The 57671-nt window shown below is 63.6% G+C and carries 45 protein-coding genes and 1 pseudogene (1 of these 46 running past the window's edge); 9 read left to right on the forward strand and 37 right to left on the reverse strand.

Annotated features, from left to right (window positions below; genetic code table 11):
* The 4 genes and pseudogenes from CK228_RS36020 to CK228_RS27300 all read right to left on the reverse strand — a co-directional run.
* Positions 1 to 136: pseudogene (locus CK228_RS36020) on the reverse strand (molecular chaperone Hsp20); the annotation flags it as partial.
* A 307-nt stretch (positions 137 to 443) separates the two neighbouring features.
* Positions 444 to 1238 carry an HdeD family acid-resistance protein gene (locus CK228_RS27290; RefSeq protein WP_245438126.1) on the reverse strand — a complete coding sequence of 265 codons (795 nt, stop codon included), beginning with the start codon at positions 1236 to 1238 and terminating at the stop codon, positions 444 to 446.
* 210 nt (positions 1239 to 1448) lie between these two features.
* Complete coding sequence (locus CK228_RS27295) at positions 1449 to 2444, reverse strand: L,D-transpeptidase (RefSeq protein ID WP_095789811.1); 996 nt, start codon at positions 2442 to 2444, stop codon at positions 1449 to 1451.
* 167 nt (positions 2445 to 2611) lie between these two features.
* Positions 2612 to 3046 carry a hypothetical protein gene (locus tag CK228_RS27300; RefSeq protein ID WP_095789812.1) on the reverse strand — a complete coding sequence of 145 codons (435 nt, stop codon included), beginning with the start codon at positions 3044 to 3046 and terminating at the stop codon, positions 2612 to 2614.
* Positions 3047 to 3658: 612 nt separating this feature from the next.
* Between CK228_RS27300 and CK228_RS27305 the strand changes: the two genes are divergently transcribed.
* Together CK228_RS27305 and CK228_RS27310 are read left to right on the forward strand one after the other, a co-directional pair.
* Positions 3659 to 4759, forward strand: a complete 1101-nt coding sequence (locus CK228_RS27305) for an OmpA family protein (RefSeq protein WP_095789813.1) — start codon at positions 3659 to 3661, stop codon at positions 4757 to 4759.
* Positions 4760 to 4781: 22 nt separating this feature from the next.
* Positions 4782 to 6005 (forward strand): caspase domain-containing protein, encoded by a 1224-nt coding sequence (locus tag CK228_RS27310; RefSeq protein WP_095789814.1) that lies wholly within the window; start codon positions 4782 to 4784, stop codon positions 6003 to 6005.
* Positions 6006 to 6051: 46 nt separating this feature from the next.
* Here the strand turns inward: CK228_RS27310 and CK228_RS27315 are convergent, their stop codons facing one another.
* Positions 6052 to 6588, reverse strand: coding sequence for a hypothetical protein (locus tag CK228_RS27315; protein WP_245318277.1), 537 nt, complete (start codon positions 6586 to 6588; stop codon positions 6052 to 6054).
* Positions 6589 to 6652: 64 nt separating this feature from the next.
* On the reverse strand, positions 6653 to 6799 hold the full coding sequence (locus tag CK228_RS35465; protein ID WP_179296064.1) for a hypothetical protein: 147 nt from the start codon (positions 6797 to 6799) through the stop codon (positions 6653 to 6655).
* Here CK228_RS35465 and CK228_RS27320 point away from each other — a divergent pair.
* Complete coding sequence (locus CK228_RS27320; RefSeq protein ID WP_095789815.1) at positions 6798 to 7301, forward strand: OmpA family protein; 504 nt, start codon at positions 6798 to 6800, stop codon at positions 7299 to 7301. The two genes, CK228_RS35465 and CK228_RS27320, sit on opposite strands and share 2 nt — an antisense overlap.
* An 84-nt stretch (positions 7302 to 7385) precedes the next feature.
* Here the strand turns inward: CK228_RS27320 and CK228_RS27325 are convergent, their stop codons facing one another.
* From CK228_RS27325 to tagH (CK228_RS27360), 8 genes are all read right to left on the reverse strand, one after another.
* On the reverse strand, positions 7386 to 8711 hold the full coding sequence (locus CK228_RS27325) for a caspase domain-containing protein (protein ID WP_095789816.1): 1326 nt from the start codon (positions 8709 to 8711) through the stop codon (positions 7386 to 7388).
* 301 nt (positions 8712 to 9012) lie between these two features.
* Positions 9013 to 11448 (reverse strand): M23 family metallopeptidase, encoded by a 2436-nt coding sequence (locus CK228_RS27330; RefSeq protein WP_095789817.1) that lies wholly within the window; start codon positions 11446 to 11448, stop codon positions 9013 to 9015.
* The gene (locus CK228_RS27335) at positions 11445 to 11855 is read right to left on the reverse strand and encodes a DUF1036 domain-containing protein (protein WP_245438127.1); all 411 of its coding nucleotides are present in this window, start codon (positions 11853 to 11855) and stop codon (positions 11445 to 11447) included. The genes CK228_RS27330 and CK228_RS27335 overlap by 4 nt, the downstream gene beginning before the upstream one ends.
* Positions 11856 to 11957: 102 nt before the next feature.
* Positions 11958 to 14594 (reverse strand): serine/threonine-protein kinase, encoded by a 2637-nt coding sequence (locus CK228_RS27340; protein WP_095789818.1) that lies wholly within the window; start codon positions 14592 to 14594, stop codon positions 11958 to 11960.
* Positions 14591 to 15370 (reverse strand): PP2C family serine/threonine-protein phosphatase, encoded by a 780-nt coding sequence (locus CK228_RS27345; RefSeq protein ID WP_095789888.1) that lies wholly within the window; start codon positions 15368 to 15370, stop codon positions 14591 to 14593. Before CK228_RS27345 ends, CK228_RS27340 begins: the two co-directional genes overlap by 4 nt.
* 135 nt (positions 15371 to 15505) lie before the next feature.
* Positions 15506 to 19036 carry a type VI secretion system membrane subunit TssM gene (tssM, locus tag CK228_RS27350; protein ID WP_179296066.1) on the reverse strand — a complete coding sequence of 1177 codons (3531 nt, stop codon included), beginning with the start codon at positions 19034 to 19036 and terminating at the stop codon, positions 15506 to 15508.
* On the reverse strand, positions 19036 to 20550 hold the full coding sequence (gene tssL, locus CK228_RS27355; protein ID WP_095789820.1) for a type VI secretion system protein TssL, long form: 1515 nt from the start codon (positions 20548 to 20550) through the stop codon (positions 19036 to 19038). The genes tssM (CK228_RS27350) and tssL (CK228_RS27355) overlap by 1 nt, the downstream gene beginning before the upstream one ends.
* A 263-nt stretch (positions 20551 to 20813) precedes the next feature.
* A complete protein-coding gene (gene tagH / locus CK228_RS27360; protein ID WP_095789821.1) occupies positions 20814 to 21893 on the reverse strand; it encodes a type VI secretion system-associated FHA domain protein TagH in 1080 nt (359 codons plus the stop codon).
* A 247-nt stretch (positions 21894 to 22140) separates the two neighbouring features.
* Between tagH (CK228_RS27360) and tssI the strand changes: the two genes are divergently transcribed.
* Genes tssI through CK228_RS27375 form a run of 3 tightly spaced genes read left to right on the forward strand, consistent with a single transcriptional unit; the run spans position 22141 to position 25245 of the window.
* Positions 22141 to 24468, forward strand: a complete 2328-nt coding sequence (gene tssI, locus CK228_RS27365) for a type VI secretion system tip protein VgrG (RefSeq protein ID WP_095789822.1) — start codon at positions 22141 to 22143, stop codon at positions 24466 to 24468.
* A gap of 10 nt (positions 24469 to 24478) precedes the next feature.
* On the forward strand, positions 24479 to 24904 hold the full coding sequence (locus CK228_RS27370; RefSeq protein WP_095789823.1) for a DUF6484 domain-containing protein: 426 nt from the start codon (positions 24479 to 24481) through the stop codon (positions 24902 to 24904).
* On the forward strand, positions 24904 to 25245 hold the full coding sequence (locus CK228_RS27375) for a hypothetical protein (RefSeq protein WP_095789824.1): 342 nt from the start codon (positions 24904 to 24906) through the stop codon (positions 25243 to 25245). Before CK228_RS27370 ends, CK228_RS27375 begins: the two co-directional genes overlap by 1 nt.
* 55 nt (positions 25246 to 25300) lie before the next feature.
* Here the strand turns inward: CK228_RS27375 and CK228_RS27380 are convergent, their stop codons facing one another.
* The 17 genes from CK228_RS27380 to tssA form a co-directional block, all read right to left on the reverse strand.
* On the reverse strand, positions 25301 to 26146 hold the full coding sequence (locus tag CK228_RS27380; RefSeq protein WP_095789825.1) for a hypothetical protein: 846 nt from the start codon (positions 26144 to 26146) through the stop codon (positions 25301 to 25303).
* A gap of 15 nt (positions 26147 to 26161) precedes the next feature.
* Positions 26162 to 27130, reverse strand: coding sequence for a DUF4150 domain-containing protein (locus CK228_RS36025; RefSeq protein WP_245438128.1), 969 nt, complete (start codon positions 27128 to 27130; stop codon positions 26162 to 26164).
* A complete protein-coding gene (locus tag CK228_RS27390) occupies positions 27130 to 28152 on the reverse strand; it encodes a 3-oxoacyl-ACP synthase (RefSeq protein WP_095789826.1) in 1023 nt (340 codons plus the stop codon). The genes CK228_RS36025 and CK228_RS27390 overlap by 1 nt, the downstream gene beginning before the upstream one ends.
* Positions 28149 to 29252, reverse strand: a complete 1104-nt coding sequence (locus CK228_RS27395; RefSeq protein WP_095789827.1) for a DUF2169 domain-containing protein — start codon at positions 29250 to 29252, stop codon at positions 28149 to 28151. The genes CK228_RS27390 and CK228_RS27395 overlap by 4 nt, the downstream gene beginning before the upstream one ends.
* Positions 29252 to 29794, reverse strand: a complete 543-nt coding sequence (gene tagF, locus CK228_RS27400) for a type VI secretion system-associated protein TagF (RefSeq protein ID WP_095789828.1) — start codon at positions 29792 to 29794, stop codon at positions 29252 to 29254. The genes CK228_RS27395 and tagF overlap by 1 nt, the downstream gene beginning before the upstream one ends.
* Entirely contained in the window at positions 29776 to 33318 is a 3543-nt protein-coding gene (tssM, locus tag CK228_RS27405; RefSeq protein WP_095789829.1) for a type VI secretion system membrane subunit TssM, read from the reverse strand. Before tssM (CK228_RS27405) ends, tagF begins: the two co-directional genes overlap by 19 nt.
* A 1-nt stretch (position 33319) precedes the next feature.
* Positions 33320 to 34648 (reverse strand): type VI secretion system protein TssL, long form, encoded by a 1329-nt coding sequence (gene tssL, locus CK228_RS27410; protein ID WP_095789830.1) that lies wholly within the window; start codon positions 34646 to 34648, stop codon positions 33320 to 33322.
* Between the two features lie 4 nt (positions 34649 to 34652).
* The gene (tssK, locus tag CK228_RS27415) at positions 34653 to 35987 is read right to left on the reverse strand and encodes a type VI secretion system baseplate subunit TssK (protein ID WP_010910851.1); all 1335 of its coding nucleotides are present in this window, start codon (positions 35985 to 35987) and stop codon (positions 34653 to 34655) included.
* Between the two features lie 40 nt (positions 35988 to 36027).
* The gene (gene tssJ / locus CK228_RS27420; RefSeq protein WP_019859795.1) at positions 36028 to 36480 is read right to left on the reverse strand and encodes a type VI secretion system lipoprotein TssJ; all 453 of its coding nucleotides are present in this window, start codon (positions 36478 to 36480) and stop codon (positions 36028 to 36030) included.
* A 3-nt stretch (positions 36481 to 36483) separates the two neighbouring features.
* Positions 36484 to 37944, reverse strand: a complete 1461-nt coding sequence (gene tagH / locus CK228_RS27425; RefSeq protein ID WP_095789831.1) for a type VI secretion system-associated FHA domain protein TagH — start codon at positions 37942 to 37944, stop codon at positions 36484 to 36486.
* Positions 37941 to 39008, reverse strand: a complete 1068-nt coding sequence (gene tssG, locus CK228_RS27430) for a type VI secretion system baseplate subunit TssG (RefSeq protein ID WP_095789832.1) — start codon at positions 39006 to 39008, stop codon at positions 37941 to 37943. Before tssG ends, tagH (CK228_RS27425) begins: the two co-directional genes overlap by 4 nt.
* Positions 38972 to 40846, reverse strand: a complete 1875-nt coding sequence (tssF, locus tag CK228_RS27435) for a type VI secretion system baseplate subunit TssF (protein WP_095789833.1) — start codon at positions 40844 to 40846, stop codon at positions 38972 to 38974. The genes tssG and tssF overlap by 37 nt, the downstream gene beginning before the upstream one ends.
* Position 40847: 1 nt before the next feature.
* Entirely contained in the window at positions 40848 to 41600 is a 753-nt protein-coding gene (gene tssE, locus CK228_RS27440) for a type VI secretion system baseplate subunit TssE (RefSeq protein WP_095775014.1), read from the reverse strand.
* Positions 41587 to 42036, reverse strand: a complete 450-nt coding sequence (locus CK228_RS27445) for an Hcp family type VI secretion system effector (RefSeq protein WP_162034372.1) — start codon at positions 42034 to 42036, stop codon at positions 41587 to 41589. Before CK228_RS27445 ends, tssE begins: the two co-directional genes overlap by 14 nt.
* A gap of 83 nt (positions 42037 to 42119) precedes the next feature.
* Entirely contained in the window at positions 42120 to 43625 is a 1506-nt protein-coding gene (gene tssC, locus CK228_RS27450; protein ID WP_095789835.1) for a type VI secretion system contractile sheath large subunit, read from the reverse strand.
* 3 nt (positions 43626 to 43628) lie between these two features.
* Positions 43629 to 44165, reverse strand: coding sequence for a type VI secretion system contractile sheath small subunit (gene tssB / locus CK228_RS27455; protein WP_019859789.1), 537 nt, complete (start codon positions 44163 to 44165; stop codon positions 43629 to 43631).
* 5 nt (positions 44166 to 44170) lie between these two features.
* Positions 44171 to 45346, reverse strand: coding sequence for a type VI secretion system protein TssA (gene tssA, locus CK228_RS27460; protein WP_095789836.1), 1176 nt, complete (start codon positions 45344 to 45346; stop codon positions 44171 to 44173).
* A gap of 329 nt (positions 45347 to 45675) precedes the next feature.
* Here tssA and tssH point away from each other — a divergent pair, with 329 nt between their 5' ends.
* Positions 45676 to 48513 (forward strand): type VI secretion system ATPase TssH, encoded by a 2838-nt coding sequence (gene tssH / locus CK228_RS27465; protein WP_095789837.1) that lies wholly within the window; start codon positions 45676 to 45678, stop codon positions 48511 to 48513.
* Positions 48514 to 48758: 245 nt separating this feature from the next.
* Here tssH and CK228_RS27470 read toward each other — a convergent pair whose 3' ends face one another.
* Positions 48759 to 49520, reverse strand: coding sequence for an SDR family oxidoreductase (locus CK228_RS27470; protein ID WP_095789838.1), 762 nt, complete (start codon positions 49518 to 49520; stop codon positions 48759 to 48761).
* Between the two features lie 84 nt (positions 49521 to 49604).
* Here CK228_RS27470 and CK228_RS27475 point away from each other — a divergent pair, with 84 nt between their 5' ends.
* Positions 49605 to 50888: an aspartate aminotransferase family protein gene (locus CK228_RS27475; protein WP_095789839.1), complete on the forward strand. Its 1284-nt coding sequence runs from the start codon at positions 49605 to 49607 to the stop codon at positions 50886 to 50888.
* 120 nt (positions 50889 to 51008) lie between these two features.
* Positions 51009 to 52013: a phosphotransferase enzyme family protein gene (locus CK228_RS27480; protein WP_245438129.1), complete on the forward strand. Its 1005-nt coding sequence runs from the start codon at positions 51009 to 51011 to the stop codon at positions 52011 to 52013.
* Positions 52014 to 52019: 6 nt separating this feature from the next.
* Here the strand turns inward: CK228_RS27480 and fabG are convergent, their stop codons facing one another.
* From fabG to CK228_RS27505, 5 genes are all read right to left on the reverse strand, one after another.
* On the reverse strand, positions 52020 to 52784 hold the full coding sequence (gene fabG / locus CK228_RS27485; RefSeq protein ID WP_095789841.1) for a 3-oxoacyl-ACP reductase FabG: 765 nt from the start codon (positions 52782 to 52784) through the stop codon (positions 52020 to 52022).
* 80 nt (positions 52785 to 52864) lie between these two features.
* On the reverse strand, positions 52865 to 54391 hold the full coding sequence (locus tag CK228_RS27490; RefSeq protein ID WP_095775006.1) for an APC family permease: 1527 nt from the start codon (positions 54389 to 54391) through the stop codon (positions 52865 to 52867).
* Between the two features lie 99 nt (positions 54392 to 54490).
* Positions 54491 to 55189, reverse strand: coding sequence for a cysteine hydrolase family protein (locus CK228_RS27495; protein WP_095789842.1), 699 nt, complete (start codon positions 55187 to 55189; stop codon positions 54491 to 54493).
* A 9-nt stretch (positions 55190 to 55198) separates the two neighbouring features.
* A complete protein-coding gene (locus CK228_RS27500; RefSeq protein WP_095789843.1) occupies positions 55199 to 55618 on the reverse strand; it encodes a diol dehydratase small subunit in 420 nt (139 codons plus the stop codon).
* Positions 55615 to 57671, reverse strand: partial view of a propanediol/glycerol family dehydratase large subunit gene (locus CK228_RS27505; RefSeq protein ID WP_095789844.1) — the 3' portion only. The gene runs 214 nt beyond the window's last position; only the last 2057 of its 2271 coding nucleotides appear in the window; its start codon lies beyond the right edge, outside the window — the gene reads right to left on this strand; its stop codon occupies positions 55615 to 55617. Before CK228_RS27505 ends, CK228_RS27500 begins: the two co-directional genes overlap by 4 nt.

The following is a 57671-nucleotide window of genomic DNA, read 5'->3' on the forward strand; positions in this document are numbered from 1 at the left end:
CGCCGAGCTTGGCGATATCGTAAGGCGGCCAGTTGTCCGCATTCTGTGGCGAACTGGCGTTTTCGAGCAGGTTGAAGATGCGGTCAAAGCCGATGCTCGACCGATAGAAGGGGGAAAAGTCCACGTTCGTTCTCATAGCTACATCCTCCTTGGAGCAACATAGATACGAGGGAACGCCAAGAAGCCTGGCGCTCCCTGACACGTCGGCCCCTTGCACGGCGACCGACAAAGATGAGTTGGGAATCGATTTCCGCCGCGTCAAGAGCGACCGCCGCAATCACCGAGCAAATGACAACCAAACAGGCGCAGGCATTTGTGAGTTTTGCCAGGATAGCTGGGGTGCTGGCCAGCGGCTACTTCTGCAGTCTCGCGGCCGGCAACAGCAAGAAAAATCCCGATCTAGACGTTTCACAGATGTTGGGACCAGCCAAGCCGGTAAGCGTTCAACTCTTCCGCACATGCCAGGCCAGGTAAGCAATCGCGGCGCCAACACCAATCAATTCTATCCCCAACAGCAGTCCGATCAGCCATACGGCTGTCACCGGGATCCTGACCCACAGCGTCACGGAAAGAAGAATCCCGATCATCCCACTCCCCAGGACCCAGCCCCAGTTGGGGAAGGGGCGGATGGTGAGGGCGAAAACTACCTTCGCGATGCCCTCGATCATGAAGAAGACGATCAGCAGCAAGGTGATGGTCAGCAGTCCGTTTCCAGGATGGCGCAGAAAGAGAAGACCAATCAGCACAGCAAGGATGACGGAGATGAGTTGCAGCCAGAAATGAGGCACGTGGCCCGCGCCGATCAGGCTTATGCCTTGTAGGCCTCCGCTGACGATCAGCACCCAGCCGAGCAAGTTCACCACGGCAATCGACGAGATCATCGGAAAGGTCACTGCCAGAATTCCGGCTGCGACCAGCATCGCGCCCTCGACCAAATACCAAAGTGAGTACTGCCTGAGGGTCTGCCGCATCGCCTCGCGAAAGACGTCTGCTGCTGCATCCAACGAGATCGACCTGCCCTGCCTCCAAAAGCCGTCTGTGTCTACGACGGCCTCAAGCTGGGCCGCATGCGCTTTTGCGATTTTCAGGAGGGTTATTGCCGTCTCCTGGGCTGTCCATCCGCGGGCTTGTGACGAAGCGACCAGTTCCTCGAATGCGGGCTCCAATGCGACCTCGCAGTTGACCTCCCGATCGGGGCTGTCCTCTGGCAGGATTGGGGGTTCAACCTTCTGGGACATGCAAATGAAGTGCATCGCGGACGAAAGGTTCCGACGCGCCTCGACGATTGATCATAATTCTGAAAATGCGGCCGGCTCATTCACCCGTGAGCGCCGCCCGCGGCGGCGAATGCCTTCCGACGCCGGAAGCGGCGTTTCGTTTACGGCGCGTCGCCCGCGCTGTTGCCAGGCCAAAGGACGACGCGAGAAGGCCGAGCTGGACTTCGCCTTCTACCCGCCGCCTGAGTTCGCCATCTCGTCCTTGAAGCTGACTTTCGTGCCTTTTTGCACCATGGAGGCGAGGTCCTCGGCATCCCAGTTGGTCAGCCTGATGCAGCCATGCGAGAAGGTCGCGCCGATCTTGCCCGGTTCGGGCGTGCCGTGAATACCGTAGCTCTCGATGGAAAGATCGATCCAGACCGACCCCACGGGATTGTTCGGTCCGGCCGCAATCGTGAACGGCCGCTTGGCTTTGACCCCCTTGAAAGCGAAGTGCGGATCGTAGTGATAGGTGGGATTGCGCACGACGCGCTTGACCTGCGCCTCGCCGCTCGGCGCCGGCTTCTCGGCGCTGCCGATGGATGCGGGAAAGACCGCGAGCCATTTACCGGAAGGATCAAGAACGCGCACCAGGCGTGCGCCCTTGTCGACCTCGATCCCGGCAATTGTGGCGGGAGGATCACCCCGGTCTACATCCGGAACCAGCAACTTAGTGCCGACCTTCCTGAAGCCGATGCCCGGATTGAGCCTCCTGAGCAATTGCTCACTTATGTGGAAGCGCTCGGCGAGCTTCTCCGTGACGTTGTGATAGCCGAGCCTCCGCAGGTGGGCCATCCTCTCCATGCGCGCCGGAATGCGCTTGGTAAAGGGTCCGCTTAGATCCTTGCGCGTCAGCTCGTAGCTCACCACAACCGGGTTGGTGGAGGTTGCCGTCAGCCTGTCCCAGGTCTCCAGCGTGAGCTTCCCATCGGAGGGCAATCCGTTCGCAGTCTGAAAGGCCCTGATGGCCTTTGCGACGTTCTCCGAGAAGCGGCCCTCGATCAAGCCTGGCGAGAAGCGGGCGCGATCCAAAAGTATCTGCGCTTTCAGGATAACCGGGCTGAAGCCTTTCGATCCTTCGGCTGAGAATTGCGCTTGATTGACAGTGGCGAGGTCCAGCTTGGCCGCCGCTGTCCCGCCGCAAGTGAGGGCAAGCGCCGCAGCCACGAGGAGAAGGAGCCTGACCATCGATGCACCCCGCCAGTACCTGTTTCCATGACGCAGCAAGGCCAGGTCGCCGGCCCCACTCCAGGACATGCTCCGCAAAACCCCGCAGGCCAGCGAGCGCCGCCTCGCCAGCTGGCAATTTTGCAGCCGAGGCGGCGCGGCGTCTTCGCTGACCTAGCGTCTGGCGCTCAACCGTGCACCATTATACTTCTCAGCCATGCAAGAACCTTGCTGCCTCCGAGCACCCTGCGCACTCTGCCGGCCGCCCAGTCGGCCCGCATCGTGGCACCGGCATGGCAACTGCAGACGATGTCGTGCAACTGCCAGTCGGACAGTTCGAAGAAGCGCTTGGCTTCGCCGTAAGTGTCCGATTTCAGGCCCGATGCACGCAGCAATGAATCATCGAAGGCAACCGTGATCGGCGACCCGGTTGCCCGTGCCTCTTCGCGGAGCCCGGAGTTAAGACGCTCGGTACCGGTGAGCGCGGTCAGGCAGCGCGACGGATTCATTTCGAGCAGTTCCGCCCACCGTTCGATCCGTTGCTTTCTGGTCATCGGCAGAGCCGGCGCCTTCGGATTGATGTCGGCGATCGACTGCAGTTCCTCAAGTGTCTGATGTTTCATGATTAGCTCCTGTTCTTAGCTTTCAGCGGCGTCCGCAGCCTGTCGTCTTCGACCTAGGGTCTTCAGCTCGACGTCTGAGAGCTCGCGGCTAAGAGATCATGGGCGCGAGCCGCTCGGGTTCCTCAAGCGACCTTCAGCCGACACCACACAGCGGTATAAGCGAAAGAACCGTTATCGATCTCTAATGTTCCAACGGCAGGGGCAGATTTCGTGCGGCCTGATCAACAAGAAGGCAATGTGGTGGGTTGGGCATCAAAACAGGCAATCGTCGCGACAATTCTATCCGGCGCTCTGGCTGTTGCCGGGTGCACAACGGTGACGCCTAGGGTCGATCCGGCCTCGACGACGAAACACCAACACCGGGCGAAGGCCGTTCGCACGATCGAGCCGGCCCAAACCGAAGCCCCGCCGGTCGTCGCTCCTTTGGGTGGAGGTAACGGTGGCGGTAGTTCCGGCGGTGGTAGCAGCTGGTGACGGAGATCAACAAGGTAACTTCATACCCTGGCATCGCGGCTACCATGGCGTGCCGTAACCGCTCGCCAAGCAAGGGCAACTGCTCTATGCTGCCATCTCCTGCGGTATCGAGATAGGTTGTCCTGGCGGGGGCGTTCCATGTTCGAAGTCGTCGTATTCTGTCGAAAAGTGCGCGCGAAGGCCGGAGCCTTTGGTTTGGTCCTTGCCGCGCTGCTGGGCTTGCTGGTCTTCGAACCGCACGCCGCCAACGCCGCGCCGAACTGGACGCTCGATCCTGACGCCTCGGTGCTCACCTATCAGTCGGTCAAGAAGAACACGATCGTCGAGACCAACAAGATCAGGAATATCACCGGCACGCTCAGCGCTGCGGGTGACGCCAAGGTCAGCTTCGATCTCAATTCCGTCGACACCGGCGTCGACCTGCGCAATGTGCGCATGCGCTTCCTGTTCTTCGAAACATTCAAGTATCCGACGGCCGAGCTGACGGCGAAGGTGGACCCGGCGGCCTTTGCCGACTTGCCGGCCAAACGCCGGATCAAGGCAAGCTTGCCGTTCCGGCTTAGCCTGCACGGCGTCGACAAGGATCTGGAGGCGAGCGTCGTCGTCACCATGATCAGCGACACCCAGGTTTCCGTGGCGTCAGAGGCTCCCGTCGCGGTGCATGTCGAGGATTTCGGCCTGCTGCCGAACGTCGACAAGCTGCAGCAGGCCGCCAATGTGACGAACATCGTGCCCACCGCCTCGGTGTCCTTCGACTTCGTCTTCGTCGCCGAAGGCAGCAAGCCGGCCGCGGTGCAGACGGTCGCTGCCGGCACCGCCGATGTCGGTCCCGTGGCCACCGACGCGGCGAAGGCCAATTTCAGCGACGAGGAGTGCCTCAACCGGTTTGCCGTGTTGTCGCGCACCGGCGCCATCTACTTTCGTCCGGCCAGCGCCCGGCTCGATGCCAAGAGCCGTCCGCTGCTCGCCGAAGTCGAAGGTGTCGTCGGCAAATGCCCGACCTTGAAGGTGGAGGTCTCCGGCTATACGGACTCGGACGGCTCGCCCGAGGCCAACAAGGCGCTCTCCGAACGGCGCGCGCAGGCGGTTGCCGATGCGTTGGTCGCCGGTGGCGTGCCGCGTCAGCAGATCACTGCCGCCGGCCATGGCGAGGAGAGCCCGGTTGCCGCCAACGACACGCCGAAGAACAAGGCGCTCAACCGGCGGATCGAGTTCTCCGCCACGAAGCTCGCGAACTGAGGTCGGGGTGGGTTCCCGTACAATGGCCTTTTGCGCCGTCTTGCTTCGCGGCGCCGGCCTTGTCGCCCTTGTCCTGCTTTTGACCTCGACGGCCGCCAGTGCCGAGCGCCGTATCGCGCTGGTGCTCGGCAACTCGCAATATCAGCACGCAGCGCCGCTCGCCAATCCTGCACGCGATGCCCAAGCGATGGCCGATCGCCTGCAGAACCTTGGTTTCGAGGTGATATCCGGCTTCGACCTCACCAAGCAGCAGACGCAGGCCACGGTCGCCCAGTTCGCCAAGCAGGTGCGCGGCGCCGATGTGGCGCTTTTCTTCTATGCCGGCCATGGCCTGCAGGTTTCAGGCAAGAACTATCTGCTTCCGGTGGATGCCGCGCTCGAGGACGAGACCTCGCTCGACTTCGAGGCCGTGTCGGTCGATTTCATTTTGCGTCAGATGTCTCGCGAGACCAGCATAAGGCTGGTGTTTTTGGACGCATGCCGGGACAATCCTCTGGCCGAGGTGCTGGCAAAGACCGCCGGCGTCAAGGGAGCAAGCAGCGGCCTTGCGGAAATTCCGATCGAGAATGGCGGCGCCGGAACGCTCGTCGCCTTTGCCGCCAGTCCCAACCAGCTCGCCTATGACGGGTCCGGCGATCACTCGCCCTTCACGACGGCATTGCTTCAGCACATTGGGGAATCCAATGTCTCCATCACCGAAGCGATGAACAGGGTGACCAGCGACGTCTTCAAGGCGACCGCCGGCAAGCAACGCCCCTGGATCAATGTTTCCTTGACCACCGAGGTCGTCCTGCACAAGGTCGATCTCAAGGCGCCGCTGATCGTCGGCGAGGCGAGCCCCCCGAAATCTGAAGCCGGATCCGACACGCGCAACACCGGCGCTTCGCCAGGCCAGAATGCCGACCAGCTTGCGCTTGAGACGCTGCGTGCGAAAATCCCGAAGCTGGCTACAGACGGTCCTATCCTTTTCGATCGTCCCGTGAAGTTCGGCGACCCCGCGATCGACGGCAAGAGCATCGCCCAACTTATCAAGAGCGAACCGCTTTTCAGTCCGGTGGAAGGCCTCGACAAATCGGTCTGGCAAGGCAAGCACTGCAACAACTGCCATGAGTGGAATGAGGTCCGGCTTTGCGAGCAGGCGAAAAATTTCGCCGCCAACGACGTCTCGGTCCTGCGCCTGCAGCATCCGCTCGGTACCCGCTTCAAGGTCGCGCTGGCCAGATGGGCGCAAGGCGGCTGCCAATAATGCCGGCCTGATACCAGCGATGACGGGCAGCGATCGGCGAATGCCGTTACGTCGCCATCTCCGCCATCTGGATGCCCATTTCGACAAAGGCCGAAAGCACGGAAAACCGGTCCGCCAGCGAGGCGCGGGCCAGCCCGGCCAGAATTCCGGCATTCACGGCATGGGCGGCAGGAAATCCGGTCGACACCATGTCGAGGGTCGGATCGCGCCATACCGCTGCCAGAGCGATCCAGGCGGCCGGCGTCGCCGGCGGCAGGTCCAGGGAATTGCTCAAGACTGCTTGATGGTGGGGATTGTCAGGTTCGCCGACGCGGTCGTGGACAAGCGCCAGCAATTCGAGATCCCGGTCCGCGAGGAGCTCGGCGAGATTGCTCAGGCATTCATGTCCCCACCAGACGGCGGCTCGCTCGGGCAGCAGGTAGGCACAGAACGTGACTGCTTCTTCCGGCACGCGCCCGGCAAGCAAGGCTCGGCAAAAATCAAGCGGCGGCTGGCCGGTGGCCAGCGACTTCATGTCCCTGGCGATGGCGGGACAAGCGAGAAACAGATCCCGTGCCGTTCTGTATCCGAGTTCATTGGCCATGGCTGCCACACCCCAAGAACCACCAGAACAGCACTCAAGCCTGTGGCCGCGCGCCGGTCAAGCGTCAGTCGTTGGCAGGCGGCGACCAGGGCGGCATGCGTTTGTTCACAGACAATCGCTTGCCGATTTGATATGATGCGCCAGCGAAATCCTCTTGGACAGGAGTGACGGTCATGCGATGGGGCAGTTCAGCCTTGGCATTGGCGGCCATGCTTCTTGCAACGCACGTCTTTGCCGATCCGCTTCAGAAATCGGAAGACATCGTCAAGTTCTTCGCCGGACAGCCCGGCAATCTGGGTGCCGCGCGCGGCATCTGCGTCGGCACGGAGGAAGAGTGCAAGAGCAAGGCCGAGAAGACTGGCTCGGCTGCACAAAAGACCGGTCTCGACATGATGATCAATTTCGCCCTTGATTCCGCGCAACTCGACCAGACGGCGCGTACCGAACTCGACGAGTTCGCCAAGGCGCTGAAGGACAATCGGCTGAGCACGTTCAGCTTTGTCGTTGAAGGTCATACCGATGCAACCGGCCCGGATCGCTACAACCAGGACCTGTCGCAGCGGAGGGCCCAGTCGGTGGCAGCTTTCCTCGAAGCGAACGGCGTAGAACCTGCCAGGCTTGAAGCAATCGGCCTTGGCAAGTCGCACCCGCGTGTCGCCAATCCTTACGATCCGGTCAACCGGCGCGTGGAAATGCGCATCAGGACGGAGTAGGCGGTCGCCGCCAGGCCGATCCGTCGACAGCGATAGCGGCAAAAGGGAACTCGTCCAGCGCAGGTTCCCTTTGACTGGCCATGATCAATATCTCATCGCGCCGCCGATCACGACGCCGCTGCCGAAAATCAGCGCCTTGGTCAGGAAGTCATTGTTGTCTCTCCGGCGCGGCTCGTCGCGCATCACAATCTCCCTGTTGCGCCAGCGCTCGACGATCTGCTGTCTTCGCGGTTTCCGCTGCGCCACCGGTTTCAGCGTGCGGGTCTTCTGCACGACCTGTTTCTTCGGTGGTGCGGCGCGGACCTGGTCGGCGGCCGAGGTACGAACGGCCGAGCCGGCACTCGCGTCCGCATCGCTCGTGTCGAGCGCCGCGACCTGCTTGCCCGCCTTGGGGGCCTTCAGCTGGTCGATGTCGAGCCTTGCCACCGTGGCGAAGGGGCCGCTCGGGAACTGGTCGAGATAGGCCTCGTAATAGGGAATGGCATTCTTCTTCGAAGCCTCGTCCCAAAGCCGCTGCTCGACCTCCCAGGACGGCGGATCGCTGGCCAACGGCGCGGGGGCAGGCGAGGCCGTCGTCCCGGCTGCATCGGCGATCGGCGCCCCCGCGGCTTGTGCCGACGGCTTGCCAAGGAAAACCTCGCGTCCCAGCGATGCGTTGTGCCATGGGCGCTGCCGGCCTTGCGTTGCTTCCGTCACGTCGCCGCGCACGCGCGTCAGCGCGCTCTGAATCTCGACACCGGGTTCGGTCAGGTGCTTGGCCAACGCCAGCGAGTAGGGGCTGTCTAAGCCGTCACCGTCGAAAGCGATAGCGCCGGGATCGGTTGCGTAAGCGATCAGGACACCGCCGGTGCCGACGCCGTCCGCCTTTGCATCCACCGGCGCGAGGCCGGCGCCAAGCGAGCGGCTTTTGGGCAGAGCCGCAGCCAGGGCACGACCCAGCGGATTGTCGCGGCAGGCATCGAGAATGATGATGCCAACAGCGGGATCGGCAGGCAGCGCCGCCATGAACTCGTCGATCTGAACCGTGCGGGTCTTGAGATAGGCGGGCGAGGTCAGATCGGCATCGACCGGTATGAGATAGTTCTTGCCGTCGACCTGCATGCCGTGGCCGGCGTAGAAGATGACCGCGAGGTCGGCGTTGTAGGATTCTTCGGTGAATTTGCTGATCAGGCCATGCATGCCGGCATTGTCCTGGTCGACGCCTTCGATCACGTCGAAGCCGGCGTTGCGCAGCGTCGACGCAATCAAGTGGGCGTCGTTCGCCGGGTTGGGCAAGGCGACGGCGTTGACATATTTGCTGTTGCCGATGACCAGCGCGACACGCTTGCCCCCGGCCGTTGCGGCCTGGACGCCGAAGGCGGCAAGGATGGAAAGGACAACTCCGCTCAAAAGGATGGCAAACAGTTTCATGGATCAGCCCTCCGGCCCATCGGGGCACGCTATCGATCTCTGCGCATGCTCATTTCGTCAGCCATAAGTCGCATCTGCCAAAATGGCTCTCAGGCTTGTGTAGCCCGACGACGGCTTAGGTTCACCGAATGCACCTGGCCTCAGCAAATATTTGCCGAAATGCCGGTGTCAAAACCGATCGAGCAGGCGATCGTGCCGCCCTTGAGCCGGGACGGTCCAATTCTTTGTTTTGACGCAATTCCCAAGGGCAAGCGCTACGCGCTCTTCCCGGGAAAACCGTTCACACTTTTCCTGGAATTGCTCAGCCCGGCTCAAGCGTCTCTTGGATTGAATTGAGCAGCGCGGTTATCGCCTGCTTGTATTTCTCGAACTCCGGCGACGTCTGCCGGACCTCGGTCGTGGTTGTCGCCGGCTGGCTCTGATCGGTCACCACGCGCGGCACTTTCTGCCCCATTTTCCGCTCGGCCCAATCGATGACGTAGCCGACGGTCTTGCCGGTCAGGAACGGATTGGCCTGGATCACGGCTGCGCCCAGAACGGCGGTCAATTGCGACGAGCCGGACGCGGCCAGCACCTGGTGCGCTCCTTCCATGCCAAGGAAGTGGCAGAGATAAAGACGCCCGGCGGTGATCTGGTGGCCGCGGGCGCGCAGATAGGCCTCCCCTTCGCGCGCCAGGTTGCGCACCATTTCGCGCGACAGCGTCGCGTCATAGCGAAGCGCGAGCAGGTCGGCGGTCGAAAGCGATCGGGCAAGGTCGGGACGATAGGTATTCATCATCCGGATCCAGGTCTTGGTGATGAACTGGCCGGCGCCGGTTGCCGACGAGTTGGGATTCTTGGCGCGGGCGCTGCCGCCGCTTTCGACATGGACGATCCGGTCGGTCAGCGTCTCGACCGCGGAATCGCCGGGCCCGCCGGAACTGACGGAAACGGCGGTGGCGACCGTGGTGACTGTCCCGAGCGGGTCGATCGCCTCGCCGTTCTCGTAGAGCTCGAAATGCAGATGCGGGCCGGTCGAAAGCCCCGTGGTGCCGATGTAGCCGATGACGTCGCCGGCCTTCACCTTGGTGCCGACGCCGCTTGCGATGGCGAATTTTTGCATGTGCGCGTAGCGCGTCTCGCGGCCGTTGGCATGCGTGATCTTGACCAGATTGCCATAGCTGCCGCCATCGCCCTGGAAGGAAATCTCGCCGTCGAAGGCGGCCATGACCGGCGCCCCGACCGGAGCCGCCCAGTCGACACCCTTGTGGATCCGAACCGTCCCGAGGATCGGATGCTTGCGCGGGCCGAAGGTCGACGTCATCACCCCGGCGACCGGCGTGACCATGCCGTTGGTGACGTTCAGCGAGCGGACCTGATCATCGCCGGTCACGCAGGCGTATTGGCCGTCGCTTTGCTGGAAGACGAAGCAGTCGAGGTTCTTGTCCTTACCCAGGACACCGACGTAAAGCACCCGTCCGGAGATCTCGCCCTGGTCGCGCGGCGTCTGCGAGTAGATCATCACCAGGCGCTGGTCCTCGCTGGCGAAAGCGTCGAGATCCTGTCCCCTCGACAGATACATGATCGCTTCGCCGATCACGCTGGTCGGCACCTTGTTTCGTGCCGCGGTCGAGTAGATCGCGTCGAGCAGGCGGTACTGCCGTTTGGGCCCGCCCTGGTCGGAGGCACCGGAATAGTTGAAGAGGTCCTCGCGAACCCAGGGGTCGACGCCGGAAACGAAGGCGCCCGCCGTGTTGCGCGTCAGCGTGCCGACATAGACGTTCCTGGCGTAGACCGAGACCTGCATCAGCGACATGGTGGTCGTCTCGCGGTTCGGCCGGAAGCCGCGCATGGCGACCACGAAACCGGCCTCGAGCCCGTCGCGCTTGAACACCGCCTTCAGCGCCTCGCCGGCAAGCCTGGCGTCGTCCGCGGAGAAATGCGCGTCGAGCGCCACGCTATCCAGGCTGCGGTCGTTGAGGATTTTCACGAAAGTGTCCTCGGTCGCCGCGAAGCGCTGATATTCGCTGGTGACCGTGGCGACGGTGGTGTTGTTTTCGATCGCGGTTTTCTTGAAGGCGGGGAGCGCTGCCTCGCCCTGGTCGATGGTCTCGCCCCAGCCGGCCTCGGGGTCGTCCGCGTCGGCCTTGGGCGCCGAGCCGGCGGGGATCTCGCCCTCGTCCGGCGGCGCCTGCAGGTCGTTTGCCAGATCGCCCGGTTGGTCGTTGGGCGCCGCAGCAGGTGCGGGCGAGGTCGGCTGCTGATCGTCAGGCGCTGCGGTTGAAGACTTCGCAGCAGTCTGCCGCTGCGCCTTGAAGAAGGCAAAATCCTCCTGCGTCGACGGGATCGTCGTCATGAACTTCTCGCTGGCGCTCAGCATCACGTCGGACAGAATCTCGATCTGCGGCGAGGCCCCGGAACTGTCGAGTTCGGCCGGGCGCGCAACCGTGTGGCCCTTCGTGGCGGTGTCCGCGTCGGGCGCCAGCGTGATCCACATCGGGTCACCGGCAAGGTCGATGATGGCAGGCACATAGACCGAGGCGTCGGGCGGCACGTCTTCCATGCCTTCGACGGGATGCAGTTCCTCGTCCTCGTCGCCGAACGACCAGTTGTCCTTGGTAAGATAGAAGCCGGTGGCGATCGCGATGACGGTGAGCGTTGCAACGCCAGCAACAACGCGGCGCCAGAGTTTGCGTCTGCGCTCGGCCAGGCGCGCCAGTCTCTTCTGTTTGAAGCTCGTGTCGATGCTGTGCGTCACGGGCTGTTTCCGGTCAGGAAATAGGTCCAGCGCACCTGCTCCAGCGTATCGACCTCGACGAAACGCGCCGCGATATGACCGCGCTGCCAGCACTCCTCGATGCCACGGATGGAAAAGCGGCGCCGATCGGCGCACATCTCGGTCGATCCGTTGAGGATCGCATGGCCGAACACGTCGGTCGCGTAGAGGTAGATGTAGCGGTTGGCCAGTTCCTCGCGGATGACGTTCACGCACTGGTTGGCGCCGATGGTCCACCAGCCGTCGGTCTGGTCGGCATTGTCGACCTTCTGTCCGACGGCGAGGTTGACGACGTCGAGCGTCTGGTTGCAGACGGTGAATTCGGCATGCGCGCTGTTGGTCGAGAAGATAACGAGCAGCGCCGCGCCGGACAGCGCGGAGAATGCCAAGCGGCCGGAGAAATCCGCCAACAATCGAAGCCAGCTAGGCTTTGCGTGTGACGAAGGCCGGCAAAATGAATGCGAGGGGCGAAGGTCCATCGGCGTTCATATCTATCCGCCGAGCCGGAAATACTTGGCGGTGGCGGAGAACTGCGAGCCGTCGGCGCCGATCTCCTCGAGCATCTTTGGCAAAAGCTCGGAGACCGGTGTCGGTTTCGAGAACATCGCGGCCTGGATGTCCTTCGGCCCGGCGATCACCAGCATGATCTGCGGCAGGGGTTTGCCGGCCGACTTGTCGGCGGCGCCTAGACCGATCGGGATGTTGAAGGTCGCCTTGTCGGTCTGCGCCACGATGCGATCATCGAGGTTGAAGGCGATGCCCCTGTGGTCGATTAGCATGACGTTGGAAACCAGCCCGCCACGCGTTACCAGCGTGCCACTGATCGGCGCGCCATCCGGCACCGATGTCCGGTCGAGAACGAGCTGCGGACTTTCCACACGGTTCCGGTCGAGGACGCGCAGGAAGTTGGTCACTTCACACTGAGGCTGCTCGATAAGATGGACATTGATGTCCGGCTCGAGATGGAACCTCGAGCGAAAAGCGTTGAGCATCTGCTCGAAGGGCTGCACGGCTGTCGCGAGGCCTTCGATGGCCGCGGAGCTGGCGGTTTGCGATGTCAGCGACGCATAGAAACAGTCGCCGCCGCTGAAGTCGCGCACCCACGAGGCGCGTTGCGCCGCCTCGTCGACCGGCTTTCCCGGCGGAACCGCCGGCTTTGGCACATCGATCGCGACTTCGGTATCGGGCCGTGTGGTTGCCGGTGGCTGTGGTTGCTGCGACGGCTTCGCCATCTGTGTCGGCTCTGATGGCGAGGTTGGTGGTATCGGCTGGCTGGCCGTCGGGGGCGGGGCAGCCGGTTTCGCCGGCGGGCTGGCCGGCTGCGTCGGCAACCGGCTTTCAGAGGCCGGCGGCGAGGAAGCCCCCGGCGTGGCCAGCTTGGAAAGGATCTCGACCAGGTCCGTTGCACTGGGTTCTGTCGCCGGCGGATTTGCCTGCTGCGCCGGCTTGCTCCCTGCCTCCGCCTGGCTTGGCGCGGACGTCTTCGGCGGGTTCGCGGTCGGTTCCTGGGCAGGCTTGGTCTCGACCGGGGGCACTTGCGCCTGACTGTTGTCCGTGGTTTCGGGCTGGGCCGCAGGCGGCGCTGGCTTGCCGACGGGGGGCGCCACCGGCGCCTGCTCGGCGGGTTGCCGTGCTTCCGTTGCCGGCGGCGCCTCGGGCCTGGTGGTCGGCATGGGGGTGTCGGTAGGCTTGGCCGGCTCCGGTTTCTGCTCGCCCGCGGCGTCCGCCTGGTTCTCGGCCGGCATCGGGGGCTTCACCTGTGCATCCGGCAGGGCAGGTGGGTTCACCGTCTCGATGGTGGCGGCATTGTCGGATTTTGAAGGCTCTGGCTGAGGCTGCACCGGCGGCTGAGGGTTCGATTCATCCGGCTGCGGCGTTTGAGCCACCGGCTTGGGGGCTTCAACACCGGATTTGGGCACTGGCTTCGGTGTCAACGGCTTGAGTTTCTCTTCGGCCGGCGGAGGCGCCAGGACGCCGCTGAAGTAAAGGCCGCCGCCCAGCAGGACCGCCAGCGTCACGAGGCCGCCGGCGACAGCCGGCATCCGCGACGGTTTTCGCGGGGCAGCCGGCATGGGCGTGCTGGCCGGCGCGGGCGCTGGGGCAGGCCGGGGTTGTGACAGGTGCGCCGGTCGCACATGCTCAACAAAGTGTTTTTCGCCCGCGGAGGCCGAAGGCTGCGGCCCGGACTCGGCCAGTGCCGTCCAGCCGGCGCGCGGCAAGCCCGCGCGGTCACGCGGACCATACGATGCCGGCGGCAATGTCGCGTCGACATCTTCGCCACGCGTTGCCCTGGCGATCTCGGCCATGCTGGCCGGCCGATCGCGCGGATCCGGCTGCAGCATCGCGGCAATGAGCTCTTGGAAATCGGGGTCGATGTCAGACAGGTCCGGCACGGTCCGGCGTTTCTCGATCACCTCATATTGCGAGCCGCTCATATCGAGCGGCTTTCCGCGCAATGCCGCGGCGAGCACCAGTCCGAGGCTATAGATATCGGACTGCTCGCTGACCTCACCGCCATAGAGACCGAGCTGTTCGGGCGAAACGTAATTGTATTTGCCGGCGAACTTCCCGCCGATCAGCGTTTCACCGCCAACGGCGGCCGATCGGGCGATGCCGAAATCGATGATCTTGGCGCTCTCCACCCGCCCGCCAGGCAGGATGATGTTGTCCGGCGAGAGGTCTCGGTGAACCGCGCCCGCCTGGTGCACCGCGGCGAGCCCCGAAGCCAGGCGATGGCAAAGCCGCCGCACTTCTCCCCCCGGCATCGCTCCGCGACGCATCACGTCGAATAGTGATTGGCCGTCCACGAACTCCATCGCCAGATAGGGGCGGCCGATCCTCGGATCGATGGTGAAGACGTGATAGCGCACCACCGCGTCATGCGACAGGTGGTTGAGGATCGACGCTTCCTTGCGGAACAGCGACAGGATCGTCTGATCGCGGGCGAATTCGGGCAGTACGATCTTGATCGCCACATGGTCGCCGGTTTGGATATTGTGGCCGCGATAGACTTCTCCCATCCCGCCGGAGGCGATCCTCTCGTCGAGTTCGTAAATGCCGCTGAGCTGCGTGCCGACGCCGGCATAGATGTCGTTCGTCGATATCCGGGTCTTGTCCTCGTCGCTCATCTCGCCAGGCTCTCCGCTCCGGACCGATCCGAATGGAGCGCGCCGTTGCGCCCGCCGCCGATCTTCACGAGTACGATGGTCACATTGTCGGTTCCGCCGCGCGCCAGCACCGTCTCCAGCAGGCTTCGGCACGCCGCCTGCGGCGTTGCGGATATCACCGCGGCTTCGATCTCGGCGTCGCTGACATGCGCCGTCAGTCCGTCGGTGCTCAGGACGAAAACATCGCCCGGCATCAGCTCGCCCTGCTGGAAATCGATCTCGAGCTCATCGCTGACGCCGACCGCATGGGTGATGACATGGCGGCGCGGCCAGGTAAGCGCTTCCTCCGCGCTGATCATGCCGCGGTCCAGCAGTTCCTGGACCTCGGTGTGATCCTTCGAGACCTGAAAGATCACACCGTTGCGGACCAGATAGATGCGGCTGTCGCCGGCCCACAAGCAGGCGAAGCGTCCGTCCATTGCAAGCAAGGCCGCGAAGGTGGAGCCGATGGTGATGCCGCGCGATCGCGAGATGTCGCGGATCTCGGAATTGGCGCGGCTCAGCCGGTCTTCGAAGCGCGCGCGAAGGTCCGGCGCCGAGCTCGCAATGCCGATCGTCGCCAGATGATCGACGATGCTGGCCGATGCGACCTCGCCGGCCTCGTGCCCGCCCATGCCGTCGGCCACCACCCACAGGCCGGTCTGCGGCTCTATCAGGTAGTTGTCCTCATTGTGGTCGCGCACGCAGCCCTTATGGCTTACGCCGAAGCTTTCGATGGGAAGGACGACAGAGTTCAATTTGCCACCAAGCGCTTCGCGAGCGTCCTCTGTGACCAATCATGGGCGGCGTGCCCAGGCCACTTTGCCACAAGCGCATACGTTAGAGTACCGAAATGAGGGCTGCGGCCGGCGGCGCGCTGGAACACAGCCATGTCAGAACGCCTTTGGACAGCTGAAGCCGGACAGGGCCGGCAGCAGGAATGGATTGGCCCCCGGTCCGGCCTGCATCGTGTAAGCGACGTCTCGTCCGCCGATCACGAAGCGGGCTTCGGTGTTGGCGCCATTGGCGGTGATGGTCGCCTTGTCCAACAGACGCTTGAAGGCCCACGGTCCTTCGAATTTGAGAGCGGAGTCGCGGCCCGGCATTTCCGGCATCAGGCTAAGGCTGGCGGAACCAGAGGCCGTGCTGGTTGGCCAGGTCACGGTGCTTGGCGCGCTCCCGGCCTGACTGCTCTGGACGGTCTGTCCGTCAATGTCGAGAACCGCGTTATCAGCGTCGCTGTTCAGCGAAAAAGGCGTGATGGTGATCGAAACCGACGGCACCGAGCCACCGGATGGGAAGAAGGCGCTGCGGATTTCGGCGGCCGACTGAAATGATTTCAAGGTCGACTTCGCCAGATCGCGGCTGGAGCGGACATCCTGTCTCCAGGTCCATTCCTGGCCGGTCATGTTGATCAGCGGCGCAAGGTTCTGTGCGAAGAAGCGGTCCATCAGCCCGCCCGGCGCGAAAAGCTTGGCGAAATCCGCTATCGGGATCTCCCCGGTGCCGTCACTGGCAAAGGGATAGCGACCGTTGACCGCCTCCTCGCAGGCTCGTGTGACCGTCTGGTCGAGGTTCTGGTTGAGGTTGGCCACCGAGGCTTCCGCGACATTGCCTTCGAACTCGTCCGCTGCCGCGTTGACCATGCGCGCAAGCGGCTTCGGAAGACGCGAGGCATTGGCGCGCAGCGTGGAGATCTGCAACTGCAGGTTGGCATTGACGCGTTCGGTCTGTGAAGGGACATCGGCCGAAAGCTTGAGGCTTTGAAAGATGTCGCGGAAATTCCGTGTCAAGGCATCGAGCGGCCGCCGTCCACTGGCGCCGCTGACCAGGGCCTGGAACGGTCGAAACTGTGCCTCGACGCTCGCGCCGGCATTCTGTGCGACGGCCGAGCCCAATCCGGCTCGGCTCTGCGACTTGCCGCCGGCGATCTGCAGGCCGATGCGTGCCAGACCTTTGGCCATGCCGGCGGGGTCTTCTTGCGCCGCGCTGCTCTCGCCCTCGGCCGTGGTGTCCTGCTTCGTCAATGCGGTCTCATCGGCGATCGCGATGAACAGCTGATCAAGAGGCGAGTCCGGCGCGGCGAGTGCGGAAAGCGCGAGATATTGCGGCTTGTCCTTGAGCAACGCCTTGAACTTGAGCTGGTCGAGCACGCGGTTCCATGCGGAGGAGAATTCCTTGCCGTAGCGGTCGATCAGTTCGGGACCGAGCTTGGGCAGGTCCTGGTCGATGCCACCCTGTTCGCCGCCTCCGCCGAGCACCCACTGGTCGTTGACGAGCATTTGCGCGATGCGCGAGAGCTGCGGCAGGAAGAAGCGGTTGAAGCCGGCGCGCGTGTAAAGCCCGGGAACGTTGAGATCGGTGAGATCGCTGCCATCCATGCGTTCGAACAGCAGCTGCGCCTCGGGGCCGGCTTTCGCGGCGACGGAGAGGTCCTCCAGCCTTGCGGCGTAGACCGCCGACCTGATCAGCGCCGAAGCGCGGTCGGCAAGGCTCATGCGCCCAAGCGAGCGTTGCGCGGCCTCGATCAGTGGCTGGTTGAGCTCAAAGACGGGATCGTAGGCGTCGTCGAGCGCCAGCATCGCGCGCAGATGCTTTTCGAGCTGCGCCCGGCCCTCGCGGTTGTTCTCGCCGGGATAGCGGTTCTCTTCCCAATCCTGCCTCATCCAGGAGACGATCAACTCGTCATCGACCTTTGGAGCCTTGCCGCCCAGCATCAGGTAGATCTTCAGCGGTTCGTAAAGCGCGATCGGATCGGCCATCCTGGCCTGGATGGTGCGCTCGGCCTGTACCAGCAGCCGGGAGCGGAATGTCCGCTCGAGCGCTTGTCGGTAGGCGGTCCTGGAGGCCGACAGCAGCCTCTCGCGCTGGCTGAGCCCGAACGTCTCCTCGATCGGCTTTGCCTGGTCGCCGTTCTCGAAGCCGGCCGGCAGGTTGCGCAGCTGGTCGAGCGGGCCGATGACGTTTTCGAGGTCGACGTCGGTCACCGTCGTGCTCTTGAGCAGCGGATCGGCGCTGTCGCGATACTGTGCCATCGCCTGCCTGGTGGAGGCGATCAGCGACTTGTTGGCGAAGAAGCTGAGGCCAAGCACGCCGAGAGCCGCCAAGGCCGCCAGCGCAATGGCGGCGAGGCCGCCAAATCTCGCGAGCCTGGCGCGCCGTTCGGCCACCCGGTCGAAGGATACCCAGCCCGATTCCGGGAAGATCACATTGGTCAGCAGATCGTGCAGGAAGAAGCTCTTGCCGGTGCCGGAAAAATGCGCCTGCGAGGTGCTGCCGAAGCTGCGGCCGATCGTGCCCAGCACCTGGTCGAACGGTGTTCCTTCCTGAGTACCAGAGGAGAAATAGAGACCCCGCAGGCTGACATTGACATGCGATCGGGAGGCATCGAACAAGCTGCCGATAAAATGCGCTATCCGGTTCCCGAGGGCACCGAACTGCGCCGGGAAGCCGAAGATGGCGATGCGCGCCACCGAGTCGGCCTCCTCCTGCAAGCGATCGACGACTTCTTCCGCCAAGCGCTTCGCCAGCCGGTCGAGTTCGGCCGGCGCCTCGCCGGCCATGTTCCTTGTGCGATCGGCGGTCTGGAACGTCGCGCCCCACACCTTGCGCCTGCGCGCTTCGTCGAATTGGCCGAAATAATCCAAGAAGCCGGAAACGAGATCGGACTTGGTGAAAAGCAGATAGACCGGAAACTGGATCTTCAGCGTCTCGTGCAATTCGCGCAGGCGGCTTCTTATCTCGGTCACATGCGCCTCGATATGCCGGTCGTCGAGGCCGATGAGATCGGCGAGGCTGATGGCCAGGATCACGCCGTTGATCGGTTGCCTTACGCGGTTTTTCTTGAGCAATCCGAGGAAAGCAAGCCAGCTTGCCTTGTCGCGCTCGCGGTCCGATTCCTGCGTCGTGTAGCGGCCGGCCGTGTCGATCAGCACCGCCTCATCGGTAAACCACCAGTCGCATGACCGCGTGCCGCCGACGCCGGCGACCGGCTGGGCATTGCCGGAGCCCGCAAGCGGAAATTTCAGCCCGGAATTGACCAGAGCCGTCGTCTTGCCGGCGCCTGGCGGGCCGATGATGATGTACCAGGGAATATCATAGAGGAAGTTGCGCTTGCCGCTCGTCCGCTTCAGCGTCGCGATGGCCTCGCTCATGCGCGCTTCGAGCAGCTGTGCATCGTCGTTGCGCTCGTCGCTGCGCACGATGGCCGCTTCGAGCGCCTTTTGCGCCTTGCGCCTTTGCCAGAAGCCGATGCCGTAGAACAACGCCAGCACGGCCACCGTCACGCCGACGATGACCGCCCTGAGCCATACGGATCCGAGTGGGCGGGTATCGGCGAAGCGGATCAGCGGTCCGGCATACCAGACGGCGGCCGAGAAGCCGGCCAGGGCCAGCACGCTGAATATCCGCAGCAGCCAGCGCATCAGTTGCCGTTCTCCGCCGATCCGGTCTGCAAGGTCTCCTGTTTCGGGATCATCACGTCGACGCGGCGGTTCTTGGCGCGGCCGTCCGCCGTCGCGTTGTCGGCGATGGGTTCGTCTTCGCCCTTGCCGTCCACGCTCAGACGCGATGGATCCTTCAATTGCCTGGCGATCATCGCCTGCACGGCCTTCGCGCGGGCGACCGAGAGATCGAAGTTCGATTTGAACGCGCTCGACTTCTTCGGCTTCACATTGTCGGTGTGGCCGACGATCTCGATCGGTCCGGCTTCGGCGTCTAGGGCCGTGGCGATATTGGCCGCGATCGGCTGGAACTGTGCCTTCAACTCAGCCTGGCCGGATGCGAACAGAAGCTGGTTGCTGATCTCGACAACAATGAAGTCGCCCTTCGTGCCGACGTTCAGTCCGCCGGCGGCGATCTCCTGGGCGAGTGCCGCGCGGATGCGGTCGATCTGCGTGGTGTCCGGGGGAGCGGGTGGCGGCGGTTTGGCTTGCACCGGTTCGGCGGGTGCCGCCACGCTGGCGCGTTCAATGGTGAGAGGGGTCGAAGGATTGAGCGCCAGCAGCGCGCCGGCGGTTGCATCGCCTTCATCGGTGATCAGGATCCGCAGCCCAAAGAAGGCCGCCGTCACCAGCGTCGCCGCAGCGGCTGCGATCGCCCACAAAGGCAGCCGCCCCCCTGGCCTGGCCATCGCCGCCGCCATGCCTTGCCACCGGGGCGAAATGTCCTCGGCGGCGCGCGGCCTGAAATAGCGCAGCGTGTCGTAGACGTCGCGCCGGACGCGCTCGAGTGCGTTGCGTTCGCCGGACAATCCCCGATACTGGCCTTCGAACCCCAGCGACAGGCAGGCATGCATCAATTCGAGCAGGTCGTAATGCGCTTCAGGCTTGGCGAGGATATTGTTCAGCGCTTCATAGAAGCCGGTTCCTGTCGGTCGTATGTGGAAGAACTGCACCACCAGACTGTGCTGAAGCCAGGTTTCCTTGTTCGGCCAGGGCAGGTTGCCGACCAGATCGTCGGCGGTTTCGCAAAGCGCAAATTTCGCGATCCGTGCGTCTTCTTCCCCGATGCCGGCTTTGGCCATGGTGTGGTCGAAGGTCTCGATGGCGTCTGCGATATGCGCCGCCAAGGCTGCGGCTTGCCGTTCGACCGGTATCAGTCGCAGCTGACCGAACAGCATGAGCAAGGGGGCTGCGGCGGCAAGGATAGGATTTGGCGCGGCATACTTCACGCCAGCGGTGGCGTCGAGCAAGGCGTCCTGCCGCAACGCCGGTGCCGCCGCGGGCTCAGCCCCGTGGCCGGCTTCCTGAACAACCACGGTTCCGGACGACCAGCCGGGGGGCATTTGCCGGCCGAGGCCGGGGTCGAACACTGTCGATTCCCTGGCGGGTGATGGCGCACCGGAACTATCGGGAGCCACGCGCGGCTTTTGCCTTGGCCGTGGCGCGCGGATGACGGTTTTGTCCGGTGGCTCGGAGGGATCGTCCTTCGAGTTCATCGGCGCGCCACCGTCGAGGTGCGCGTACCAGGCTGGGTATCAACAGCGAGCCGGATGGAAAGACTGATCTTGCCGAAACATGACATTCCTGCACACGCCCCAAGCCACGCCGCTTTGCCAGCCAGGCAAGCACCCATGCGCTATCCTAGTCGCACCGCAAGCCGATTGAAATCGGAAAGCAGGATGATCAAGGCAGCGGCTTCTTCCAGGGGGCCCCTCACACAGCCCGTAAGAGCGTTGCCGACGACATTTGCCGAGCGCGGCTATTTCTGCTTGCCAGCCTTGGTGTAGGCTTCGGCGAAATAGGCGAGGAAGACATCCAGCATGCCGTTTTCGTGCTTGTCCTCCATCGTCCGCCACGTTGCGACGAGCGCGTCCCAGGCCTGGCTTTTCCTGGACGAAAAGGACGCAGGCGGGATTCTTTTGGCGATCGCCTCCGGCGACAGGTCGTCGAGCAGCCTCGAGAGCGCGGCCTGCATGGCGGCGTAGGTTGCGATTTCGTGGGTCTTCAGGTCGCGGAACGCATCCTCGATGCTGTGCCTGGCATCGAGATAGCCGGCCCGGCGCTTGGCAAACATGATCTCGAGTATGTCGTCGGTGCCCGGCACGAATTTCAGCGGGTTGTTGTCCTCGGCGCCGATCATGGTGCGGTGCGCGCTTTTGGCGAGCACCTTGGCGGCCGCCCGCGCCTTGAGCAGCAAGGACAGTTGCTCGACCGTGGTTCTCAGCACCGCACCGATCTCGGCAGCGACGTCATGCGGGTTGCGCGACTGCAACAGCTCCGGCGACAAGCCGGCCGCCTTGGCGATATCGCGCAGTATCCCGTCCGCTTCCGCCGACTGCTTGGCCGGAACAGCGGGGGTGGACTGCAGCGCCGAAGACGTCGGCACCGGCGCCGCCTCGGCCGGGCGCTGCCCCGCTGGATTGTGGAATGGCGCGCTGCCAGGTTCCAGCGGCCTTCCCGTCGTGGGCGGCAACTCGCGTTGCGTTGAACCGGTCCTGGCTTGCGGATGCCCGGTGGCGACGCGCTCTTCGTCGACCGAAACGGCGACGACATAACGGCCGATCAGCAGCCGGTCGCCTTGGGTCAGCCGATGCGGCGCATTCAGGCGCTGGCTGGAGCCGTTGACGAAAGTGCCGTTGCGCGAGACGTCATGAAGCCAGAACGAGCCCGCCTGATAGTGGACTTCGCAATGCCGGCCCGAGATGAACTTGTCGGGGTCGGTAAGTGTCCAGTCGCAATTTTCGCGCCCGATTTCGAAGCTGCGGTCGCGGGCGGCATAGCTGGTCGCTATGCCTGGCGGCAGTCTGTCAACATTGCTGATCTGGAGCGAAATGAACATTCGACGCCACTGGCAAACCTGAAATCCCAGGCATTCTAGCATCTTGCCAGCGCAGTGGGAGAGGTGCGCCTCACATGAATGCACGCCACGGTTTAGACATTGCTTCTGTTTGGCCTCCATCAAACATATGCTAGGCTTGCTTCGGTCTGATGCGGTGAATTCGAAAACCTCCCGTGCGTGATGCAGTTTACGGAGCGGGGGCTTCAGTCCATCACACTGGCGGTCGCGTCGAGGAGGGGCAGGCCCCATGCCGAACGAACGTGCCACGGTTGCACACACGCCGGTTGGCGCCGATGTGCTGACGTTCACCCATCTCGTCGGTCGTGACGAGATCAGCCGAAGTTTTGCCTATACAGTCGGGTTCGTCAGCAAGAGCCGGGACGTCGATCCGCTGAAGATGCTGGGCGGCGTCGTTTCGGTCGAAGGGGAATCCGACCCAAAGCGTTGGTTCAGTGGCCTGGTGTCGGATTTCAAGCTTACGCGCATAGAGGATCGGCTGGCCTATTACGAGGCCACCGTCAGGCCGTGGCTCTGGTTCCTCGGCAACACCACCGATTGCCGCATTTTCCAGAACATGACCGCTGTGGAGATCGTCGAAAAGATCTTTTCGAAGTACGGCATCGCAAAATTCGAGAAGCGCCTGCAGGGCTCGTATCCATCACGTGAATACTGTGTCCAGTATGACGAGAGTGATCTCGATTTCGTGCAGCGGTTGTTCGAGCACGAAGGCATTTTCTATTTCTTCGAGCATGATGAGGACAAGCACACGCTCGTGCTGTGCGATGCGATGAGCAAGCTGAAGCCGGCTCCAGGCTACGAGAAGGTGCTTTATAATTTCGAGGGCTATGGCTCGCGACGCGACGTCGAATACATCACCGAATGGATCCCGGGCAGTGCGGTGCGGCCAGGCGCCTACGCCCATACGGACTATGACTTCGAGAAGCCCGGCGCCGATCTGATGGCGAAGTCCGCCCAGCCCTTCAGCCACAAGGAGGCTTCGGGCGAAAACTACCGCCAGCCCGGAGCGCATCTCGATGTCGGGCGCGGCGACACGATCGCCGGAATCCGCCGCGAGGAACTTCAGGCAGTGCATCATCGCAACACCGCCGTCGGTACGGTGCGTGGCCTATTTTCCGGCTGCAAGTTCACGCTCGAAAGCTTTCCGCGCGACGACCAGAACACGGAATATCTGGTTGTGAGCGCCGAATACCGCCTGTTCGATCCGGGCTACCGGACCCAGAACGAAGCCCACATCGAGAATTTCAAGGTGGTGCTGGGCGTAGCGCCGACGAAATTGCCCTATCGGCCGCCGCGCATCACACCCAGACCGATCATGCGCGGTCCGCAGACGGCAACGGTGGTCGGCCCTTCGGGCGAGGAGATATTCACCGACAAATACGCGCGGGTGAAGGTGCAATTCCACTGGGACCGCCTCGGCAAGAAGGACCAGAACTCATCCTGCTTCGTGCGCGTGTCCCAGACCTGGGCCGGCAGCGGCTGGGGCTTCATCCAGATCCCGCGCATCGGCCAGGAGGTCATCGTCGATTTCATCGAGGGCGATCCGGACCTGCCGATCATCACCGGCCGCGTCTACAATGCCTCCGAGATGCCGCCTTACGCGCTGCCGGGCAACGCCACGCAATCGGGCTGGAAGTCCAATTCCTCGAAAGGCGGCGGCGGTTACAACGAGCTGATGTTCGAGGACAAGGCCGGTTCCGAACTGGTCAATTTCCAGGCACAGAAGGACCATCATCTGCTGATCAAGCACGACCGCAACAAGACGGTACAGCACGACCAGTCCGACCGCATCGACCATGACGCCAAGCACTCAGTCGGCCATAACCTCGACGAGGACGTCGGCAACAACAAGACCGTCAAGATCGGCGTCGACCAGACGACGAACATCGGGTCGAACGATACCGAGACGGTGGGCGCGAACCGGTCGTTGACGGTAATGGCGAACGAGACGATCCACGTCGTAGCCAATTCGACGGAAAACATCGACGCCAATCACACGCAGACCGTCGGCGTAGTCCAAACCGTCACCGTCAAGGCTGCGCGTTTCGACACCGTCGGCGCCGCCGAGACCCGCAGCGTTGCCGGCGTTCAGACCAACAGCATCGGCGCGACCCGCTCCGTCAGCGTGACGCTGGGGCAGAGCCATGACATTGGGGCCAAGGACGACTGGAGCGTCACGTCGGACCAGACGGTGAAGGTCGGCGGGGACCAGACCTTCAATGTGACTGGAGCGCACATTACGGAGGTCGGCAAGGGGCGCACCTCCAAGGTCGCCGAGGACGATGTGACCAACGTCAACGGTTCGCGTTCGCTCAACATCGCCAAGGGCAGCCTTGTCGATGTCAAGGAAGGTAGCGAAATCAAGGTCGGCAAAACGCTGGTAATCGAGGCCGGCGATTCCATCGCCATCAAATGCGGCTCCGCCGCGATCTCGATGAAAAGCGATGGCACCATCTCGATCGAAGGCAAGGACATATCGGTGGTCGGGTCGGGCAAGATCAACATCAAGGCTTCGAGCAATGTCTCCGTCAAGGGGACCGAGATTGAGCACAATTGAGGGTGTTTCGATGGCCAGAACCAAAGAGCGCATCGAAGGTGTAGTAATCGGCGTCTTTCTCGGTTTCGGGCAGGATGCGCCGCTGGTCGTCTTTCCCGGAAATCCAAATGAGACCGCGATGCCGGCGCGCAGCCTCGCCGAACTCACCTCCGATATGATAGGCGCCGAGGTGGCATTGCTGTTTCAGGATGGCGACCCGAGCCGACCGCTCATCGTCGGGCGCATCGTCGAACCGCAGCGCAAGGTCTCTGCGCCGCAAGTCTTCCGTGACGGCGAACGGGTACGGATCGTCGGTGACGAGCGCGTCGAACTGCGCTGCGGCAAGGCAAGCATCATCATGGAAAAGGATGGCCGCATCACCATTAGAGGCACCTACCTGACCAGCCACGCCAGCGCCGCCAACCGCATTCGCGGCGGTTCGGTGAATTTGAACTGATGCCGGCGCCGATCCTGCGCGAAATCGTGCGCCAGCATGCCGAAATGGCGGCATTCCTGTGGACGGTCTACGACTACAACCTGCTTCATCCCGGCGAAAACAAGGATATGGACGAGGAGCGCATGGCGCGCCTTGTCGAGCGTCTGGAAGCACATTTGGACGGGTTGCGCGTCGCCGGCGACGTCGGGCGGCAGATCGCTCAGGAACTCTATGACGAATACCCCGATCCGGGAGAACTTTTCGTCATCAAGATGCTATCGGTCGCCAAGCCGCCAAGAATAACGGAATTGGATTTGGACAAAGTCAGGAGCAGTCTTGCGGTTCAGTCCAAAAGGCGCTGAGCAGCCATTGGACGAAGCCTTCGAATATGGTCGGAAGGATTGATGCAGGCGACGCTCAGTTGTAGCGAGACCCGAACCAGTTTTGGCTGTCGAAACGCGCAGCCACAGTGTCCCCCGCGGTTGCGAGATAGGTCTGGTTGGAGACCAGCGCGTAGGCCTGGATCGTGTTCTTGATGTTCCTCACCGCAACGCCATCGAAGCTGAACACGCCTTCGCCGCCGGCGCCTATGTAGATCGTTCCGCGATAGAATGCCAGCCCATGGAAATTGTGGCCGGGCTGGGAGACATCATTCCAGGCCACGCCGTCTCCCCGGAAAAGCACGCCCTTTGTCCCGCACACCAGCGTGTCGCTGGCCCCCAATGTCAGAAGACCGAGCAGGCGCTGGTTGGTCGGCAATTGGACTTGCGTCCAGGCTCCGTCATAGTGCCAGAACAGTCCGTTTGCCCCGCAGGCATAGAGATTTTTCTGCGACGTCCCGCGGATCGAGAAGATCGTGCCGCCGAGCGGCGGGCTGAAGGCAGTCCACACCGCTCCATCCCAATGATAAACAACGCCCTCGTCACCCGCGGCATAGACGTCAGTATCGGACAGTCCCCACACACGGGTCAGAGCCCGTCCTGATACCGGTAAGACGGTCCAGGCAGTCCCGTCATATCGCCGGACTTTGCCGTCTGCGTCGGTGACGTAAAGACAACCGGTTTCCGATCGCCAGATCGAGGTCAGCCACACTCGGACATCGAGCAGATCGGTCCTGACGTTGGGAGCCGCACGACCGGCAACATCGGATTCGCGCGCGACGTATGAATTGAATCCTTCGCCATCGGTATACACGACGATGCTGAAGATAACGCCGTTCTCGTCGGTCGCGACGCCGTCACAGCTTACCGAATAGTCGCTCATGATTTTTGCCTTTCATCAAACCGCTCCGGCCGTGCTCGATATCTGCTGGCTGAACGCTCCGGTTCTCGGGGTGCGGCATTGGGTGCTTTCTTTGGCCGCGTTGTCGTCGCCTTCCATCATTTCCTTGTAGAACAGATCGCACACCATTCTGAGACACTTGATGGCGTCATGCTCCTTGCCATCGGGAGTATCGTCCATATCAGGCGCCTTGGCCTTTTTCATCGCGTCAAGATTTGCCTCGCGCACTTCGGCATAGGTCGGATTTTTGCCCGCTGCCCTCTGCTTCGTTGTCCAGTCGTTCTGCGCTGCGGTCTTTTCGCCATGCTCGGTCCCGCGTGTAGTCTTGTCATCGAGACACACGCAAGGGGCGTCGCCGATCTTGTAGTCAGCAACCGTGCTGATCGCCTGCCCGCCGCGTGAATTCTGAAAACAGGCATTCTGCAGTATATGATCGGACTGCTGGCTGGAACTGCATTCCTTGTCCGCGTGCTTGTAGGCATGAACCTTCATGTCCAGCTTGGCCAGGATGGTCGTGCACGACGATGTTCCGACCTTGAGCGTACCGATCTTGGGCCATGGTGGCGCGTTGCCGGTCGGTGAAGCGTGATTGTTAGTCGACAGGTCGCTGAAACGGCTGACCGGCTCGCCGTCGGCTTTGACGTCGCCCGACCAGGCGATGGCATATTCCTTGCCGGTGTTGACGGATGTGACGACGCCCTTCTTGGCGGCTGCACCTGCTTCGGTGCCGCTTGTCTTGGTGTAGTAGGATTTGTTCTTCTGGGTGATCGTCTCGCCGCCGATCTTGACCGTCCCTGTGCCGCTGTCGGTGTCGGAATCGAGCCCGAAGGACGGGTAGGGCACGGGGATGCCTGGCGGCGTGGCGGGATTTTCCGGCGGCGTCATGCACACGTCTGGAAACGCCGCGATCACCTTGTTGGACTGCGCCTTGCAAGCGATCTCGAGCGTGTTGGCGTAGACGGTCATCAGGCGGCCCTCGCCGCAAGCACTGCCGCACCACATGCGCCTGCGTCGTTCGATGCTTCGACCAACACCGGATTTCCGGCTGCATATCCCTTGCGCGCGGCGGTCCACGCCATGCCGATCATCAACGGCACCACCGCCGCCCCGACATTGCCGAGCGATTCGCCCGGCGACCATAGATCCTGGAATTCATGGCGGCCGCGCAGCAGCCGCAAGCTGGCCAGTGCCGTCTGCTTGAACCAGAACTGCTCGCCGATAAGGTCGGATATACGATAGCCGAGCTTGTTCATCTCCATGCCGGTTTCCTTGAAGGCCGTGCTGTAGGCATTGGTCATGCCGTCGCCGCGCAATGGCATGTCGTCGGCGTTGTAGATCGAAGCCAGTTCCCGCGACAGGCCGAGCCCAAAAAGGCGAAACCCGCCGCGTTCCGGTTTTTTGCACAGAATGGCGGCGGCGGCTTCGCCACAAATGAAGCCGTTTGGATTGTCTGCCGTCAGCAGCCGCTTCCGACCGAGGTAGTAGGAGGTCGAAACGGCTGTGAGATAGCTGTCGACACCGGCTATCATGACATAGCTCGCTTCGCCCGCCGCGATCATGTGGCGGGCACGGTCGAGGGCGGCGTGTCCGGACGGTCGCCCGTGCGCCACGATGCGCGTGTTTGCCGGCGACACCAACTCGACGATACCGGCTATCTGCCGCAGAAATGCCCGATTATCGCGGACCGGCCGGCCGGGGCGGCCCTCTTCCGGCAGGCAAAGGATGAGAGCGGTTTGCCCGCGCGCTTCGGGAACGGTTTCAAGAGCCTCGCATATAGCGGCCGCAGCCATGTGCGCCAGCCGCTTTTCGCCGATCCAGTTGCGCGGCAGGAGAACAGGCGCTCCAGTCAGCAGGTCGCCATTGCCGGCCGTGAAGCGCGTTTCCTGGAAGCCGTCCAGGCGCGCACGCATCGCCGCGCAGGATGAGGGGGCATCGAGACCGACGGCCGTCACCATACCCACAGCTGCGATGTCGATTGCCGTGCTCATGCGTCCTCGACCTCTTCTTCGGGCTCCGTGCCGTTGGCGCGGATGTACTCGCGTCCGGCAGCGCGCGCCCTGAGCATCGGTTCCGTCGGCGGTCCGACCCAGCATTCGCTGAAATCGAGGATCGTGCGCTGGATCCGTTGCGATATCCGCCAGACCAGCGAGAAGCGCCGGTTTTCAAGATCGAAGAGCACCGTATCGGGCAGCAATTCGCCCTCGAAGGCCTTGTCGCCGCCTTTGAACAGCGTCAGCGGCAACGCCGTGCGCGGCATGCGGAAGCTTTCCTTGCCTGCCGGCGTCAGATTGACTAACACCACGTCCTCGCCGCCCCTCGGATGGTCGATCTGCTGGTCCGGCGGCGCCATCTGGTAATAGCGTTCATCGAAATCCGGCGGCAGGAACGGAAAAATATTGTCGATCCAGTTCTGGTCGTAGGTGCCGCCATATTCGATGCGTCCCGGCCAGCCGCGCCCCATCGGCCCGAAGCTCATCGGCTTGTAGTCGCCGAACGGCGTGCGGATTTCCTCGCCGACCGCTTGCGTATTCGGCAGCCGCAAACCGGGAATGAGGCGTTGGTTCCTGGTCCGCGACCATCCGGTTCCGACCGGGTTGTATTTGTAGCTGGCCGGAAGCTTGTCTTCGGGGTCCAGTCTGTCAACGCCACCCCAGGCAACGTCATAGGAGATAGGCAGTTTCAGGAAGGGTTGCGGCGACGTGGCGGTAAAGACCGGACCGATGGCGCGCCATTCGCGGTGGCCAACCACCTCGAACAGCTTAGACCAGTTGCCGACCTTGATGCCGACCGGGACGCGCTCGGCCGGGCGTCCGCCCGGCGCGTAGGCACAGCCATTGGCGATCACATCGCAGCGCGGTTTGCGGAAGGCGAAATCGGTCTCCCACAGCGTCGCCGAATAGCCGGGCACGCCGGTTTGCGTGTCGGCCATGACCAGCGGAACCTGTTCGGCCGATTTCTGCACCAGCCCGCCAGGCTTCGTCGGAAAATCGAACGTGCCCTTGACCACGACCACGATCCATTCGTGGCCGGCCTTGTCCATGCCCATGGTGAACTGATGCGGATAGCCCATCTGGTTCCAGATCTGCATCAGCTCGCCTCCATGTGGCTGGCGGCGATCTGCTCTAGCACCGGCTGCGGCGCCAGCTGGTCGACATCGAAAATATCCGTATGCGCCGACCACATGACCAGATCGTCGATCACATCGCCCTCGCCATCGATTACCGGAACCGGCAGAGCGGCCAGCGCCGCGTCGAGTTCGTCCGGCGTCATCTCGCCCCGCTGTGCGGCGAAGGCGGCTTTTTCGATATTTTCGAACCAGGCATCGGCATAGGCGAGCTTCAGCGGTGCTTCATCAAGACGCGCGACGACGCTCAGCGGAAATTGCCGGCCGACCCTGTCGGCGCTTTGCAGCAGGATGCCGGCCGAGGCGCCGAAGGACCCAGGCCCGCTGAGGAAACGCAGCGCAATGTGCTGCGGCCAGGTTTCCAGTCCGAACAGCGGCACGATATGCTGCGCCAGCCAGCGGTCCCATCCACGCACGAAATCCGCCGGCAGCCGCCGGGTCACGAAATCGCCGGTGGCGGGCATCTTGCCATAGAAGCCGGGCGCGATCAGATCTGCGGCGGACATGTGAATTTCTTGAACATTTCGAGCGTGTAGGGGTTCTCGACGCTGGCGGCTTTGAGTTCGAAGTCGGCCCACATCCCCTTCGTCCCGAGCCGCAGGCTGTAGACGTCGGTGAGCTTGGTCGCGGCGAAGCGGCCGCCGCGCAGCATTCTGAGCCACGCCCAGCTGCCGGTCTCGTTGAGCATCACTTCGGGCGAGCCGTCGACCGGCTGGAAAGCGAGGGAGATCACCCCGGTGCCATCCTTGCCGGGCCACGTCATCGGTTGCGGCCTGGTGGCGTTGTTGTAGTAGACGAGGTTCTGGCCATCGAGGTTGAGCGTGACGCGCGTCACGTTGGGCGAGAGGTCCTTGGGCTCCAGCGTGAAGTTCATCACCGGGCCGGTGCCGCCCGGAAACAGATCGTCGCGGATATGCCTCGCCTGCTCGAACGCTGCGAGCGCCGCCGGGTCCAGGCCGAAATCGGCACGCCATTTCCACGGCTCGCTGGCGGTGTCGACATAGTTGATCAGATGGTCGTTGGTGAAGGCATCGATCAGGCCGGTCGGCCCGAAAAGACGTTGAAAGTCGCGCACATTGACATCGACCGCGCTGTCGGGGCTGAACGGATAGCGGTTGTTGAGCGCCGCCTGGCAGAACGGCAGTATGTCGGCCCGCCAGATGGCGTTGAGTTCGTTGGTTACGGCCTTCTGCGACAGGCCGCTGGTGTCGCCGGCAATGCCGCCCAGCCACTCGTTGATCGGCGAAGGCAGGATCTGCGCCTGCCTGGCGACCGCGCCTGTCAGTTCGGCAAGCCCGCCCTGCTTCTTGATCGCATCCTGCGGGTTGGGATTGGCGGTCACCGTCTGCAACACATTCGACAGCGCCGTCAGCGCCACGACGGCGGCGTCGAGCGCTGGCGGCTGGCCGTCGACCTGGGCGATGGTGCCTTTGAGCGGCTTGAAATGCTCGGCAACCAAGCTGCCGGTCATGTCCACCTGGTTGGCGGAGCCGGCGCGCGGCAGGAGCTTGGCGCCCGAGGTCACCACCTTGCCCAGCTTGCCGAGTTTGCTGAGCAGCTTGGAGCCGGTCTTGGCGGCAGCGCCACTTTTGTCGTCGGCCGGCGCGTCGTCGGAGCGGGTGAGGTCGGTCTCCTGCACCACTGCCGTCAACAGGCGCTTCAGCGCGGAGTCGGCGCTGGAAAGATCCTTGAGGTTCTCACTGGCGATGTTGAGATCGGTAAGCGGCGCAAGCCGCATGTCACGCAGGAAAGAGTCCCACTGGGCGATATAGTCGTCGTAGTAGAGCTTCAGGATGTCCTGCGAGAGCGCCGAGACCGACGTCTCCGAATTCTCCGAGCAGCCGCCGGCAAACACCGCGCGATCGAGGGCCGCCTGTCCCGCCACATCCTCGACCCGGTCGAGGATCGCGTCGTGGAAACCCGCATAGGTGTAAGGCCCGGGAACACCGACGCGCAACGTCTTGTCGGAGCGGCGCGCGAACACTTTCGCGCCGTTCGGCCCGGCGAAATTGGCCGGCACCCATTCCTTGACGGCGGCTACTTCCGGATCGGCCAGGAGCTGCTTGTAGGCGCGCTGCGGCAGTGAGATCGTGCATACAGTCTTCAGCGCCTCCGCGACCAGCGCCTTGTCCGGGGCGATGTAGCTGTCGTCGACGGCCATGCGGCGGATGGCGGCGATTTGGTGCTCTTCGGCGTCGGCCGTGGGGAAAGGCGGAGCCGGTGCGAATTGCGGCAGGCTGTTCACCCACCAGTTCTGGACGAAATCGGTGTCCATCTGCGACAGGCCGGTCATCATCCGGTAGGTCTTCAGCGCGCCGAGCATGAAATCCGGATCGCGGATTTGCCGCCACATCGTGGCCTCGAGCAGGGCGACCATATGCGGCTCGAGCACGTTGCGCAGCGCATGGCCGTAGGTATCGGTCTGCGCGCGCACCAGCTCCGGCGAAGCGGTAGGGCCAAGCAGGTTATGGACGGCGTCTGGTGGCGGCGTTCGGGCGGTCACCACCGCGTCCATCGCCGCCAGCGCGCCATCCATGGTCGGCTGCTCGACCGCGGCCGGCGTGGCGGCGACCTGGGTGAGCGGCCCTTGCAGGGCTTCGAACTGGCCGGCCTGTTCGGTGATCGCATTGCGGTTGTCGAGGTAGGACCAGGTGAACACTCCGCCGGCCAGCAGGGCCGCGAGCGCACAGGCGGCGGCGGCCCCGCGCCAGATCCAGGCGCGGCGGCGCTGCGCCAGCGGATCGAATGTTCCAAGGCCGGCCTCCTTGAAGATCACTTCGGTGAGAAGGTTCCTGAGGAAGAAGCTGCGCTTCTCGACGCGCGCCGCCGGCATGGCGCGGCGCGGCGGCAACCCGAAGGACGATGACAACGCCGCGGTCAGGCGGTCGATGGGGGCTCCTTCCTGCGTCGCCGATGTCAGATAAAGGCCGCGCAGCCACGCGGCTTCCTCGTAGCGGCTTTCTCCGAACATCGCCTCGATCAGCACCTGGATCGGCCCGGAGAGGCTCGCCAACTGCGCCGGAAAGCGAAAGATCTCGGCGCGCGAGCCAAGCTTGTCTTCGTCTTCAAGGCGCGGCACTAGCCTTCGCTCCAGCTCGCTGCCAAGCCTGGCCAGCTCCGTCTGGATCATGCCGGCGTTGACGCGGGCATCCAGCGCAAAGGTGGTTCCCCACACCTGCTCGCGCGCGCTCGTCGACAAGCCGCCGAAGAAGGCTTCGAACCCTTTGATCAGGTCGGCCTTCGTCAGCATCAGGTAGACGGGCAGACGAATCTCCAGCCGATCGTTGAGCTCGGCCAGTCGGCGGCGGATCTTGCGGCCGTGCGCCTTGATCGCCTCGTCGCCTTCCGAGAGCACATCGATCGACAGCGCGACGATGACGCCGTTGAGTGCGCGGCGACCGCGGTGCTTTTTCAGAAGGTCCAGGAAGCCCAGCCATTCCGCGGCGTCGACGTCCGGCTGGCTCTCCTGCTGGACGTAGCGGCCCGCAGTGTCGATCAGCACCGCGTTCTCGGAGAAAAACCAGTCGCAGTTGCGCGTGCCGCCAACACCCTGCAGATCATCGGTCAGATCGATTGGAAAATTGAGGCCCGACTGGCGCAATGCCGTGGTCTTGCCGGTGGCCGGAGGCCCGACGATCACATACCACGGCATCTCGCGCAGGAACTTCCGTCCACCGAGCTTGCGACGCTTGAGCTCGGCCATCACCTCGCCGAACTTCGCGCCGACGGCTGCAACGCTCTCCTCGCCGGGGGTAAGCTGCTTTTCAGTCACGGGTGCCGCGATCTCGGCGACGAACATGCGGTTGGCGCGGATCGCGCGCCGTTGCGCGATGATCAGCCAAACCAGCCACAGGATGATCAGGCCCGCGATGATGGCGATGCGCACATTGTCGGATTCGAATGGCGCGTACGGGCCGACCTGGACGATCGGGCCGAACACCCAGATCAAAAGCGAAAGCAGCGCAATGCCGATCAGCGTCCAGAGAAAGCGCGAGGTGATGACCGCCCAGAGGAAGCGCAGGATGAACATCTCAGAGCCTCTTCTCGACCAGGACCTCGACGCGCCGGTTGAGCGCGCGGCCCTCGCGCGTCGAGTTGTCGGCCACCGGATCGGAGTCGGCGCGGCCTTCGGAATGGATGCGCTCCTGTGGCACGCCAGCCTGCACCAGGAGGTCCGCTATGGTTTGGGCACGTGCCTCCGAGAGCCGCTGGTTGCTGGCGAGCGGATTGGACCGTTGCAGGCGCACATTGTCGGTATGGCCGACGATCGTGATGTTTCCGATGAGCTCCTGATTGGCGAGGATCACCTTGGCGATCGACTGGATCAGCGGCTCATAGCCTTGCGACAGTGTCGGCCGCGAAGACTGGAAGAGTTCGGGGTTGGACGACTGGATGATCAGCTTGGCCAGCGAGACGCTTTCGGTGCCGCTGAGCGCGCCCTTGAGGCTCGCCGGCGCTTCCACCTTGAACGCGGGCAGCAGCGCGAAATCGACCGGCTGTGGCGGTTCAGGTGCGGGCGCATCCTGCTTGGGCGCGGCGCGGGTAACGTCCTCGCGTGAGGCCGGCGGCAGCGTGCGCACGAGGGCGGAGAGTTCGACCGCCTGGCTGCTCAAGCCCATCGACAGACCGATGTAAGCGGCGGCGGCGACGACGACCGCGGCAAGTGCCATCACCCAGATTGGAACGATGAAGCGCTGCGGTTCGTCGGAAGCGATCACGCCTTTCCAGTTCGGCGACAGCGGCGCGTCCTCGGCGTCGGCATTGCGCAGGAACCGCGCGGCTGCCACACGCACGGCATTGAGCGAGCGGTCGCCGGCGCGGCCGGGCACCCGATACTTGCCGCGGAAGCCGAGCGCCAGGCAGTAATACTGAAGCTCAAGCATCTCGCGGTCGCGGTTGGGATGGCGCTCCAACTCGTCAAGGCGGGTGAAAAACTGGGTGCCGGCATCGACATCGCCACGCAGCATGACCACCAGCGGCTGGCGCGGCCATGCGCTGGCGCCGCCCCACGGCGTGTTCAGCGCGAGGTCGTCGAGCAACGCCGCCACCGCCCAGGCCGCCTGGTCGGCGCGCTCCAGCGAGGAGCCTGCTGCCATCGCGGCGTCGCGCGCCTGAACCAACTCGTCGAGCAGGCGCGTGCGCATCGCTTCCGGGTTCTCCGGCGCCAGCGCGCTTTCGAGCTCCGGCGCGAATTCGAGCAACGGCGCGAAGATATTGATGAGCGTGTTGGGATGGGCGCGCGCCCTTTTGACCGGCGCGCCCGGTGCCAGCGGCGCCATCGGCCGCGGCGCGGCGCCCGCCAGCCTGATGCGTGTGCGTTCGCGATCCTCCGACAGTCCGAAAGGATCATCCCGGCTCATGGCCTCACCTGTTCACTGAGTAGCAGTCGACCTGCGGCTCGCTCGGCAGGACACCGGAAACGCCGATGACGAAGCCGGGGGCGTCGAGCAACGAGGCCCAATGCTCGCTCTTCTGGTCAAGCTCCAGGCACAGCCGGTCGCCATCATAGGGAATCTCGCGTGGCTGCGAATGAAGCGGTTTCAGCGGAATACCCGGCAGGCGCGACTTCCAAAGGCCTTCGAACTGATCGGCGGCGCCGACCGTCGCCTGGTTGACGAAGATCTTGCGCAGCGCGTCTTCCGACAGTTCCGATCCGACGCGGATGACAATGCGGCTGGCGACCAACAGCTTCGGGTTGTCGATGCGCACTTTCCAGACATTGGTCGCGTGCCGCATGACCGGCAGCGCGCGTGATTTCGGCTCGATGTAGCGCAGGCTGAGGATGAGCGAGCGCAGGGCGTCGGCCAGCGCCATATAGGCGGGGCCGGGCGCCATGTGGTCGTAGGCCGGCAATTCGCCGAGGCGCCGCGAGCTCGAGCCGTAGGTTGCCATCTCGCCGGCCAGTCCGGCCAGTTCGAGATAGAGTTCGGCCGGATGAAAGACATCCTGCGCCAGCATGTGGGCGAGCCGCGGGCGAGCGGCATTGGCGAGGTGCAGCATCAAAAGGTCTTCGACGCTACGGCCGGCGCCGCCCATCACCATCTTGCCATGCGCTTCGGCGATCTGGTCGAGGCCGGTGACCACTTCCTGCAGCAATTGCCGGTACCAGTGGACCGCGCCGGTGATCAGCGTCGGCGGCAGGAACGTCTCATCGAGCGAGATGCCGCCGTCGGCGCGCACACCCTTTATGTCGGCGATCGGCAAGGCGGTATAACCGCCGACCGATTTGCCCGGTGCAAGCAGGGCGGCTTGCGGCCGGGCGATCTCGATCTCTTCCGGATCGGCGCCGCTCTGGACGGCGTCGCGCACCGAAACGATCTTGCCGTGGTAGCGCGCGCCCGTCGAAGCCGCATGCGCCGGATCGAATCCGACGCCACCGGGCGGCTCGAGCGGCAGTGCCACCAGCACCGGACCGGCGCCGGTGTCCGCAGTGACCGGCAGCGGCTTCGGCGCATCCATCAGTTCCGGGATGGAGAAAGGCGTGCCGTCCGGGAAAATACCCCGGGCGGACACGATCGAGACCTGGCCGGCGTCGAGCAGCGACTGGTCTAGGGTCAGTTGTTGGAAGCCGAAAGTATGGAGCTGACCGGCCTGCAGTGCGCCGCGCACCATGCCCTCGAAGAACCGATCCTGCTGCTGGAAGTGCTGGGTCCTGAGAAACAGGCCCTCCGACCACAGCACCCTGTTTGCATCGCTCATGCCATCACTTTCTGCGCACAACCATCCGTGGCCCCTGTCGCTAGGCGGAAATGCCGCCCTTGCCGAGGCTGACATTGACGGTGAATTTCGACCCTGGCGATACCGACTTGGTCGTGCGCCAGTTGCGTCCGCCCGGCTCGCGGATCAGCGCCACGAAGCCGAGTGCCGTGGCGTTCGGCTCGACCGTGATGGTCTTGGCCGCCGTCTTGCCTGGCGCGACCGAGATCGTGTCGGAGCCGATGAGGTCGGCGCCGAGCGCCGAGCTGGCATCGCCCTGCAGCGCGAAATAGTCGGCCGAGTTGAACTTGCCGGTGCTGGCAAGCCGCATCACCAGTACCGTCACCGGCCTGTCGCCGCCGCCCGGTCCTGGATTCATGCCGGCGCCTCCGGTCACGTTGACCGAGATAACCGATGGTTTCGGCGGGCCGCTCTGGCAAGCCGCAAGCAGCCCCGTCGCGCCGAGGGCAACGACGAATTCGCGTCTGTCGATCATGTCCTACTCCTCCTCTTCATATGCGTCCCTGAAGTCCGCGCCGATCTCGCCCAGGAAACTCGATTCCGCGCTCTGGGCGATGTCGCGATGGCGTTTCTGGTAGAGCTCCCACAGCTTGGCGTTACGTCCGCCGGAGAGCAGATTGCCGATGGCGGAATTGGACTTGAGCTCTTCCTCGATCGCGGCCGGATCGAAACGGTCGATCATGCGCCGAAGCGCGGCCTGAACGCCGCGCCAGGCGCGTATGTGATGCTGTGCAAGGTCCCTTACCGCATCGTCGATCGCCGCCTCGCCGGAGAGAAAGCCCGGACTGCGTTCCGAGATGATGGTGACGATGACATCCTCGGCCGTCGGCAGGAATTTAAGCGGGTTGACCTCGGAAGCGCCGACCACCGTCTGGGCGACGCGCGCGCTTCCCTTCTCCTCGGCGCGCTTGCGCAGGAGTTGCATCAAGCCATCCAGCATCAGCCGGTATTCACGTCCGAATTTTTCCATTTCGGCGATCGGGTCGCGGCCGGGAAAATCGGCCTCCTCGACGCCCATGCCGCGCAAGAATGCGGCACGAAGTGCCATATCGCCGGATGCGGGCTGCGCCGGGCGCGCCGGCTTGGGCGCTGGAACGGCGCGTCGCGGCGGCGGTGGCTCGGCTGCTTGCACCGGTACATCCCAGGGATGCCCGGCGCGCGGCTTTTCAGCCTGATGCTGCACACGTCCTGCCGGGTCTGCGCCGTTAGCCAGAGGCGGGGTCGCGGCCGGCCCAAAGCTGAAATCGTCATCGAAGCTTGCCGGCTTTGCCGCATGCCCGGACGCATCGTTGCGCGAAGGCATTTCGCCGAACCCGAACGGATCCGGCTGACCTGGAGCAGCGGCATCGCTGGATTGCGATGTCGCCACCGGGTCGAGGCTGAACGGGTCGTCGAAGGCAGGCGAACTGCGCTGGATCGATGGGCGGTCATAAGCCCCCGGAACGGGCTGCTCGAACGGGTTCGGCAAGTCCGCCGGGCGTGGCGGGCGCGGTTCTTCCTCGACCTTGGCCGAGAAGAAGTCGTCGCCGCCGATGCTGGCAGGCGTTCGCGCTCCCGGCGATGACCATGCAGGCGCGGGATGGCCGGTGACAGGGGCCGGGCCGACCGACGTCCGGTTCGCTTTGGATTGAACCTCCACGTGGAAGATATAGTCGCCCATGCGCAGCCGCATGCCGTTCTGCAGCCGCATCGACCTGCCAGGACCTAGGGGCCTGTCGGAGTCATCGACGAACAATCCGCTGCTCGACGTGTCGGTAACCAAATAGCCATCCCGGTCGCCGCTGATCTTGCAATGGGCGCGCGAGACGAACATGTCCGGGTCGTCGATCTGCCAGCCGGCGTCGGCGCTGCGCCCGATCACCAATTCGCCCTCGTCCAGCCGGGTCTGCCTGACCACTTGCGAGCGCGGGCCTTGTTCCAGCGTCAGCAGCAGGCTCATGCGGCAGCCTCCGCCATTTCCGGCCGCCAGCCGACGATGGTGTGCAATCTGAGATCGTCGGCGTCACCCTTTTCGGCGGGACGCGCCAGCCAGGCCGTCCGGCCAAGCTGGACGGTCCCGACCCGTGGCGGCGGCACGGCGTCGCGTGCGAGCACGATGCGCAAATCGACGTCGAGCGTCTCGCCGATCATGTCGCGCACCGCCTTCCTGAACAGGCCAAGGCGCCGTTCGCCGGGCAGGAACGACCTGAAGTCGTCGAGGCTCAACGGACCGATGCGCAATTCGATCCTGCTTTGGCGGCTGAAGACCCGCGGCCCGATCGTCGCGCCATGTCCAAGCCCGGCATGGGCCTTGCCGAGACGCGTCTGCAGTGCCTTCGGTATGGTGATCCAAGCGGCGACGAATTCCTTGATCTGCACCGGCACCTTGAAGGCGGTGGCGAGAAACAGCGTCAGCCGCTCCGCGCCGTCGATCTGGTTGGCGAGCGATCCAGCCTGCCGCAGTCGAACAGTGTCGAGTTCGAGATCCTGCGTGCCGGGGAAGCCGATCCCGGACATTGCCTCCAGCATGGCGCGAACCCGCCCGCCGACTGACCGTTCGACCTGCACCGCCGGATGCGCGTCGGCCCAGGCGCGATAGTAAAGGGCCATCATGCGGTGCTGCAGGATGTTGACGAAATCGACGAAGGTCGTGTCGCTGGTCTGCTCGGCATCGGCCCCGGTGAACCAGCGCTGCGACAGCCGGTCGAGCACCCAGCGTGTCAGATGCAATGGCATCGGTCCTTCCGGTCCAAGCAGCCCGAGATTGGCGACGGTCACCCGCGCGTGGGCCTTGTCCCCGGCGTCCTGGAGCTTGACGACGTCGCGAGCCGAGAAGCTCAGGCGCACATGCTGGCCAAGTCTCGCCGGCTCGCGGTCGGCCGTTCCGGAATGGCCGAACAGTCCACCGCGCTGCTCCAGGCGCCGCAGCAGCTCGAAAAAGTCGAAGTTCTCCAGCAACGGTTCGGCCGCAACCGTTGCGGGCTCCGCTAGATCAGGTAGCGATTGCCGGGCGTCATCGGCCATGGCACATCCTCCTGCTTCTGCAGCAACCGGGTACGGGTCCGCACAAATCCGTTTATCCCTGCATGGCGGGCGAACAGCCGCGAAAGCAGGGCCGAAAGCAGCAGCGAACTTTGCCCCGCCAGCACGGACTGGTCGACATGCAGTGTCACTTCGGTGCCGCGTCCGAAACACATTGGCCCGTCGATCTGGAGCCGCTCGATGACCGGGCGTGAATCGATGCGCACGATCGAATGCACGTTGCGGGCAAGGCTGGGATCGCCGCGATCGGCATAAAGGTCGAGCAAGGCATGCAGCGGATCGACACCACGGCCTTCCTGGGCAAGGCTGAGGAAGTTGAGAGAGAGCTGCGACACCAGCCGCCAGGCGAGATTGTCGGCGCGGGATTCACCGGCCGCGCTGGCCGGAAGGGACGCCGGGACTGCCGGCTGCGGCGCCCGCAGCGCTCCAAGCAAGCGCACCGCTTCGACCGGATCGGCGGTCTCCAGCGTCAGCGTCGGCGTGTCGTCCAGGATCGGCAGGTCGCGGTTGGTGCACAGCGCCGTGATGTCGAGCCGCTTGAGTGGCCGGTTTGGCGAGCTCCCTGCCGGGCGCGAGACGGCGATGAAGACATCGTCGCCGGTGTAGGAGGTGCGGGTCAGGCCCTCGCGCCGCTCGTCCTCGGTGGCCCGGCGCGGACGCCGCTCAATCGAATAGACCCAGCCGCTGCCGCGGTTCTGCCCCAGGCTGAACAGTTCGGGAATTGTCGCCTCGCCGCTCTCGGCGTCGGCGTCCTCGACCCGCGTGACCCGGAAGATCTCGAAATCCCGCGCCCGCGTGCGGTCGGCGTGCAGCACCTGACGCGTTTTGCGCGGGTCGATCTCGATGACGTTGCATTCGCGTTCGAAGAGATTGATGACCGGTGTCACGAACAATTCGAAGTCGGCAACCGTCACATCGGCGAGCTCGGGCACCGGACGCCGGAACAGGAAGATGATCTCGATCCCCGCATCGCACTTGCGCACCACCGGCTGGAGGCCGGCGACCCGCACATAATGGAAGCGCTCCGGGATCATGAAATATTCGCGCAGCAGCCGGTATCCCTCGAAGGTCGGACGGGTGCGCGGCATCAGCGCTTCGTCGTCGCGGATGCCGATCATTTCGGGCTCGGGCAGCGCCGTCAGCGGATTGGTCTTGCCTTCCGCCCGCGCGCCGAGAGCCGAGCAAGCGCCGAAGATTGCATCGAAAAGCAAGGGTGCCCTGGCACGCCCGGCGAAATAGAGGTCGAGACGGTCAAGCGACAGTTCGCTGAGCTTGCCCTTTCCCGTCCGGGAGAGGGTGACGCGAAACGCCGCCTCGCCGCGCGCGTCGCCGATCGGCGCGATTCCGGCAGCCGCGAGCGCGCTGCGATCCTGGAAATAACCGACCGAGGTGATCGCGATCGGCCACAGCGTGACCTCCTGCGCGGTCGTGAAGGTCGAACGTGTCGAAAGCCCTGGATTGAGGCCGGAGACCAATCGCGTGCCGCGCGCGACGGCGTGGCCGGCAATCATCGACTGCACCTGCTGGCCGGGTTTCAGCACAGCCATCGCCGTCGCCGGCGCCGGCGTCACCAGATCCGGGTAGAGCACATCGAGCACGGCGCGCGAGAAGCGCGAGCGCTCCGCGTCGACCTTGAGACGGGTGCGCGCGGCCAGGAAGGCCACGCCGTCGAGCAGCCGTTCCACATAAGGGTCGGGGCAGGGGACCGTGTCGAGGGAAAGATTACGGGCGACCGCCGGATGCATGTCGGCGAATTCCGCGGCCAACGCCCGGATATGGGTCAGTTCTTCTTCGTAGTACTCCACGAAGACCCGATCCATCTCAGGTCTCCCGGAATTCGGTTCGTGCCAGGCCGTTGTCGAGATTGATCGTGGTGCGCAGCCGCATGCGCTCCGGTGTCGGGGCCATGATCAGCACCGCGTCGATCTCGATCTTGAGGCCGACGGTCTTGTCTCCGAGCGTGACGTTGACGGTCGTGGCGCTCTCCTTCAGGCGCGGCTCGAAGGTGGCAAGCACCGCGCGGATTTCGCGCGCCAGCGCATCGCGGTCGAAATCCCGCGAAGAGCGGCCGGAAAAGGACGGCACGCCATAATTGACCACGCTGCGGCGCACCTCGGGAAAGTCGGCGAGCGACGGCAGTTCGTCCAGGGGCTGTTCGTGTTCGGCATCGGAGAGCATCGGTACGGATTCGAAGCGCTCGGTGTTGAACAGGGCCTCGATGTCGCGCCGCACGGCTTCTTTCAGCACGCGTGCCGAAACCACCACACCGCGGCTTTCGATCTCGGCGCGATGTTCGGCCTGGAAGACCAGCCGGTGCAGGCGCCGCCTCTGCTCTGGCGTCAGTTCGGCTTCGGTATCGATGCCGCGTGCGCTGCCGGCAAGAAGAGCCTCGACGCGCTCGGCGCCGAGTTCTTCATCCAGAAGGCGGCGCAGCCCGTCGATCTCCGACGCCACACCAGGCAAGTCGTTGACGAGGCGGTCCCAGAGCGAAGGCTGGACCGCCTCGCGCTTTGCCCGCGAACTGCCGGCAAACTGCGGCTTCGCGCCAGGCCGCTTGGCCTCACTTGCCGACATAGACGTCCATTTCGATCTCGTCGTCCTTGTCGTAGACGAACTTGATCTTCTTGTAGGCGAAGCTGACTTCTTCCTCGATAAGATCGGCCTCGTCCGTGGCCTGCCGCATATCGTACTCCATGACCGAGGCGTCGGTGAGCGTCACGACCAGATAGTCGCTGGTCTCGCCGTCAATGGTGCGGCGTGCCGAGAACACCACCTCGTCGAGCGCCTTGTTCTCGAACAGCGCCTTCTTCAGATATGGCGACGACTTGTCGTAGTGCTTGATGAATTTGATCATTCCCATCGACACACGGCCGCGTCGCGAAAGCGAATTCGGGTCGTAGGGCGCTATCATCTTGTAATCGACGCCATGCACTTCGATCTCGTCTTCATGGCCGTCGCGCTTGCTCGGGCCCTTGATGTCCGGAACTTTCAAAAAACCATCGATCTTCATTGAAGGACCCTCGCTTCTCTCTGTGGTCGGCATTGTCTTTCTCCACCGCTTTTCAAACGAAACAAGATGACTTCGCTGCGACTTCAGCCCTTCACTGACGGCAGTTCCGATACCAGCCGGAGAGAGGCGTTGATGCCTTCCAGCTGGTAGTGCGGACGCAGATAGAAACGGGCATTGTAGTAACCGGGCCGGCCTTCGACACTGTCGACTTGAACCTCGGCAGCGGCAAGCGGACGCTTGGCCCGTGCCTTGTCGTCGGCGAAGGCCGGATTGGCCAGCACGTACCGGTTGATCCATTCGGTCAACCAGATCTCCATATCGGTGCGTTCCTTGAACGATCCGATCTTGTCGCGCGCGATCGCCTTGAGGTAATGCGCGAAACGCGACACCGGGAACAGGTAGGGCAGGTTGGCGCTCAGCCTTTCGTTCGACTGGGCGTCGGGGTCGACGAGGCGCCCGGCGCGTGTCTCGTCATCCTGGAGCGAGTGCGCGCCGATGAAGGCTGCGAGATCGGTGTTCTTGCGGTGCAGGATCGGCATCAGGCCAAGCTTCGCCAATTCCGCCTCGCGCCGGTCGTCGATGGCGACCTCGGTCGGGCATTTCATTGCGATCGAACCGTCGTCCGTCGGGAAGGCGTGCACCGGCAGGTTGAGCACCGTGCCGCCATTCTCGACGCCGCGGATCTGCGTTCCCCAGCCATAGAGCTTGTGGCTGCGGTTGATGTTGACGCCCATCGGGAAGGCGGCGTTCATCCAGACATATTTGTTGTGGTCGCCGCCCACCTCCTCCTCGAAGGTGAAGCCCTTCACCGGAACGGTTTCCGAGCCGTAGGGCAGGCGTGCCAGCACGCGCGGCATGGTAAGCCCGATATAGCGGGCGTCCTCGCTCTCGCGCAGTGACTGCCATGAGGCATAGGACGGGTTGTTCACGATCATCTGCAGGTCTTGCGGGTTCGGCAGTTCCTGCCAGCTGTCCATGCGGAACAGCCGCGGCGACGCGGCCGCGATGAATGGCGTGTGCGCCGAGGCACAGACACCCGAGATGTTGCGCAGCAGGCCGACGTCGCGCGGATGGTTGGAGAACTCGTAGGCGCCGATGATGCAGCCGATCGGCTCGCCGCCCAGCATCGAATACTCGTCCGTGTAGACTTTCTTGAAGATCGGGCTCTGGTCCCACATCTGGCCTTCATAGTCTTCCAGCGTGTCGGCCAACTGCTCCTTGGAGATGTTCATCACCCGGATCTTCAGCTTGGTGTCCGTCTCGGTGTTGTTGATGAGGTACCAAAGGCCTCGCCAGGTGCCTTCCATCTCCCGCACTTCCGGGGCATGCAGGATCTCGTTGACCTGCGTCGTCAGCATCTTGTCGATTCCCGCGATCAGCGACTTGATCGACCTGATCGCGTTGGACGAGATGGTCGTCGTCTCGGAACGGGACTGAGCGGCCAGCGCCAGGTTGCGCACCAACTGCTGCAGTTTCTCGCTGTCGTCCTTCTTGACCTTGAAATCCTTTTCAAGGAGGCCGCTGAATTCGCCAAGATCGATGGCTTCGGCCTCGGCGGTAGCGGCTGCGGTCTTTTGCTGTTCGGCCATGACTTACTCCTCGCCCTTGCCGTCAGAAATCGCCTGGCCGGCGATCTTGCTCAGCAGCGGCTCGTTGTTCAGAAGCTGCGCGATGCGCTTTTCGGCGTCGACACGGCCATCCATGAAGCCCAGCAGTTCCTCGAGTTGACGCCGCATCTTGAGGATCTCAGCCAGTTGCGGCACCTGCTCGGCGATCTTGTCCGGCGCGAAATCACCCATTTTGGAAAAGGTGAGATCGATCGCCAGTTCCTCGTCCCGCTCGGCGCCTTCGGCTTGCGGCAACGTGTTCTTCACACGCGCCTTCACGCGCGGTCCCATCGCTTCCATGAATTTGGGGAAGCGATTGGCGTCGGTTTCGACGAAATTGCGGTCCAGAACCGACTTCGACGCTTCCTTGGTCTGCGAGGCGCCGGAAAGGTCGGCCATGACAGCCATGACGAACGGCAACTCGATCGTCGTGGGGCTGCCGTAGGTTTCGACGTCGTAGGCGATCTGCACACGCGGGGCGCGGTTTCTTTCGATGACCTTGGCTTTGCTCTCTGCTGGCATGCTGGTTACCTTTCATCCTTCTGGGCCGGCTTCTTGGGATCGGCGACACCGGCAAGCAGCCGGAATTCCTTCAGCCCCGACGGGGCGAGATCTTCCATCAGTTCCACGAAATCCATGTGCACCATCCTGCGCACGCGCCGGGCGAGGTGCGGGATAGGGCTGGACGGTTCGGTGCGGTCGTAGAAGGCGACCACGAGATCGAGGCATTTGACGACGTCGTCGCGCGAGTTGATCCGGTCAGGCAGGCCGGCGCTGGCGTCCACGGAGCTTGCCACACTTGCCATCGTTTCGGCTCCATGACCGTTTTGGGTGGGCGTCGATGCCGGTTGGGCCGGCTGCGGGGCAGGCTTTGCCGCACCGTTGGCCATGGCGCCGGCGCTGGAATTCCGCTCCAGCGTCGTCAGCAGGCGCTGCAGGAACTTCTTCAGATCCGGAACGGCCGCGCCATTGCCGTCGATGCGGGCATTGAGCGCGGTATCCACAGCCTCCAGCGCCGAAATCGCGGCGCGCGCATCGGCCAAAAGTGTCGTGACAGTGTCCGCGGCCTGATCGATCTGCGCCGCGCATCCTGTGCGCACCCGGTTCAGCAGCTGGTTGTGGGCGGCCGTCAGCGCTGCCTTTTCGGCGGTTCCGAGGCCCGAGGCAGCTTCCTGGAGCATGACGCGCTCGTCGAGCGCTGCCTGTTCCAGGTCTCGCCCGCTGATCGGCCCGATGGCGCGCGGTGAGAAGAAGACGGTGTGCCTAAGGTTCGCCAGCAGGCCTTCCTGACCGTTCTGGAGGTCAAGCAGCGCATTGATGCGTCGCAGCGCCGCGTCGCGGGGCGTGGCACCAGTCCGCAAAGCCGGATGCATCGTATCCCAGTACTGGTCGAAAGTCCTTGCGATCAGGGTCAGCCCCTGGGCGAGGCCGGCGAGCTTCTCTTCATTGGCCAGCGCGCGCGTGACGATGACCAGAAGGCGCAAATCCCGGCCGCGCGACTGCAATTCTTCCGATTTTTCGAGGACGGCCGCCCAGTCGACGGAGCTGGTTGACTGCGAAGCCTTGTTGCCACCGTCGTGGACGACCTTGAGCTGGGCTTCCGTGAGCCGCTCCAGCTCATGAAAAGCCGGGTCGTTGCGTAAATCCTCTCCCGACGGGTTCGCACCGTCCAGAGGATTCAGCCAGAGTGCGAGATCAATCACACCTACCCCCAGCAAAGGCCCTGTGACCCATGTGACGCAACGTTATCATCGGTCCCATGCCACGACAATTGAGCACTTCCTCAAAAACTAACAGAAGCTGAATTCTCCAGTAATCTTTCAACCAAACCCATTGTGCGATCGGCGGGCCGGGCATGCGAAATGGCTCGCATGCCCGGCCCGCAATCCGGGTTTGTTGCAGGAGTTTGCAGGGCTTGTGTAACCACGAGGTGCCGCCCGAACCGGGTCGGAAGGCCTCGTTCGTCACACGGCTTTGTCAAGCGGCCGCTTCTATGGCAGGGTACGGTCAGCAGATTTCGGGGGCAGGTTCAATGGAACAGCGCCGATCGTCGCAGAGTTTCAAGCGCAAGGAACTGGTTGCAAAGCTCAATCCCACGGGGGTGCGCGCCTTCAAGGCCGCCGCGGACACGGCGAAGATGCGAGGCAACCCCTATGTCGAGCTCGTTCATTTCGTCCAGCAACTGGTGCTGTCCGAGCGCTCGGATGTGCAGATGATCGTCGCCGATGCCGGGCTGGATGTCAGCCGGCTGACCGCCGATATGACCCGCGCCATCGACAAGCTGCCCTACGGCGCGACCTCGGTGGAGGAATTCTCCGATCACATCTTCCACGCCATACAGGAAGGCTGGAGCCTGGCCACACTGGAATTCGGTGTCGAGGAGGTGCGCAGCGCGCATATTCTTCTCGCCTGTCTGAGGACACCGGCGCTGGAAGGGCTGGTTTCGAAAATCAGCGCCGAATTCGACAAGATCGATGCGGAGGGGGTCATTGCCCGCTTTGGCGACGTCACCGAGGGCTCGCTCGAAGCCGGCTCACCTCCTGCCGCGGCGGCCGCCGAAACGCCGATGAGACGCGGCCCTGGCGGGGATTCGGCGCTCGCCAAATACGCCACCGACTTGACCCAGCGTGCTCGCGACGGCAAGATCGATCCGGTCGTCGGCCGCGATCCCGAAATCCGTCAGATTGTCGATATCCTGATGCGGCGCCGGCAAAACAACCCGATCCTGACCGGCGAGGCGGGTGTCGGCAAGACGGCGGTCGTCGAGGGCTTTGCCTTGCGCATCGCCCAGGGCGACGTGCCGCCGACGCTTCAGAATGTCAGCGTACGCATGCTCGATGTCGGGCTGATGCAGGCCGGCGCCAGCGTCAAGGGTGAGTTCGAAAAGCGGCTGAAGGCCGTCATAGACGAGGTCCAGGCCTCAGAGACGCCGATCATCCTCTTCATCGACGAGGCACACACGCTGATCGGCGCCGGCGGCGCGGCGGGAACCGGCGATGCGGCCAATCTCCTCAAGCCCGCGCTCGCGCGCGGCGAGCTTCGCACCATCGCCGCCACGACGTGGGCCGAATACAAGCAGCATATCGAGAAGGATCCGGCGCTGACCCGCCGGTTCCAGGTGGTCAAGATCGAAGAACCTTCCGAAACGGTGGCCGTGCTGATGTTGCGCGGTGTCGCCGGCGTTCTCGAGCAGCACCACAAGGTGCAGATCCTCGACGAGGCGATCGAGGCCTCGGTTTCGCTTTCGCACCGCTACATTCCGGCCAGGCAGCTGCCCGACAAAGCGGTCAGCCTCCTCGACACAGCCTGCGCCCGCGTTGCCGTTTCGCAGCACGCTACGCCGGCGGAGGTCGAGGACATTCTGCGCCGCCGCCAGGCGCTCGAGGTCGAGGAAGGCATCATCGGCCGCGAGGCGGCGATCGGCATCGAAGTGGCCGACAGACAGGCTCGCGTGGAGGCCGGGTTGGCGGAAACCGAGACCATGCTTGCGGCAGCGCAAGCGCGTTGGGATCGGGAAAAGGCGCTTGTCGCCGAGATTCTCGACCTGCGCGCCAAACTCCGAGGCGAGGGCGTGCCGCTTGACGCGGTGGAGGGCGGGGAAGCCGCTCCGGGCGAGGCCGTCAATGCGCCAGCCGCCGAGGCGCATGAAAGCAAGGCAGCTGAGGCCAAAACGCCGAAACCCGAGACGGCCGAACCCAAGGGCTCGAAGGCCAAGTCTCCGAAAACAAAGGCGGCAAAGATGGAGGCCGCTGCCGCGCACGAGCTCGTTGCCGTGCCGGATTCCACTGCCGATCTGGCACGACTGCGCGAATTGATGGCGGAACTTGCCGAGGCGCAGGGCGAGACCCCGCTGATCCTGCCGTCGGTCGATCGCAATGCGGTGGCTGCCGTCGTCCAGGACTGGACCGGCATCCCGACGGGACGGATGCTGTCCAGCCAGACCGAGAAGGCGCTCAAGCTCGCCGCCACTTTGTCCGAGCGCGTTGTCGGTCAGGACCATGCGATGGAGATGATCGCGAGGCGCGTGCAGACCAGCCGCGCCGGCCTCGGCGCGCCGGAGAAGCCGGTCGGCGTGTTCCTGCTTTGCGGCCCCTCCGGCGTCGGCAAGACCGAGACAGCCCTGGCGCTGGCCGAAACGCTCTATGGCGGCGAGCAGAACCTGATTTCGATCAACATGTCCGAATTCCAGGAGGCGCACACGGTCTCGACGCTGAAGGGCGCGCCGCCCGGTTATGTCGGCTATGGCAAGGGCGGCATCCTGACCGAAGCCGTGCGGCGCAAGCCCTATTCGGTGATCCTGCTCGACGAGGTCGAGAAGGCGCATCCGGACGTACACGAGATCTTCTTCCAGGTCTTCGACAAGGGCATGATGGACGACAGCGAAGGCCGCCGGATCGACTTCAAGAACACGCTGATCCTGCTCACCTCGAATGTCGGCTCCGAGGTGATCATGGACCGCACGAAGAACGGCACCTTGCGCACCGGCATGGACGACCTGGACACCGCCTTGCGCGGCCCGCTGCTGAAAGTGTTTCCGGCCGCTTTCCTCGGCCGCGTGGTGACAATCCCTTACTATCCGCTCTCGGACGCGATGATCGAGGCGATCACCAGGCACCAGTTCGGCAAGATCGCGCGGCGCCTCAAGGCAACCAACGATGCCGAGCTGGTGATCGGCGACGGTGTCATGGACATGGTCAAGGCGCGCTGCACCGAGATCGAATCCGGCGGACGCATGATCGACGCCATCCTCACCAACACGCTGCTGCCGGAACTCAGCCGCGGCGTGCTCAATCGCTCGCTCGAGGGCAAGAAGATGACAAAAGTCACCGTCGGTGCCTCGTCGGAAGGATTTACCTACTCTTTCGAATAGATCTTCGACGTTCGTTCCCTGGCGCCGACCAAAGCGCATTCCTATGACCGCTCAGGCCAATCATTGGCGCACCGGCCCTCGTGAAAGGCACTCGCGCTAGGCTGAAGCACCTGCGCATTTCCCGGAGCGTTTCACCGTTTCATGGCGATGGCGAACCGCTCTAACTCTTTGTTTTGACGCAATTCCCAAGGGAAAGCGCTATGCGCTTTTCCCGGGAAAACCGCTCACCCTTTTCCTGGAATGCTCTAGATCACTGTTTCTCCTCCATCGACAACCAGGATCTGACCCGTCATGTACGAGGACCGGTCGGACACCAGAAACAGTACTGCCTCCGCGATCTCCTCGACGGTTGCCCAACGGCCAAGCGGGACCCTTTCGCGGATGTAGGCTTCGATGGCTTCCCGGCCTCCCATCTGGGCGATGAAAGGAGCATTGAAGGGCGTGTCCACCCAACCCGGACAAAGCGCGTTGACGCGAATGCCGAAGCGGCCATAGTCGCCGGCCATCTGCCTGGTCATCGCGATCACCGCGTGCTTGGTCGTCGTATAGGCGATCATCTCGCGGTCGTAGAGCACGCCGGAGCTCGACGACGTGTTGAGGATGACGCCGCGGCCTGCCTTCTTCATGAATGGCATGACGACGCGGGCACCGAGGAAGTGAGCCCGCACATTGAGCGTCCAGGAGGTGTCGAAGCCTTTCACGCTGACACCGAGCACGTCGCCTTCGACCTGTACGCCGGCATGATTGTGCAGGATGTCGATCCTGCCCTGAGCGTGGATGAAATCGTGAAAACCGGCTTCAAGCGCCTGATCGTCGGTCAGGTCGAACACAAGCGCCTTTGCCCGGCCACCGACGGCAAGAATCTGTTCGACCGTCGCGTTGGCGCCGTCGGCGCTACGATCCGCCACGCCGACCACCGCACCCTCGCGCGCGATGATCAGCGCCGCCGCCCTGCCGATGCCGGATCCCGCGCCGGTGACGATCGCGGTCCTGTCCTTCAGGATCATGCTTCCCCCTTTCTCGCCGGTCGGTAATCCTGCATCATCGATCGCGCGAGCCTCGCCCGATCAACCCTTGAGGACAAGACAGGCATGTACGACTTCGGCCCCTTCGAGTTCGAGTCGAAGCAGGATTTTTTCGACAAGGCAATGCGTTTCTGGAACCCCGATAAGACCAGGTTCTGGCAGAAGGCCGGGATCGATCTAGTGATCGGCAGGCGAGAGGGCTATTTCCTCTACGACATGACGGGGCGGCGCCTGATCGACCTGCACCTCAATGGCGGCACCTACAATCTCGGTCACCGCAATCCGGAGCTGGTCGAGACGCTGAAGAGCGCGCTCGACTATTTCGACATCGGCAACCACTGGTTCCCTTCCGTGGCGCGAACGGCGCTGGCGGAATCCCTCGTCAATGTCTCGCCGGGAATGAAATACGCGATCTTCGCGCCGGGCGGCGCGGAGGCGGTGGACATCGCCATCAAGAGCGCCCGCTATGCCACCAAGCGGCGCAAGATCGTGTCGATCATCAAGGGCTATCACGGGCATTCGGGGCTCGCCGTGGCGACCGGCGACGATCGCTTCACCAAGATCTTTCTCTCCGACCAGCCGGAGACGTTCATCCAGGTTCCCTTCAACGATATCGACGCCATGGAACGGGTGCTCAAGGGCGAAGACGTCGCGGCGCTGATCATGGAGACAATCCCCGCCACTTACGGCTTCCCGATGCCGAAGGATGGCTATCTCACCGCCTGCAAGGCGCTGTGCGAAACGCATGGCGCGATGTACATCGCCGACGAGGTCCAGACTGGCCTGATGCGCACCGGCAGCATGTGGGGCTGGCAGGCCTACGGCGTCCAGCCGGACATCATGGTGACGGCAAAGGGCCTGTCCGGCGGCCTCTATCCGATCAGCGCGGCGCTGGTGAACGACAGAGCCGGCGGCTGGCTCAACGAGGATGGGGCAGCCCACATTTCGACGACCGGCGGGGCCGAACTCGGCTGTGTCGTCGGCCACAAGGTCATCGAGATGCTGCAGCGGCCCGAACTGGTGGCCAATGTCGGCACAGTAACCGAGTTCATGGCGCAGGCCATGCGCGAGATGCAGGTTCGTCACGGCGATATCTTCACCGGGGTACGCCAGAAAGGCGTGATCCTCGGGCTGGAATTCAGCAATCATCCGGAAGGCGCCGTCTTCGTGTCGCGTGCGCTCTACGAGCAGGGCGTCTGGGCGATCTTCTCGTCGCTCGACAAGCGGGTGCTGCAATGGAAGCCCGGCGTTCTTCTGGACCGCGAGACCTGCCGGGACATCATGGATCGCTTCGATGCGGCAATGCCGCGCGCGCGGGCGTTGCTGCATCAGGCAGGCAAGGCGAGTTGACATGGTCCAACCCTCGTTGAAATTGTCAGGCGTCCAGTGCGAACGGCCGGCTGGGCTTGCCGGGATCGCGCGGGTTCCGGCATGGGGCAGGTGTGCTGGGATAGGGCAGGATGGACAGTGATGGATTTCGACGCGCTCACCCACGACCAGCAACTCGGGATCCTGCAGGAAACGGCGGAAGCGGCCACCGCCAACTACGATCTGCCGGCGGACGTTTCCGTCGAGATGATCAATCTGTCGGAGAACGCGACCTACAAGATTGCGGCCCGCGACGGCCGGCGCTGGGCGCTCCGCATCCATCGCGACGGCTACCATTCAACGACGGCCATTCAATCTGAACTGGCCTGGCTGACCGATCTGCGCCAGACCGGGATCGTCCCGACGCCCGTGCCGGTGGCGGGGAAGGACGGTGAGCAAATCCAGCGTGTCGGCCATGCCAGATTGGCGCAACCACGCAATGTCGTGCTGTCGCAATGGGAGACCGGTTCGGAGCCGGGCATAGGCGAGGCGCTTGGCGAACCTTTCGAACTGCTGGGCGAGGTGACGGCCCGCATGCACATCCACACCCGGCAGTGGAAGCGCCCTTCCTGGTTCAGCCGCCCTGTGTGGGATTTCGAAACAAGCCTCGGCGAGGAGAGGCCGCATTGGGGACGCTGGCGTGACGGCATCGGCGTCGATGCCGCGAAAGCCAGGCTTTTTGGCCGCACCGCGGAGCTGATCGGCCGCCGGCTCGCCGCCTTCGGCAAGGGCCATGACCGCTTCGGCCTCATCCATTGCGATCTGCGGCTCGCCAACCTTCTGATCGACGGCAAGACGGTGAAGGTCATCGACTTCGACGACTGCGGCTTCGGCTGGTACATGTACGACGCGGCGACGCCCATCTCTTTCTACGAGCACGAGCCACAGGCAGCCGATCTCATCCGGTCATGGACGACCGGCTATCGCCGTGTGCTTGACCTGCCCAGGGCGGACGAAGACGAGATCCAGACCTTCGTGATGCTGCGCCGTCTGCTCTTGGTCGCGTGGATCGGCTCGCACGCCGAGACAGACCTCGCCAAGTCGATGGGCCTTCCCTATACCGAGGGAACGGTCGGACTGTGCGAGGCCTATCTGAGCAAGTTTTGAACCACCCTATGCCAGTGCCTCCAGGCTCTCCGGCAGGATCTGGCCGCCATCGACAATGATTGTCTGTCCCGTCACGTAGCCGGCTTCCTTCGACGCAAAGTAGAGCGCGGCGTAGCCGATGTCCTCCACGCTTCCGAGCCGCTTGAGGGGGATCGAGGCGGCCATGGTCTTCTGGTAGTCCCCGCCCAGGCCGACAAGGCCCTCGGTCACGATGTTGCCGGGCATGACGGCGTTGACGGTGATGCCGTATCTCGCCAGTTCGATGCAGGCCGTTCGCATGAAGCCGAGCTGTCCCGCCTTGGTGGCGCCGTAGTGCGACCAGCCGGGAAAACCGGTGATCGGGCCGGTGATCGACGACGTCAGCACGATGCGGCCCTGGTCGGATGCCTTGAGATAGGGAACCGCCGCCTTGACAGCGTGGAAGGTGCCCTTGAGGTTGGTGTCGACAACCTCGTCCCATTGCTGTGAGGTCATGTCCTCGAGCCGTGCCTGCGGGAAGATGCCGGCATTGGCGCACAAAACGTCAATACTGCCGTTTCTCGCGGCTGCCGCGGCAAGCGCGCTCTCGATGCTGGCGAGCGAGGTAACGTCGCCAACCATGCCAAAGGCGCCATGGCCGATCTCGGCGGCCGCGGCTTCGGCCTGATCGACATGGCGCGCAATGATGGCGACCTTGGCGCCCGACAGCGCGAACACCCGCGCTATGCCCTTGCCGATGCCTTTCGACCCGCCGGTAACGACGACGGACCGACCCCTCAGAGACTGGGTCATGACTTGAAGCTCCAAAATGAGACGGGGACAGAGTGATGCTCCGTCCCCGTTGACGCTGGAAATCCAGGGCGAGGAATGCCCTAGCCCTCGTTCACCATGTGACCGATGTTCTCATACGCCTTGGGGTTGGCCGACTTCAGCACGAAGCCCCAGATCAGGCCGACGATAAGGATCGCAAGCCCGACATAGGGGATGCTCCTGGCAAAGCCATTGGTGCCGCCCAGAGTCGCCAGATTGGCGACCAGCGTGTAGACGAGGACCAACTGCACAACGAGCGAGATCAACGGCGCAATGACAGTCGTCAGCATGCTGCCGCCGCCGTTCTTCTTGAACCACATGTAGATGGCCAGCGAGACAACCGCCTGCAGCACCAAAAGCAGTCCGGTGCCAAGCACGGCAAACAGCGTATAGACGCCAAGCCAGGCCTGTCCCGACGGATCGTCGAAGCCGTAGGCCAGACCGTAGAGCAGCACCCATACCGCCGCCAGCACCGACTGCAGCGCCGAGGCCTTGTGCGGGCTCTTGTGGTGGTCATGCGTCTCGGCGATCGCCTGCGGCAGGACGCCTTCGCGCGCCAGCGAATACAGATAGCGGGAAGCGGTGTTGTGGAAAGCCATGCCGCAGGCGAAGGAACTGGTCAGGATGAGCAGCGACATCAACTGGTAGCCCCAGCCACCGACAAAACTCTGAATGGGTGTCAGGAAGAAGTTCACGCCGTCGGAGAAGGCCTTGGCTACCATGTCGGCCTCGGTCGGATAGGCCGCCACCGCGCACCAGCTGACGAAGGTGTAGAACAGGCCAAGGCCGATGACCGAAATCAGCAGCGATTGCGGAATGATGCGCTTCGGATCGCGGGATTCCTCGGCATAGTTCGGCGCCATCTCGAAGCCGACCCACGACCAGAACGCCATGAAGATGCCGACCGCCGCCGCGCCCGCCGGTATGGCCACGGTTCCGACTGTCTGCTCGGCGACAGGCGTGAACACCTTGAACACATTGAGCGAATCGCCGGAAAAATTCGTCCCGCCATGGGCAAAGATCACGCCCAGCGAAAAGATCACCAGCATGATCACTTCCAGAATGAGGGCTATGCCGAGCAGCCGTGCCGACACTTTCACATCGCGGTAGGCGAGGGCCGCGATGACCACGATCATGGCGAGCGCGAGCACGATCCACGGCACGTTGATGCCGAAATGCTGCGAAAGCCACAGATTGCCGAAAAAGGCGAACAGCCCGGTGAGGGAAGCCTCGAACAGCGAGTAGCATGCGAGCGAGCCGATGCCCGCCGACATGCCGACCTCGCGGCCGAGCCCCTGGCTGATGAAGGAGTAGAAGCCGCCGACGGACGATACGCGCGATGCCATCGCGGCATAGCCGATCGAGAAGATGGTCAGCACGATCGTCGCCATCAGGAAGGCGGCAGGGGTATATTTGCCGATGCCGTAGCCCGCCGCGAACGGGACATTGCCCAGCATCGCCGACATTGGCGCCGCGCCGGTGACGGCCAGGAAGAGCACTCCGGCGAGCCCAACGGCCTTCGAGTGCAAAAGGTTGATGCTGTTACTCTTCGAGACGTCGATCGTCCCGCGTGCAGTTTCTATGGCCATGAAGCCCTCTCCATTCGTGACAGCTGTATGCAGTTCCCCGCACAGGGCGGCCGATGTGTCCCGGCCTGCTCGTGCCGCCATGACAGTACGGACGCAGCGTCACTTTGCCAAGGCCATGATTTTGCATAGCTCGCCGCTCGACATCACGTGGCAATAGATCATGTTGATGATTTCGAGCTCCTTGCGGTGAAGCTCCTCGGTCGCCGCCGCGCAGCAATCCTCGAGAACGATGACGGCATAGCTCTCATCCGCCAGGCTTCGCACCGTCGAGGACACGCATTGGTCCGTGAAGATACCGCAGCAGATGACATTCCGGATGCCGAGATTGTGAAGGATCAGGCGCAGATTCGTTCCCGTCAGGGCGGAATCGGTGGTCTTGGTCACCACGATCTCGTCACCGGCCGGCTGAAGCTCGGCAACCAGTTGCGACGGTGCGTCGTTCTTCGGCAGCAGCAAATTGTTCCAGCCCGGCATTTTCTGAGAGAGCGAGCGATCACGCCCGTCCTTGGTGTGGCAGGCGATGCGGGCAAAAAGGCATTCGATGCCGTTTTGCCGTGCCAGCGCCAGCAGTCTTGCCGTGTTCGGTATGACCGTGCCGTGCATGCGCTCGTGGAACGGCGTCCACAGATCGTAGCGGTGCTGTTCCTGCGGCGAAAGCGATGCGCGATCCGGCCGTTCCAGGTAGGTGTTCTGAACGTCGATGACCAGGATGGCGGTTTGCGCCGGCACCAGAACCGGATCATCCGGCTCGGGCGCGCCGAGATAGTAGAGCGAACGGAATCCGGTTTTCCAGCTCATGCGGTCCTTTCAGAAGCGGAACGTGAAGAGGCCTCGCGCCGCGTAGGTCTCGGCGGCTTCCTCGATGAAACGGGCGATGCGTTCGGCCTGGTAGGTATCGCGCATCGTGGCGGCGGCCTGGAGCAATTCTTCCTTGGCTTTGGCGCGGCCGGGGCGCAGCAGTTCATAGACCTGCATGATGAAATCCTGCGGCACCTCGACAAGCTCCGCCCCACGCTCGAAGTTGAGTGCCAGTGTCGGCCGTCCGACATCGCGCGCCACATCGGCCTGTGCCTGCAGCGCTTGCGGGGTGATGCGAAGGTCTTCCATCGTCACGTCGCCCGCGAGCACCGAATCCAGCGTTATCTCGGCAAGCGATTTGCCGCGCTTGCCCGTCACGGCGCCGGGCTGTGTTTCGGCGAGCGGATAGTCGGCGCGCGTGTGGGTCACGATTTCACCCCCGTCAGGGTGACGTCGACCTCTTCGGGAGCCGCGCCGGCCTCGGTCAGCCCGGTTTCGATGGCGTAGATGAGGGCGACGCGGGCGTGGTAGCGAGACCCCATGGCCTCGCCCCGCTGCGGCACGACGACGGGCTCCGGCATTTCGCCCAGCGCATAGGCCGCCGCATTGGCACCCAGCGCGCGATAGTGCTCGAGCCTGGTGATCGGCGCATTGGAAAACAGTTCCAGATTGTTGTGCGGCTGGCGATCGCGCTGGTGGATGACGGCCGTGCCCTTGGCCTGGATGCCGATGCCGATGCCGCTGCCGGCCATCCGGGCGGCGGACAGGCCGAGGAAGGAGGTATCGGCCGTATGGCGAAAGCGGACGACGCGCGCCTTGAGCCCGCGTGCCTGGATCGCATCCAGCATGGCGCCGAGCACTTCGGAGAGCCGATGTCCGGCCGTCGTCCGGTAAAGCTTCAGCCCGAAGGCCGGGCTGATGCCGATGACCACATCGTCCTTCGCCGATCCGTTGGCCGCCGGCCCAAGGTTGCGATAGCGGATGTGCCTTGCCTCGTCCTTCTCGTGCAGGGCTTCCGAGCGCAGCACCTCCTTCTGGTCCAGCACATCGCGGATGTCATTGAGCTGCAGGCGCCGTTCTTCAGACACGCGGTAGCCGGAACCGGGGCCGAGATAGTCGTTTGGATCGTTGACCGCACTGACGATCCGCCCATTGCGGATCATCGCCGATGTCTGGAGATAGTCACCGGAAAGGCGCAGCTTGACCACGTCGAGGAGGTTCTCCGCCTCTTCGCGGAATCCACCCTTGGCCAGCGCTTTGACGACGTCGATCACGGTGATGCCGCGCTCCTTGATGGCTTCGCTGATAAAGCTGACGTCGCGCGGCATCAGGCTGCGCGTATCGTCGGAACCGGACGCGTAGACCACGCTGCTCTTCATGTCCTCGGTCGGTGAGGAAAGGTCGAGTTCCTCGAACACGGCGGCGATCGCTTCCACCGCCCTCTCGCGCAGCTCGATCGCGCGCGACTCGGGCAGCGGCGTCAATCCGCCATCGGCCTCGAAATCGCGCTGCAGCACAAGATAATCTTCCAGTTCCTCGCCGTTGATCAGCGACGGGTTGAACGAATTGTCGTATTTCAGGATCGATCCCATGCCGGAGCAGATCAGATCCGAGCCGGCAATCAGGTAGGGAAGGATCTTGGCGCCGACGCGAATTTCCGATTCGGTCGAGCGCGCGTCATTGCCCGAGGCGCATTCGAGATCGAGCCAGACGGCGATGAGGTTCTCGGCCATCAGCTCGCGAACGCCGCCGGGTATGGTGGCGGTCAAAGGCGCTCCGTCGATACCGCCGTTTTGCGTGCCTTGCACACCCATGCCGCGCTGCAGGCAGAGGCAGCGCGCTTCCAGGTAGAGCAGCGATTTGGCTTCATGGAAGCCCATCAGCAACTCGGAGCCGGCACCCGACGTACAGCGCATCTTGACGCCGCGCGAGGCGTAGGCGGCGGCCAGGAATGCCTTGGACCACGGCGTGTCGTCGCCATCGGTGAACGACTTTTCAGTGCCGTAGACGGAAACGGTTTCGGCGTAGGAGGTAAAGCCGGCCATGGCGATGCGCAGCTCTTCGGCTTCCTCGCTGGAGCATTGGAACAGCGTTCCCCAGCGGCCGACCGCGCCGCCTACCGCGCATGCCACTGCGTTGGACCAGGCGTTGCGCGACACGCGCATCGTTGTCTCGATCTCGTCGAAGCCGAAGGCGACGGCGGTCGCGGCATCGGCGGCGAGCTGCAGCGGATCGTCCTTGGCGTTGGTGACGTGCGCCTGGTTGCCCGGCGTCTTGCGGGCCCGCATCTTCGAGTAGGCGAAGGCGATCTCCAGCGCGTTGAGCTGCGACACCACTTCGGCGAGTTTGGCGGGTGTCATGCCATGGGCGAGCCGCACCAGCGTTTCGCGCGGCACGTTCATGTCGACCAGCCAGCGTGCGACGGTCGCCGAATCCAGCGACATCGCTTCCGGTGCCACCTCCGGATCGATGTGATGGCGGG

The organism is Mesorhizobium sp. WSM4312 (assembly GCF_002294875.1).
Classification (GTDB): Bacteria; Pseudomonadota; Alphaproteobacteria; order Rhizobiales; family Rhizobiaceae; genus Mesorhizobium.

Bases quoted from the DNA above. Each gene is read 5' to 3' on its own strand.
- CK228_RS27290 (WP_245438126.1), bottom strand. From the start codon at position 1,238: ATGTCCCAGAAGGTTGAACCCCCAATCCTGCCAGAGGACAGCCCCGAT.
- CK228_RS27295 (WP_095789811.1), bottom strand. From the start codon at position 2,444: ATGGTCAGGCTCCTTCTCCTCGTGGCTGCGGCGCTTGCCCTCACTTGC.
- CK228_RS27300 (WP_095789812.1), bottom strand. From the start codon at position 3,046: ATGAAACATCAGACACTTGAGGAACTGCAGTCGATCGCCGACATCAAT.
- CK228_RS27305 (WP_095789813.1), top strand. From the start codon at position 3,659: ATGTTCGAAGTCGTCGTATTCTGTCGAAAAGTGCGCGCGAAGGCCGGA.
- CK228_RS27310 (WP_095789814.1), top strand. From the start codon at position 4,782: ATGGCCTTTTGCGCCGTCTTGCTTCGCGGCGCCGGCCTTGTCGCCCTT.
- CK228_RS27315 (WP_245318277.1), bottom strand. From the start codon at position 6,588: ATGGCCAATGAACTCGGATACAGAACGGCACGGGATCTGTTTCTCGCT.
- CK228_RS27320 (WP_095789815.1), top strand. From the start codon at position 6,798: ATGCTTCTTGCAACGCACGTCTTTGCCGATCCGCTTCAGAAATCGGAA.
- CK228_RS35465 (WP_179296064.1), bottom strand. From the start codon at position 6,799: ATGGCCGCCAATGCCAAGGCTGAACTGCCCCATCGCATGACCGTCACT.
- CK228_RS27325 (WP_095789816.1), bottom strand. From the start codon at position 8,711: ATGAAACTGTTTGCCATCCTTTTGAGCGGAGTTGTCCTTTCCATCCTT.
- CK228_RS27340 (WP_095789818.1), bottom strand. From the start codon at position 14,594: ATGAGCGACGAGGACAAGACCCGGATATCGACGAACGACATCTATGCC.
- tssM (WP_179296066.1), bottom strand. From the start codon at position 19,036: ATGCGCTGGCTGCTGCGGATATTCAGCGTGCTGGCCCTGGCCGGCTTC.
- tssL (WP_095789820.1), bottom strand. From the start codon at position 20,550: ATGAACTCGAAGGACGATCCCTCCGAGCCACCGGACAAAACCGTCATC.
- tagH (WP_095789821.1), bottom strand. From the start codon at position 21,893: ATGTTCATTTCGCTCCAGATCAGCAATGTTGACAGACTGCCGCCAGGC.
- tssI (WP_095789822.1), top strand. From the start codon at position 22,141: ATGCCGAACGAACGTGCCACGGTTGCACACACGCCGGTTGGCGCCGAT.
- CK228_RS27370 (WP_095789823.1), top strand. From the start codon at position 24,479: ATGGCCAGAACCAAAGAGCGCATCGAAGGTGTAGTAATCGGCGTCTTT.
- CK228_RS27375 (WP_095789824.1), top strand. From the start codon at position 24,904: ATGCCGGCGCCGATCCTGCGCGAAATCGTGCGCCAGCATGCCGAAATG.
- CK228_RS27380 (WP_095789825.1), bottom strand. From the start codon at position 26,146: ATGAGCGACTATTCGGTAAGCTGTGACGGCGTCGCGACCGACGAGAAC.
- CK228_RS36025 (WP_245438128.1), bottom strand. From the start codon at position 27,130: ATGACCGTCTACGCCAACACGCTCGAGATCGCTTGCAAGGCGCAGTCC.
- CK228_RS27390 (WP_095789826.1), bottom strand. From the start codon at position 28,152: ATGAGCACGGCAATCGACATCGCAGCTGTGGGTATGGTGACGGCCGTC.
- CK228_RS27395 (WP_095789827.1), bottom strand. From the start codon at position 29,252: ATGCAGATCTGGAACCAGATGGGCTATCCGCATCAGTTCACCATGGGC.
- tagF (WP_095789828.1), bottom strand. From the start codon at position 29,794: ATGTCCGCCGCAGATCTGATCGCGCCCGGCTTCTATGGCAAGATGCCC.
- tssM (WP_095789829.1), bottom strand. From the start codon at position 33,318: ATGTTCATCCTGCGCTTCCTCTGGGCGGTCATCACCTCGCGCTTTCTC.
- tssL (WP_095789830.1), bottom strand. From the start codon at position 34,648: ATGAGCCGGGATGATCCTTTCGGACTGTCGGAGGATCGCGAACGCACA.
- tssK (WP_010910851.1), bottom strand. From the start codon at position 35,987: ATGAGCGATGCAAACAGGGTGCTGTGGTCGGAGGGCCTGTTTCTCAGG.
- tssJ (WP_019859795.1), bottom strand. From the start codon at position 36,480: ATGATCGACAGACGCGAATTCGTCGTTGCCCTCGGCGCGACGGGGCTG.
- tagH (WP_095789831.1), bottom strand. From the start codon at position 37,944: ATGAGCCTGCTGCTGACGCTGGAACAAGGCCCGCGCTCGCAAGTGGTC.
- tssG (WP_095789832.1), bottom strand. From the start codon at position 39,008: ATGGCCGATGACGCCCGGCAATCGCTACCTGATCTAGCGGAGCCCGCA.
- tssF (WP_095789833.1), bottom strand. From the start codon at position 40,846: ATGGATCGGGTCTTCGTGGAGTACTACGAAGAAGAACTGACCCATATC.
- tssE (WP_095775014.1), bottom strand. From the start codon at position 41,600: ATGTCGGCAAGTGAGGCCAAGCGGCCTGGCGCGAAGCCGCAGTTTGCC.
- CK228_RS27445 (WP_162034372.1), bottom strand. From the start codon at position 42,036: ATGAAGATCGATGGTTTTTTGAAAGTTCCGGACATCAAGGGCCCGAGC.
- tssC (WP_095789835.1), bottom strand. From the start codon at position 43,625: ATGGCCGAACAGCAAAAGACCGCAGCCGCTACCGCCGAGGCCGAAGCC.
- tssB (WP_019859789.1), bottom strand. From the start codon at position 44,165: ATGCCAGCAGAGAGCAAAGCCAAGGTCATCGAAAGAAACCGCGCCCCG.
- tssH (WP_095789837.1), top strand. From the start codon at position 45,676: ATGGAACAGCGCCGATCGTCGCAGAGTTTCAAGCGCAAGGAACTGGTT.
- CK228_RS27470 (WP_095789838.1), bottom strand. From the start codon at position 49,520: ATGATCCTGAAGGACAGGACCGCGATCGTCACCGGCGCGGGATCCGGC.
- CK228_RS27475 (WP_095789839.1), top strand. From the start codon at position 49,605: ATGTACGACTTCGGCCCCTTCGAGTTCGAGTCGAAGCAGGATTTTTTC.
- CK228_RS27480 (WP_245438129.1), top strand. From the start codon at position 51,009: ATGGATTTCGACGCGCTCACCCACGACCAGCAACTCGGGATCCTGCAG.
- fabG (WP_095789841.1), bottom strand. From the start codon at position 52,784: ATGACCCAGTCTCTGAGGGGTCGGTCCGTCGTCGTTACCGGCGGGTCG.
- CK228_RS27490 (WP_095775006.1), bottom strand. From the start codon at position 54,391: ATGGCCATAGAAACTGCACGCGGGACGATCGACGTCTCGAAGAGTAAC.
- CK228_RS27495 (WP_095789842.1), bottom strand. From the start codon at position 55,189: ATGAGCTGGAAAACCGGATTCCGTTCGCTCTACTATCTCGGCGCGCCC.